Origin of the sequence: Pseudarthrobacter phenanthrenivorans (genome assembly GCF_036455295.1) — a bacterium.
Lineage (GTDB): Bacteria > Actinomycetota > Actinomycetes > Actinomycetales > Micrococcaceae > Arthrobacter > Arthrobacter phenanthrenivorans_C.
The window spans coordinates 229,807-286,142 of the sequence record NZ_JAYXNX010000002.1 but is presented as its reverse complement, the minus strand read 5'-3'; the positions used below and the strand labels follow the sequence as shown (position 1 = coordinate 286,142).

53 protein-coding genes and 3 pseudogenes (2 of these 56 only partly in view) are annotated in these 56,336 nt (G+C 64.1%); 31 read left to right on the top strand and 25 right to left on the bottom strand.

The annotated features are described in order from the left end of the window. The 4 genes in view from manD to eda are tightly spaced (each overlapping or abutting the next) and all read left to right on the top strand, a layout consistent with a single transcriptional unit that may run on beyond the window. Positions 1-524, top strand: partial view of a D-mannonate dehydratase ManD gene (gene manD, locus VXJ37_RS03705; RefSeq protein WP_331321703.1) — the 3' portion only. 688 nt of this gene lie to the left of the window's left edge; the window shows 524 of its 1,212 coding nt (coding positions 689-1,212); its start codon lies beyond the left edge, outside the window; it ends in the stop codon at positions 522-524. Further along, positions 521-1,492, top strand: coding sequence for a PfkB family carbohydrate kinase (locus tag VXJ37_RS03700; protein WP_331321702.1), 972 nt, complete (start codon positions 521-523; stop codon positions 1,490-1,492). Before manD ends, VXJ37_RS03700 begins: the two co-directional genes overlap by 4 nt. Further along, on the top strand, positions 1,480-2,946 hold the full coding sequence (locus VXJ37_RS03695) for a mannitol dehydrogenase family protein (protein ID WP_331321823.1): 1,467 nt from the start codon (positions 1,480-1,482) through the stop codon (positions 2,944-2,946). Before VXJ37_RS03700 ends, VXJ37_RS03695 begins: the two co-directional genes overlap by 13 nt. Further along, on the top strand, positions 2,939-3,562 hold the full coding sequence (eda, locus tag VXJ37_RS03690; RefSeq protein ID WP_331321701.1) for a bifunctional 4-hydroxy-2-oxoglutarate aldolase/2-dehydro-3-deoxy-phosphogluconate aldolase: 624 nt from the start codon (positions 2,939-2,941) through the stop codon (positions 3,560-3,562). Before VXJ37_RS03695 ends, eda begins: the two co-directional genes overlap by 8 nt. A gap of 457 nt (positions 3,563-4,019) precedes the next feature. On the opposite strand, the gene VXJ37_RS03685 is transcribed toward eda, so the two are convergent. The 4 genes from VXJ37_RS03685 to VXJ37_RS03670 form a co-directional block, all read right to left on the bottom strand. Beyond that, entirely contained in the window at positions 4,020-4,733 is a 714-nt protein-coding gene (locus VXJ37_RS03685; RefSeq protein WP_331321700.1) for an SDR family oxidoreductase, read from the bottom strand. 171 nt (positions 4,734-4,904) lie between these two features. Further along, positions 4,905-5,507 (bottom strand): TetR/AcrR family transcriptional regulator, encoded by a 603-nt coding sequence (locus VXJ37_RS03680; protein WP_331321699.1) that lies wholly within the window; start codon positions 5,505-5,507, stop codon positions 4,905-4,907. A 61-nt stretch (positions 5,508-5,568) separates the two neighbouring features. Next, a complete protein-coding gene (locus VXJ37_RS03675; protein WP_331321698.1) occupies positions 5,569-6,399 on the bottom strand; it encodes an alpha/beta fold hydrolase in 831 nt (276 codons plus the stop codon). Between the two features lie 23 nt (positions 6,400-6,422). Then, on the bottom strand, positions 6,423-7,475 hold the full coding sequence (locus VXJ37_RS03670; protein WP_331321697.1) for an NADP-dependent oxidoreductase: 1,053 nt from the start codon (positions 7,473-7,475) through the stop codon (positions 6,423-6,425). Positions 7,476-7,537: 62 nt separating this feature from the next. On the opposite strand from VXJ37_RS03670, the gene VXJ37_RS21105 reads away from it, so the two are divergent. The 4 genes and pseudogenes from VXJ37_RS21105 (at position 7,538) to VXJ37_RS03660 (ending at position 10,606) form a co-directional block, all read left to right on the top strand. Then, positions 7,538-7,774 carry an SDR family NAD(P)-dependent oxidoreductase gene (locus VXJ37_RS21105; RefSeq protein ID WP_369605600.1) on the top strand — a complete coding sequence of 79 codons (237 nt, stop codon included), beginning with the start codon at positions 7,538-7,540 and terminating at the stop codon, positions 7,772-7,774. A 33-nt stretch (positions 7,775-7,807) separates the two neighbouring features. Then, a pseudogene (locus tag VXJ37_RS21100) lies at positions 7,808-8,077 on the top strand (SDR family oxidoreductase); the annotation flags it as partial. 256 nt (positions 8,078-8,333) lie between these two features. Continuing rightward, positions 8,334-9,803, top strand: a complete 1,470-nt coding sequence (locus VXJ37_RS03665) for an MGDG synthase family glycosyltransferase (RefSeq protein WP_331321696.1) — start codon at positions 8,334-8,336, stop codon at positions 9,801-9,803. Positions 9,804-10,402: 599 nt separating this feature from the next. Next, positions 10,403-10,606, top strand: a complete 204-nt coding sequence (locus VXJ37_RS03660; protein WP_331321695.1) for a hypothetical protein — start codon at positions 10,403-10,405, stop codon at positions 10,604-10,606. A gap of 725 nt (positions 10,607-11,331) precedes the next feature. On the opposite strand, the gene VXJ37_RS03655 is transcribed toward VXJ37_RS03660, so the two are convergent. Continuing rightward, on the bottom strand, positions 11,332-12,198 hold the full coding sequence (locus VXJ37_RS03655; RefSeq protein WP_331321694.1) for a GntR family transcriptional regulator: 867 nt from the start codon (positions 12,196-12,198) through the stop codon (positions 11,332-11,334). A gap of 267 nt (positions 12,199-12,465) precedes the next feature. Here VXJ37_RS03655 and VXJ37_RS03650 point away from each other — a divergent pair, with 267 nt between their 5' ends. The 6 genes from VXJ37_RS03650 (at position 12,466) to VXJ37_RS03625 (ending at position 18,215) form a co-directional block, all read left to right on the top strand. Then, positions 12,466-13,731 (top strand): RuBisCO large subunit C-terminal-like domain-containing protein, encoded by a 1,266-nt coding sequence (locus tag VXJ37_RS03650; RefSeq protein ID WP_331321693.1) that lies wholly within the window; start codon positions 12,466-12,468, stop codon positions 13,729-13,731. A 1-nt stretch (position 13,732) separates the two neighbouring features. Beyond that, positions 13,733-15,031, top strand: coding sequence for a four-carbon acid sugar kinase family protein (locus VXJ37_RS03645; protein ID WP_331321692.1), 1,299 nt, complete (start codon positions 13,733-13,735; stop codon positions 15,029-15,031). Between the two features lie 51 nt (positions 15,032-15,082). Next, positions 15,083-16,126 carry a zinc-dependent alcohol dehydrogenase gene (locus VXJ37_RS03640; protein WP_331321691.1) on the top strand — a complete coding sequence of 348 codons (1,044 nt, stop codon included), beginning with the start codon at positions 15,083-15,085 and terminating at the stop codon, positions 16,124-16,126. A 71-nt stretch (positions 16,127-16,197) separates the two neighbouring features. After that, positions 16,198-17,235, top strand: a complete 1,038-nt coding sequence (locus VXJ37_RS03635) for a 2-keto-3-deoxygluconate permease (RefSeq protein WP_331321690.1) — start codon at positions 16,198-16,200, stop codon at positions 17,233-17,235. A gap of 159 nt (positions 17,236-17,394) precedes the next feature. Continuing rightward, entirely contained in the window at positions 17,395-17,646 is a 252-nt protein-coding gene (locus VXJ37_RS03630) for a hypothetical protein (RefSeq protein WP_331321689.1), read from the top strand. Between the two features lie 344 nt (positions 17,647-17,990). Then, a complete protein-coding gene (locus tag VXJ37_RS03625; RefSeq protein ID WP_331321688.1) occupies positions 17,991-18,215 on the top strand; it encodes a type II toxin-antitoxin system death-on-curing family toxin in 225 nt (74 codons plus the stop codon). A gap of 1,227 nt (positions 18,216-19,442) precedes the next feature. Here the strand turns inward: VXJ37_RS03625 and VXJ37_RS03620 are convergent. Further along, on the bottom strand, positions 19,443-19,562 hold the full coding sequence (locus tag VXJ37_RS03620; RefSeq protein ID WP_331321821.1) for an SDR family oxidoreductase: 120 nt from the start codon (positions 19,560-19,562) through the stop codon (positions 19,443-19,445). 385 nt (positions 19,563-19,947) lie between these two features. Here VXJ37_RS03620 and VXJ37_RS21170 point away from each other — a divergent pair. The 3 genes and pseudogenes from VXJ37_RS21170 to VXJ37_RS03610 all read left to right on the top strand — a co-directional run. Then, positions 19,948-20,147 (top strand): annotated as a pseudogene (locus VXJ37_RS21170) (urocanate hydratase); the annotation flags it as partial. Between the two features lie 76 nt (positions 20,148-20,223). Then, the gene (locus tag VXJ37_RS03615; protein ID WP_331321687.1) at positions 20,224-22,002 is read left to right on the top strand and encodes a hypothetical protein; all 1,779 of its coding nucleotides are present in this window, start codon (positions 20,224-20,226) and stop codon (positions 22,000-22,002) included. Positions 22,003-22,055: 53 nt separating this feature from the next. Beyond that, a complete protein-coding gene (locus tag VXJ37_RS03610; protein ID WP_331321686.1) occupies positions 22,056-24,575 on the top strand; it encodes a PEP/pyruvate-binding domain-containing protein in 2,520 nt (839 codons plus the stop codon). 134 nt (positions 24,576-24,709) lie between these two features. On the opposite strand, the gene VXJ37_RS03605 is transcribed toward VXJ37_RS03610, so the two are convergent. Both VXJ37_RS03605 and VXJ37_RS03600 read right to left on the bottom strand, forming a co-directional pair. Further along, on the bottom strand, positions 24,710-26,065 hold the full coding sequence (locus tag VXJ37_RS03605; RefSeq protein ID WP_331321685.1) for an MFS transporter: 1,356 nt from the start codon (positions 26,063-26,065) through the stop codon (positions 24,710-24,712). A gap of 115 nt (positions 26,066-26,180) precedes the next feature. Further along, positions 26,181-27,116 carry a dihydrodipicolinate synthase family protein gene (locus tag VXJ37_RS03600; RefSeq protein WP_331321684.1) on the bottom strand — a complete coding sequence of 312 codons (936 nt, stop codon included), beginning with the start codon at positions 27,114-27,116 and terminating at the stop codon, positions 26,181-26,183. Positions 27,117-27,283: 167 nt separating this feature from the next. Between VXJ37_RS03600 and VXJ37_RS03595 the strand changes: the two genes are divergently transcribed. Next, positions 27,284-28,318 carry a LacI family DNA-binding transcriptional regulator gene (locus VXJ37_RS03595; RefSeq protein ID WP_331321683.1) on the top strand — a complete coding sequence of 345 codons (1,035 nt, stop codon included), beginning with the start codon at positions 27,284-27,286 and terminating at the stop codon, positions 28,316-28,318. A 40-nt stretch (positions 28,319-28,358) separates the two neighbouring features. On the opposite strand, the gene VXJ37_RS03590 is transcribed toward VXJ37_RS03595, so the two are convergent. Then, positions 28,359-29,834 carry an aromatic amino acid ammonia-lyase gene (locus VXJ37_RS03590; protein ID WP_331321682.1) on the bottom strand — a complete coding sequence of 492 codons (1,476 nt, stop codon included), beginning with the start codon at positions 29,832-29,834 and terminating at the stop codon, positions 28,359-28,361. Positions 29,835-30,210: 376 nt separating this feature from the next. Here VXJ37_RS03590 and VXJ37_RS03585 point away from each other — a divergent pair, with 376 nt between their 5' ends. Next, positions 30,211-30,711 carry a DUF805 domain-containing protein gene (locus tag VXJ37_RS03585; RefSeq protein ID WP_331321681.1) on the top strand — a complete coding sequence of 167 codons (501 nt, stop codon included), beginning with the start codon at positions 30,211-30,213 and terminating at the stop codon, positions 30,709-30,711. Between the two features lie 190 nt (positions 30,712-30,901). Here the strand turns inward: VXJ37_RS03585 and VXJ37_RS03580 are convergent, their stop codons facing one another. From VXJ37_RS03580 to VXJ37_RS03545, 8 genes are all read right to left on the bottom strand, one after another. Further along, on the bottom strand, positions 30,902-31,513 hold the full coding sequence (locus VXJ37_RS03580; protein WP_331321820.1) for a class I SAM-dependent methyltransferase: 612 nt from the start codon (positions 31,511-31,513) through the stop codon (positions 30,902-30,904). A 165-nt stretch (positions 31,514-31,678) separates the two neighbouring features. After that, entirely contained in the window at positions 31,679-33,199 is a 1,521-nt protein-coding gene (locus VXJ37_RS03575) for a glycoside hydrolase family 32 protein (RefSeq protein ID WP_331321680.1), read from the bottom strand. A 2-nt stretch (positions 33,200-33,201) separates the two neighbouring features. After that, entirely contained in the window at positions 33,202-34,080 is an 879-nt protein-coding gene (locus VXJ37_RS03570) for a carbohydrate ABC transporter permease (RefSeq protein WP_331321679.1), read from the bottom strand. A 1-nt stretch (position 34,081) separates the two neighbouring features. Beyond that, positions 34,082-35,053 (bottom strand): carbohydrate ABC transporter permease, encoded by a 972-nt coding sequence (locus tag VXJ37_RS03565; protein WP_331321678.1) that lies wholly within the window; start codon positions 35,051-35,053, stop codon positions 34,082-34,084. A 68-nt stretch (positions 35,054-35,121) separates the two neighbouring features. Then, positions 35,122-36,414, bottom strand: a complete 1,293-nt coding sequence (locus VXJ37_RS03560; protein WP_331321677.1) for an ABC transporter substrate-binding protein — start codon at positions 36,412-36,414, stop codon at positions 35,122-35,124. Between the two features lie 128 nt (positions 36,415-36,542). Next, entirely contained in the window at positions 36,543-37,565 is a 1,023-nt protein-coding gene (locus VXJ37_RS03555; RefSeq protein WP_331321676.1) for a LacI family DNA-binding transcriptional regulator, read from the bottom strand. A gap of 264 nt (positions 37,566-37,829) precedes the next feature. Further along, positions 37,830-38,267: a chromate transporter gene (locus VXJ37_RS03550; RefSeq protein ID WP_331321675.1), complete on the bottom strand. Its 438-nt coding sequence runs from the start codon at positions 38,265-38,267 to the stop codon at positions 37,830-37,832. After that, positions 38,264-38,611, bottom strand: a complete 348-nt coding sequence (locus VXJ37_RS03545; RefSeq protein WP_331321674.1) for a hypothetical protein — start codon at positions 38,609-38,611, stop codon at positions 38,264-38,266. The genes VXJ37_RS03550 and VXJ37_RS03545 overlap by 4 nt, the downstream gene beginning before the upstream one ends. Between VXJ37_RS03545 and VXJ37_RS03540 the strand changes: the two genes are divergently transcribed. Beyond that, complete coding sequence (locus VXJ37_RS03540; RefSeq protein WP_331321673.1) at positions 38,603-39,037, top strand: SRPBCC family protein; 435 nt, start codon at positions 38,603-38,605, stop codon at positions 39,035-39,037. The genes VXJ37_RS03545 and VXJ37_RS03540 overlap by 9 nt on opposite strands. Positions 39,038-39,431: 394 nt before the next feature. Then, a complete protein-coding gene (locus tag VXJ37_RS03535) occupies positions 39,432-40,328 on the top strand; it encodes an NAD-dependent epimerase/dehydratase family protein (protein WP_331321672.1) in 897 nt (298 codons plus the stop codon). 260 nt (positions 40,329-40,588) lie between these two features. On the opposite strand, the gene VXJ37_RS03530 is transcribed toward VXJ37_RS03535, so the two are convergent. Beyond that, the gene (locus VXJ37_RS03530; protein ID WP_331321671.1) at positions 40,589-42,997 is read right to left on the bottom strand and encodes an alpha/beta fold hydrolase; all 2,409 of its coding nucleotides are present in this window, start codon (positions 42,995-42,997) and stop codon (positions 40,589-40,591) included. Between the two features lie 69 nt (positions 42,998-43,066). Here VXJ37_RS03530 and VXJ37_RS03525 point away from each other — a divergent pair, with 69 nt between their 5' ends. Beyond that, entirely contained in the window at positions 43,067-43,699 is a 633-nt protein-coding gene (locus VXJ37_RS03525) for a TetR/AcrR family transcriptional regulator (protein ID WP_331321670.1), read from the top strand. A gap of 24 nt (positions 43,700-43,723) precedes the next feature. Further along, positions 43,724-44,578, top strand: a complete 855-nt coding sequence (locus tag VXJ37_RS03520; RefSeq protein WP_331321669.1) for a 3-hydroxyacyl-CoA dehydrogenase — start codon at positions 43,724-43,726, stop codon at positions 44,576-44,578. Between the two features lie 198 nt (positions 44,579-44,776). On the opposite strand, the pseudogene VXJ37_RS21165 reads toward VXJ37_RS03520, so the two are convergent. The 6 genes and pseudogenes from VXJ37_RS21165 to VXJ37_RS03495 all read right to left on the bottom strand — a co-directional run. Then, positions 44,777-45,004, bottom strand: a pseudogene (locus VXJ37_RS21165) (alcohol dehydrogenase catalytic domain-containing protein); the annotation flags it as partial. Between the two features lie 48 nt (positions 45,005-45,052). Continuing rightward, entirely contained in the window at positions 45,053-45,610 is a 558-nt protein-coding gene (locus VXJ37_RS03515) for an NAD(P)H-dependent oxidoreductase (protein WP_331321668.1), read from the bottom strand. Between the two features lie 89 nt (positions 45,611-45,699). Beyond that, a complete protein-coding gene (locus VXJ37_RS03510; protein WP_331321667.1) occupies positions 45,700-46,533 on the bottom strand; it encodes an alpha/beta fold hydrolase in 834 nt (277 codons plus the stop codon). A 138-nt stretch (positions 46,534-46,671) separates the two neighbouring features. After that, on the bottom strand, positions 46,672-46,974 hold the full coding sequence (locus VXJ37_RS03505) for a tautomerase family protein (RefSeq protein ID WP_331321666.1): 303 nt from the start codon (positions 46,972-46,974) through the stop codon (positions 46,672-46,674). A gap of 125 nt (positions 46,975-47,099) precedes the next feature. Beyond that, entirely contained in the window at positions 47,100-48,083 is a 984-nt protein-coding gene (locus VXJ37_RS03500) for a GlxA family transcriptional regulator (RefSeq protein WP_331321665.1), read from the bottom strand. Between the two features lie 111 nt (positions 48,084-48,194). After that, entirely contained in the window at positions 48,195-48,821 is a 627-nt protein-coding gene (locus VXJ37_RS03495; protein ID WP_331321664.1) for an HD domain-containing protein, read from the bottom strand. Between the two features lie 159 nt (positions 48,822-48,980). Here VXJ37_RS03495 and VXJ37_RS03490 point away from each other — a divergent pair, with 159 nt between their 5' ends. The 8 genes from VXJ37_RS03490 (at position 48,981) to VXJ37_RS03455 (ending at position 55,450) form a co-directional block, all read left to right on the top strand. Further along, the gene (locus VXJ37_RS03490; RefSeq protein ID WP_331321663.1) at positions 48,981-49,109 is read left to right on the top strand and encodes a hypothetical protein; all 129 of its coding nucleotides are present in this window, start codon (positions 48,981-48,983) and stop codon (positions 49,107-49,109) included. Between the two features lie 33 nt (positions 49,110-49,142). Further along, the gene (locus tag VXJ37_RS03485) at positions 49,143-51,638 is read left to right on the top strand and encodes a sensor domain-containing protein (RefSeq protein ID WP_331321662.1); all 2,496 of its coding nucleotides are present in this window, start codon (positions 49,143-49,145) and stop codon (positions 51,636-51,638) included. A 39-nt stretch (positions 51,639-51,677) separates the two neighbouring features. Further along, positions 51,678-53,174 carry a DUF2254 domain-containing protein gene (locus VXJ37_RS03480; RefSeq protein ID WP_331321661.1) on the top strand — a complete coding sequence of 499 codons (1,497 nt, stop codon included), beginning with the start codon at positions 51,678-51,680 and terminating at the stop codon, positions 53,172-53,174. Between the two features lie 123 nt (positions 53,175-53,297). Next, positions 53,298-53,663: a hypothetical protein gene (locus VXJ37_RS03475; RefSeq protein ID WP_331321660.1), complete on the top strand. Its 366-nt coding sequence runs from the start codon at positions 53,298-53,300 to the stop codon at positions 53,661-53,663. Between the two features lie 134 nt (positions 53,664-53,797). Beyond that, positions 53,798-54,130 carry a hypothetical protein gene (locus VXJ37_RS03470; protein ID WP_331321659.1) on the top strand — a complete coding sequence of 111 codons (333 nt, stop codon included), beginning with the start codon at positions 53,798-53,800 and terminating at the stop codon, positions 54,128-54,130. Positions 54,131-54,165: 35 nt separating this feature from the next. Next, positions 54,166-54,429 (top strand): hypothetical protein, encoded by a 264-nt coding sequence (locus tag VXJ37_RS03465; protein ID WP_331321658.1) that lies wholly within the window; start codon positions 54,166-54,168, stop codon positions 54,427-54,429. After that, entirely contained in the window at positions 54,426-54,863 is a 438-nt protein-coding gene (locus VXJ37_RS03460) for a hypothetical protein (RefSeq protein ID WP_331321657.1), read from the top strand. The genes VXJ37_RS03465 and VXJ37_RS03460 overlap by 4 nt, the downstream gene beginning before the upstream one ends. A 206-nt stretch (positions 54,864-55,069) precedes the next feature. Next, positions 55,070-55,450, top strand: coding sequence for a DUF7793 family protein (locus VXJ37_RS03455; protein ID WP_331321656.1), 381 nt, complete (start codon positions 55,070-55,072; stop codon positions 55,448-55,450). Between the two features lie 46 nt (positions 55,451-55,496). Here VXJ37_RS03455 and VXJ37_RS03450 read toward each other — a convergent pair whose 3' ends face one another. Further along, positions 55,497-56,336, bottom strand: the 3' portion of a protein-coding gene (locus VXJ37_RS03450) for a phosphodiester glycosidase family protein (protein WP_331321655.1). Its footprint extends 822 nt past the window's final position; 840 of the gene's 1,662 nt are visible here — the last part of the coding sequence; the start codon falls outside the window, past its right edge — the gene reads right to left on this strand; the stop codon is at positions 55,497-55,499.

Sequence of the window (56,336 nt, the reverse complement as noted above, 5' to 3'; positions counted from 1 at the left end):
AGTACCGGCCGTTCTGGATCGAGGATCCGACCCCGGCCGAGGACCAGTCGGCATTCCGGCTGATCCGCCAGCACACCACCACCCCCGTCGCCGTGGGCGAGGTCTTCAACTCGATCTGGGACTGCCAGCAGCTCATCACCGAACGCCTCATCGACTACATCCGCACCTCCGTCTCGCACGCGGGCGGTATCACGCACCTGCGCCGCATCTTCTCGCTTGCGGACCTGTACGGCGTCCGCTCCGGCTCACACGGCGCCGGGGACCTGTCCCCGGTTTCCTTCGCCGCCGCCCTGCACGTCGACATGTCCATCCCCAACTTCGGCATCCAGGAATACATGGGCCACCGCGACCCCGCGGGCGAGGTCTTCAAGGCGTCCTACACGTTCAGCGACGGCTACATGCACCCCGGTGACGCGCCCGGCCTGGGCGTAAAGTTCGACGAGGAAGCAGCACTCCGTTTCCCGTTCGAGCCCAGATACCTGCCGGTGAACCGGCGCCTCGACGGATCGGTGCACGACTGGTGAACGCTGCAGCACACAACACCTTCGACGTAGTGGTGATGGGGGAGATCCTCGTCGAGGTCGCCACCGACCTGCCCTTCGGCCACGGCGTGCCGGCACAGCTGGGCATCTCGGGTGACGCCCTCAATGTCGCCGCAGCCGCCGCAGCAGCGGGTGCCCGCGTGGGCCTGCTGTCCGTGCTGACCGACGACGACCTCGGCCAGGCGACAGCCGCCCGGATCGGAGAGCTGGGCGTTTCCACGGCACTCCTGAAGTTCCGCCGCGGCCAGCAGGGCGTGTACCTGGTGCACAGCGACCCCGCAGGCGAACGCGAGTTCTCCTACGCCCGCACCGGAAGTGTGGGCTCCACACTGGGACCGGACGACGTCGACCCCGACGTTTTCGCCGCAGCCGGCGCCGTGGTGGCGGGCGGCATCGCCTGCGCCATTTCGACGACGGCCCGCGCCGCCGTCGTCACAGCCGCCTCCGTTGCCCAGCGCTTCGTCTACGATCCCAACTTCCGGCCCCGCCTCACCACGGTGGAAGATGCGACGGCGGCACTCACCGAGCTTGCCCCGCAGGCGTTCCTGGTGACGCCGTCCTTCCCCGGCGAGACAAGTGCGCTGCTGGGGGTTTCGTCCGCGGAAGAAGCAGCAGCCACGCTCCGGGGCCTGGGAACCGCCAACATCGCCGTCACCTGCGGGGCGAAGGGCGTCCAGCTCGAAACCGACGGGATATCCGCCTGGATTCCGGCAATCCCGGCCCCCTCGGTGGTGGACCAGACCGGCGCCGGAGACGCGTTCGTCGGCACGCTCACCGCGCGCCTGGTGCTCGGTGACGACTTCCGGACCGCGGCCCGTTTCGGTGCTGCCGCATCCTCCCTCGTTGTGGGCGGCAAGGGCGGCACCAGCCTGATCCCGACCTTCAAACAGACCCGGGCCCACGCCGGCGCAGCCGCTACCATCGAAGGAGCCATGTCATCGAACGCCTGACAGCACCCTCGCTGGCCGCCGCCGGCCGGGAGCCCGACCTGCAGCGGGACACGCTGAGTCCGGGCATCGTCCACCTGGGCCTGGGAGCCTTCGCCCGCGCCCACACTGCCGTCTTCACCGAGGACGCCATGCTGTCCACCGTCGATTACGGGTGGGGGATCGTAGGGGTCACCCAGCGCTCGGACACCGTGGCCCGGCAGCTGGCACCGCAGGACGGACTGTTCACCGTCTCCGAGCGAGGAGAAGGTGCCGGGGCAGCCCGCGTGGTCTCCAGCATTGTCGAAGCCATTTCCGGCCATGACAATCCCGGACTGGTGGTGGAGCGGATTGCCGGCCCTGCCACGAAGATCCTCACCCTCACCATCACGGAAAAGGGCTATCGGTTCGATCCCCAAACCAAGACCCTCGACCTGACGGATCCCGACGTCCAGGCAGACCTCGCCGGAAGGCCCCCGCGGACCGCCATCGGGCAGATCGCCCGCGGACTGCAGCAGCGCCTGCGCACCGGAGCTGGCCCCGTCACCGTCGTATCCTGCGACAACCTGCCCGGCAACGGCGAACTCACTGAAACCCTCGTCCGGGACTTCGCATCCGCCCTGCCGGCACCCGAAAGCGGGGAGCTGCGCGCCTGGCTTCAGGAAAACGTGACGTTCCCGTCCACCATGGTGGACCGGATGGTGCCCGCCACCACCGAAGCCGACCTCACCGCCGTCGAACGTGAACTTGGCCTCCGCGACGAAGCCGCCGTCGTGGCCGAACCCTTCAAACAGTGGGTCATCGAGGACAATTTCGCCGCCGGCCGGCCGCGTTGGGAAGACGCCGGCGCCCTGTTCACAGCTGACGTCGCCGCCTGGGAATCCGCCAAGCTGCGGCTGCTCAACGCCAGCCACTCGATGCTGGCCTACCTGGGACTCACCGCCGGCAGGGAGACCATCAGCGACGCCGTTGCGGTGCATGACTTCCGCGCTGCGTGCCGGCGCATGATGCTGGAGGAAGCCCTGCCCAGCATCAGCCTCCCGGCCGAACTGGACGGGGAGCGGTACTGCGAGGACGTCCTGCGCCGGTTCGCGAACCCTGCCCTGGGCCACACCACGGCGAAAGTGGGCAGCGACGGGTCACAGAAGATCGGACTGCGCCTGCTTCCCACCATCCAGGGAACGCTCGACGCCGGCCGCGAACCACGGTGGGCAGCCCTCGCCGTTGCCGCGTGGATGCACCACGTGGCCACCACGGCGGAACAGGACCTGAACGATCCGCTGGCGAAGGACCTGCAGGCCGCCCTTCCCGAAATTCGCACCGCAGAGACCGTGGTACCCGCTCTGCTGGGCTTCCGGTCCGTCTTTGACCCCGACCTGGCGCAGCACACGGGGCTCAGGGAACTGCTGCAGCACTGGTACCGCATCCTGGAAACTGACGGGCCGGCAGGCCTGGGAAATGAGCTCAACCATGGCTGACGCAACAGGCGTCCTGAACATCTCGCCGGTCATCCCGGTGGTCACCATCGATGACCCGCAGGACGCGGTGCCCCTGGCCCGCGCCCTGGTGGCCGGCGGCGTGAAAATCATCGAACTGACCCTCCGCACCGACACGGCACTGACCTCACTGAAGCTGATCGCAGAAGAGGTGCCGGACATCCTGGTCGGCGCCGGCACCATCCTCACGCCCGCGCAGGCCGATGCCGCAGTACAGGCCGGGGCGAAATTCCTGGTCAGCCCCGGCGTCACCCCGGCACTGCTCCGGCACATGCTGTCGCTGGACGTTCCGGTGCTGCCCGGCGTCGCCACCGTGGGCGAGGTGATGGCGGTCCTGGAACAGGGCCTGGACGCCATGAAGTTCTTCCCCGCCGGCCCGGCAGGCGGCCCGAACTATCTGGCGGCGATCGGTGCGCCCATCCCGCATGTGCAGTTCTGCCCCACCGGCGGCATCAGCGTGGCCACCGCCCCAGACTACCTCAAGCTGCCCAACGTGGCATGCGTGGGCGGCAGCTGGCTCACCCCGGCAGACGCCGTCGCGGCCAAGGACTGGGGCCGCGTCAGCAGCTTGGCCGCGGAGGTGGCCTGCAATCTATAACGTCTACTCTGACGGGCTGAAGAAAGAGCTGCCGCTTGCCCGACCGCGATAGGCGGCATCCGTGATTACCTAGCTCTATACCTCGCACTTGAGCGCCGACAATGAAGATTCCGTCATCTGCGGGTCTGTCGCTGGTCGTTGGACTGGGCGTCGTTCTGAAAGGGGACCAGCTGCGGGTTGATGGGCTGAAGTGCAACTCGGGTCCACGAGGCCCGAAACCGTCTGACCTAACGCTACTCGGGCCAAGTTCCAGCAGAATCAGTTCGTGTCGTTCTGAACGGCGGGACGATAACTGGGCATCATGTCGAGTTCCAGTGCGATATACGGTGCGGCGGTCTTTCCTGAAGGGTGATGCCGGGAATGCCTCCTTCCACCTGGCCTTCGCGTTGCAGGCCCACGGGGTGCCAGGTTGCGGCCGCTGTCTTGGGGGACGGAGCTGTACCGCAGCCCGCGCCTCTTATGCGGTGGTGGCTTGGAGTTGCGGGTAGAGGTCTTCGATCCCGGCACTGAGTCCGGCTTTGACATGCACTGATGCCTCGTCGGCGAGCACTTCGTAGTTGCCGGCTTCGAGGGCGTCGAAGACGCGGCTGGCCAGGACTGCAGGCGGGAGCTTGGGCTCGGTGGTGTGCGCGGCCATAGGGGTGTCGACCCACCCCACGTGCACGCCGAGGACGTGAACGCCGTCGGGGGCGAGCTCGAGCCGCAGAGCGTTGGTGGCTGACCAGAGAGCGGCTTTGGAGACGCTGTAGACGCCGGCCGTTGCATACCAGCTCAGTACCGAGTGGATGTTGACCATCGCCGTGCCTTCGTGCTCGCTGAGTATGGGAGCAAAGGCGCGGGCCAGGAGGAGTGGACCGAAGAAGTTGGTTTCCATGGTGGAGCGGATGTCTTCCTCGGGCAGGGTCAGCAGGCTGGCGCTGGCGGGGGAGGCACCGGCGTTGTTGATGAGCACTGTGACGTCGGGTGCTGCCTCCACCGCTGCCCTGATGGAGGCAGGGTCGGTTACGTCCAGGGTGAGGGGCACGATGCGGTCGTCGTCCCAGATGCGGGGATAGCGGGCGGTGGCGTAGACCTTGGCAGCGCCGCGCGTGAGGGCTTCGCGGACGAACTCTGTACCGATCCCGCCGTTTGCGCCGGTGACGAGGAGGACAGCTCCATTGAGGGAAGTCATGATTGATTGCCTTTTCGAGTGGGGTGCCCGGAATTTTGGGCAGCGGGGGAGTGGATATGCCAGTATTCCGCGGGGTTCTCGACGGGAGAAGCGCCCCGCATCGGGCTGTGATCGTCGGGTACCGGGAGGGAGGGGGTTGCCCGACTAGACGATGGCGGCCGGTGTTGCTTGTCAGGCGGGGAGGATGGCTGCTATCTGGTTTCGGATGTCCAGGATGAGGTCGTCTGTGGAGCGGGAAGCGTTGATTGAGGCCGCCATGGTGAGGAACATGATGGCCGAGACGATGTGGGCAAGAGTGGCCGCTGCGTCGGCGGTGGTGCGGCCGCCCCGTGCGAGCACGTCGGCGATGGACGCCTCGGTGCCGGCGGCGAGGGCAAGTGCCTCATGGTGGTGGGGCTCGTTGGGATCACCGAATACCATTTCCCGCAGGTAGGTGCGTCCGTTGTCGATCTGGGTCCGGTTGCATTCCACTACGGGCCGGACGATGGCCATGACGGCATCGAGCGGTGCGGTGGTTTCCGCTGCGCCGGCCGTGCCCTTGGCGAGGGCGTCGGCGTAGGCCGAGTTTTGCACGAGCAACAGCAGTTCACCTTTGCTCTTGGCATAGAGGAACAGGGTGCCCGTGCCAATGTCGGCCTTTTCCGCAATCTGCTGGGTGGTGACGTCGTCAATGCCATGTTCGGCAAGGAGTTCCCGGGCAGCCTCAGTGATCCGGTCAAGCTTGGCCTGCTTGTTCCGTTCCCGCCGGGAGACGGGCTGGGGCGCAAGATGCATGGCGGGGTGTCCTCCGGAAGGGTCATGGTCATGGACTGATTCGAGTCTAGCCAACGGGGGGTCAGCGTTGGAGGAACTCGATGGCAAGGGGAACGAACTGATGATGGAATTGGAAGATGCCGCCGTGGCCGGAATCCGGATAAATGACCAGTTCCGAGCCAGCGATGCGCCGGTGAAGGACCTCTGACAGGACCGAGGGGACCATGCGGTCATTGTCGCCGTTAGCGATCAGCGTGTGATGGCTGATCGTGGACAGGTCGGCCGGCTCGGCGCGGCCCCAGTTCCTGATTGCTTTTAGCTGGGCCTGGAACGCTTGGATCCGGACCGGCCGGTCACGCCCGTCCTTTCGCTCCTGCAGGCTTGCGATGAACGCTTTTGCCGCCCGCGTGCCCACAGCGTTTCTGTTGAAGAAAAGGAATTCCTTGGGGTCAGCCCGGACCAGGGTGGCCCGGAGTATGTCGAAGTACGTGACCCGCGCAACCTTGTCCATGCCTTTCCCGCCCCGGGGCCCCGTTCCGGCGAGGATGAGTTTCCGGACCAGTCCCGGGTGCTTGCCGATGAGGGCCTGCGCCACCATCCCACCAAGGGAGAAGGCGAAAATGTCCACCTGGGACAGGCCCAGGGCACGGATGAAAGTGACGGCATCGTCGGCCATTGCCTCGATGCTGTCCGGCGCCTTCCCGGTGGTGGCGCCGAGACCTCGATTATTGAAGGTGATGACGTGGTGTTCTTTGGCGATGGGGTCGATCACCCGCGGGTCCCAGTTGTCCAGGTTGCCGGCAAGGTGCAGGAAGAAGACCACGGGAACTCCGCCTCGTGGACGCAATTCACGGTATGTATAGGTAACGCCGCCGGCCGTGATGCTCTGCGTTTGTGCATCAGCATACGACACGGCCGCGCTGCCTTGAGCGGCGCTCACGCCCGGTCCCCGCGTTCGTGCTGCCGGGCCGCTTGGGCCGGGACGCCTTCGGTTGGGGGATTGACGACGACGGCCTTGCCGCGCATGCCTCCACGTCCCAGCGCCTGCAACGCATCGGGGAGCTGGGCGAACGGGGTGACGCGTCCGACGACGGGCCGCACCACGCCGTCGTCGACCAGCCTTGCGATTCGGGCCAGCTGATCGCCGCTGGCATACATGAAAAGGAATTCGTAGCGCACTCCCCGGCGGCGTGCGTGGCCGCGGATGCGCCGGCTCAGGCCGGCGATGGCGAGCCGGAGCACAGGGTTGAGGCCGCCTTCCCTTGCGAAGGCCGGGTCCGGCGGTCCTGCAATTCCGATTACCATGCCGCCCGGCCTGAGGATGCGGAGGGATTTTTCCAGGTTCCGGCCGCCGAGGCTGTCGAGGACCAGGTCGTAGCCGCTGAGGATCTCCTCGAAGTCCTGGTCCCGGTAATCGATGACGACATCGGCGCCGAGAGCGCGGACGAACTCCGCGTTCGCAGCGCTGGCCGTGGCAGCCACCGTGGCGCCGAGGTGCTTTGCCAGCTGGATGGCGATGGAACCAACACCGCCTGCGCCGGCGTGGATGAGGACCTTCTGGCCGGCTTGGACGTTGCCGCGTTCAACCAGGGCCTGCCACGCGGTCAAGGCCACCAGCGGAAGGGACCCCGCCTCGGCCATGGTGATGGACACCGGCTTGAGCGCAAGGTCTGCCTGGTTGACGGCAATGCGTTCGGCAAAAGTGCCGATCCGGTCCTTGCCCGGCCTGGCGAACACCTCGTCCCCCGGCCTGAAGGCGGTCACTTTTGTTCCGACCTCAAGCACTGTCCCCGCCATATCGTTTCCGAGCACAAGGGGCAGTGGGTAGGGGAGGATCTGCTTGAACTCGCCGAGCCGGATTTTTTCGTCGAGCTGGTTGAGTCCGGCTGCCTCCACCCGCACCAGGACATCGTGCTCACCGACCACCGGCTCCGGAACCTCGGCCAGGTGAAGTTCGGCCTTGTACTTGTTAACGACAAACGCCTTCATGGTGAGTCCTCCTCATAAGTGACTGTACTCAATTATGATTCCACTCGAGTTTCTTAGTCAAGGTGACGCTTGCCACGACTTTTCCTTGCCCGGCCGTGCTGCCCGTTCATGTGGCAGGCCGGAGATGGAGCATCATCAACATCGGCTCGATTGTAGGTCTCGCGGCCAATCCAGATCACGCTGTAGACGCCGCCTCCAAAGCTGGCATCCACGGCATGACCAGGGCGCTGCTGTGGACCTCGGGCCGGACAACATCAGGTGCAAGGCCATTGCACCAGGGTGGATTACCTCGGAAATGAGCGAAAACTACCTGCAGTTTCCAATCGGATCCCGCCGCCGGCAACACACTGCACCGGCTGCATCCCGCGGGCCGCTTGGGCGAGCCCAGAGACGTCGGCGAACTCGCAGTTTTCCTGGCCAGTCACCGCTCGGGCTTCCTGACCGGTGAAGTCATCACGCTCGACGGGGTGCGCGCGCACAGCCAAACTGCCGCTCCCTTTCTAAGCCGCACCGGCCCAACCACCGGTTTGACGTCCAAGCCCCTTCCCCGTAGGAACCTGCCCCTTCCACTCCTACGGCGCTTACCGTGCCGTGGCCGGTGATGAAATGAAGCAGTTTGCTGAAGCCGGCGGTTGTTGCTGCGACCGTTGGTGAGAGTTGTGTTGGCCGTATTCGGTGACACCGGCGACGTGGTGTGCATCGGCGTGGGTAGCAAGGCCAATAGTGACTTTGGGTAGTTCCTCGACCAATATGGCGGCGGCCCTGCTCTTCCTGGTGGTTGTGTGTTGCACGTTGGCCATGCTGATCGAGTACAAGTTGGGGTCCGGCGGTGGTGATACGGGCCGCTAGACTCTCTTCATGCGCAGTACGTCGGCACGAGGCCCCGACGCTGCTGGGAGGGAGCGCGTACTTATCCTGTCAGCGGGGGTAGGAGCGGGGCACAACAGCGCCGCGGCGGCGGTGCAGCAGGCGTGTGCCGCGCGAGCCGACGTCGACGAGGTGCAGGTGCTGGACGTGCTGCAGGTGAGCAGCGTGCTCTACCGCACACTGCTGGGAAAGGGTTACTTCGTCCTGGTCGAGGACTTGCCCTGGCTGGTCGAGTGGGGCTACGACATCAACGACCGTCCGTTCCGGCGGCGGGGCCCGGTAGACCCCTGGACACGGGTGAACGCTCTTCCGGTGATCGGTGCGATCCAGCGATTCCGGCCGACCGCGATCGTCTGCACGCACTTCCTGCCAGCCCAACTGCTGGCGTCACTGCTCCTTCGCGGCGTGATTGACGCGAGGACCGCCGTCGTTACAACGGATTACGACTTCCAGGGCCTATGGCTGACGGGCGCGTTCCACGCGCTCTTCCTGGCCAGGGAGGAAGGGAGGGTGGAACTGATGGCGCTTGGTTTGCCCCCCGACCGCGTCGCGGCCACGGGAATCCCTATCGCTACCCAGCCGAAGGAAGCGCCTGCGCGCGGTGCAAACGAGCCCCCGATGCTGCTGATCTCGGCGGGTGCGACTGGCGGCGACTACGCCGTCTCGGTCGTGCGGCAGACGTTGCACATGCGCTCGTCCTTCACGGCCACGGTCATGTGCGGACGGAACAATGCGCTGCGGCAGCATATCGAGCAGCTGGTGGCGCCCGCTGGCGACCGCTACCGCGTGCTTGGCTTCACGGCGGAGATGCCGCAGCTGCTGCGCCGCGCCGACCTGTTTGTGGGCAAGCCGGGCGGCTTGTCGGCGTCGGAGTGCATGGCTGCAGGACTGCCCATGGTGCTTGTGAACACCATCCCAGGGCAGGAGGTTCGCAACGGCGACTACCTGATGGAACAGGGGGCGGCGGTCCGGTGCAACTCTCCCGCAACGATCGGTTGGAAGATCGACGAGCTGCTGCGGGAGCCCGGTCGCCTGGAGCGGATGCAGGCGGCGGCGCGGAGAACGGGCCGGCCTAACGCTGCAGCGGACGTGCTGACCGGACTGCTGGACGGGCCGTCCCGCCCCCTGGTGGTGACACGCGCAGCGCAGAAAACGATACTCGCCGAGAGCGAGCGGCGCGTTGTTGCGACGGATCTGACGGGACCCTCCTCGCTGGTCCGCGTGGTCGACTTGGCCGGGGCCAGCACAGTCGCGCTGCTGCGAGCCGAGGAGCTGGGAGATCTGCAGAAGCGGTATGCCACCCCGGACGGGGGTCTGGTACTGCGGCGCGGCGACGCGCCCATGTCGCCCAGGGGAGAGGAGCGGCGGCTGCTCCGCGCCATTCTTCGGGGGGACGACGAGCTGCCCGTCCGTGTCGAGGGGCCCTCGCCACTCGACACGGACACGACCCTCAAGGACTGAAGTGCTGCAGTCACCGGAGGATGCCGTCACCGGAGGAGTTATGAAGGACAGTGCGCCCGTCAGGCCGTGCAGGCAGCTATCGGCCATGTGCCCCCCGATGTCGAGCTTGAAGACCTCGCCGGCCGCGTCCGGCTGCGACGGGATCCAGAGCTCGACGCGCTCGACTTTCTCCACCTCGTTGGATGACCAGTGCGGTCCACCATTCCGAGAATGCCTTCTCGCCGGCACGCCGGGCGCGAGGAGTTGTGCGCCGCGTCCCGGTCTGGGCATGGCGGCTCCTCTTGCGCTCGGTGAGCTCACGTGAGCGGACGAGGTTTAGCAGCGAACCCATCACGGAAGTGGACTACGTCCACGACATAAAGTACCTGGGCGACGATGTGCGGGCGCACGACCCGCACGTGCTCACCCCTGCTGCTCCGGCTGTTGACAGCCCTGAGGGGAGAGTCGGGAACCAAAAGTCCTTTCCTGTATACGTCTATGTCCAAGGCGGAGGCTGGACGTCCGGGGACATGTCAGCGCTGCCCTAGTACTGCGCGAACCACCTCCCAAAGCGGCACTTCCAAAGGGTAAGGTGTGCGCTATCCGACAAAGGAGTCACGATGAGCTACAAATATCGAACTGTCCGGGTTCGCGGTACCGAGTTGGTTGGAACAATCGCCAGGAAGCACGGGAGTGCGGCTGAAATCTACGAAACGTCCAAAGATCTGAGCACATCAGTAGTTCCGGTGTTCTTCGAGGCAACGGGCGAGATCCGTTTCTTCGACCGGTCAGTGCTGGAGGACGTTGCGGCACCAGCCACGTAACCCCGCCGAGGCATACCGGGGCAGCCACGCCGGCCTGGCTTGGCGGACCCGTTTCAGGGGTCAACGGGGGTGTGGACAATGTCCACACTTTCGCCGTCGAATCAGGTCGCACATCGGTCGGACTGCTTCGGATTCCGCATGTTTCCGCGGGTCCTCAGCGTTTGTAGCGCTCGGAAGGTAGTTTAGAGAGTCCCACCTCGGGCACAGTGTTTTCGCACGTCAGAGCCTTCTTGGCATGAGTAGTGTTGACAAAGATTGACATTTTCCCGCTTTAGGTGCGCGCCAGTCATTGATAAGTAGCATCAGGCCGCCCCGTGTAGAGCTGCATGCTGCCGCCGACTCCGCAACGTGCCGTAGCTTTTTGGCTGCCGGTCCGATGTGTGGTGTCTGACTAGGGCTCTTCTGGAGGCCTAGAGGTTGCCGGTACAAGCGTGGTGTTGCGACGCGCTTTCAGGCACCTCATGCGCAGACCCCCGTTGCGTTTGAGGTGCGTTCGGTTCCGGGTGCACTGGAGCTTCGCGTCGACGACACGCAGAAGACTGGCAAGGAGAATGATGCGCGTTGAGACCGCGCCCCAAGAGTCTCGAAACCGCGGGAATTAGTACGCTCGGGCGCGAGGCGCGGCAAGTCTTTCGCAACTTTGTTTGTTCGGCACTTGCGCTTCCGCGGGGTGCTGGGTTTCAACGTTTTTGCCAAGAGGTGTCTCTGTGCGGCGGCATCGCAGCCTAGTGTGCCCCTCGCTCAAGATCCGATAGTTCAGATTCCAGTTGCTGGGTCAGGGTCCGAAGGCGCTGGATGTGCTCTTGGGAGACGCGTGCGGGTTGGGTTGTGACTTGTGCGTCGACGTCGAAGACGGTGTTGGGGCTGTGCCAGACGTTGAACCACTCGAGGCCATGGCCGAGAGCGTCGCGGGTAACTCCTTGAAGTAGTAGCAGTGGTTCGCGCGTGTTGATGTTGAGCTTCCCGGCCAGGTCGGCGTCCGATGAGACTGCCTGTACTTGGCGTGGTCCGCCGGCGGGGTGGTAGCCGTGGTCGCGCATCAGGTTCAGGAGTGATGCGTTTTCCAGCAGTTCGGCGGTGAAGTGCGGGAAGAAGTCGCGAGGGACCCAGGTGCGCATGAAGGCTACGGGAAGGTCGTCGAGGTAGCGAATGCGCTCGATCTTCCAGGTGTTCGTGGTGTTGAGAGCCTCGACGCCGGCCCTGGGTGGCTCGGAGGGTTCCACGGTGAGGACGTGGGTGCGCAGGCGCTGGCCGTGTGCTGCGGCTTGTTCGTCCAGACCGCCCGCGCGCTGGACGTGACGGCGGAGGACTGGTGTTGCGGCTACTACGCTGCCGCGGCCGCGCTGGCGGCGAATCAGGCCCAGGTCGGCGAGGCCGGACAACGCCTGGCGGACGACGCTGCGGGAGACGCCGAACTGCCTCGTCAGCTCATCCTCGGTAGGGAGTGAAGAGCCTGGGGAGAGTCGCATGTCGACGATTTGCCGGTGGAGGATGTCCCGGATTTGGGCGTGGAGAGGACCTCCGTCTTCCCGGTTCAGAGGGCTGGTGCGTCCGGCCTGCTCTGCCGCTGTTTCTGTTGGTTCCAAGCTCACGTTGACTCCTCTGCGCTGTTCAAATCCTAGCCCCCACATCGCTGCTCCCGGGGGTGTAGTGATGTGGGCGGCCTTGACGTGACCTATGCCACCCATTATTGTACGTATCAAAGGTACGTACAACTTTGTTTCCCGGATCACAGATGATGCCGTGAACGCGAAGTCCCGAGTCACCTGCTTGAGCCCGCAGCGGCGCGTGAGCGAAGTGAAAGTACCTGCAGGTGACAGTCGGATACGTAAGTTTCAACCCCCACATTGGAGAGTTCCATGCGCGATTCGCGCTCGGTGCGTTGCACCTACTACCTAGAATCTGAAATTGACCCGGAAAAGGCCGCCGCCATCATGGCTGGCGAACAGTCCAGCGGCACCTTCCTGCCGGTACCGGGCGAATCCGCCCGGATCCGGGAGCGGCACGCGGCCCGCATCTCGGATGTCCAGGAACTCGGGTTTTGCCGCCCCTCCCTGCCATCACGGGCGAACCCGGAAAAGGTCCGTGCAGCGTTGGTCACCGTTGACTTCCCGATGGAGAACGTCGGCACCGACCTGGCGACGCTGCAGACAGCCATCGCAGGAAATCTCTTCGAACTCGGCGATCTTTACGCCTGCCGCCTTCAGGACATCCAGTTGCCGGAGGACTTCATCGCCGCCCACCCGGGGCCGGCGTTCGGTATCGCGGGGACCCGCAAACTCATCAGCGACGTCCAGGGCGTCATGGTCGGCACCATCGTCAAGCCCAACGTCGGGCTTTCCGAAGAGGAATTCCGGCTGGTGGTCCGCGACCTCGCGATGGCGTCCATCGACCTGATCAAGGACGATGAACTCATGACTGACCCGGCCTATTTGCCGCTGGAACGCAGGGTCGCCGTCGCCACCGAAGAAATCCGGGCCGCTGAGCAGGTCACCGGCCACTCGACCATGTACGCCTTCAACATCACCGGTGACCTCGCAGGCCTGCAAAAGCGCCACGACCTGGTCGTCGAAGCCGGCGGCCGCTGCGTGATGCTGAACATTCCCGTGATGGGGCTTCCGGCCCTGGCGATGCTGCGCAGCTTCGCAGAGGTTCCCATCCACGGCCACCGGGCCGGTCTCGCTGCCTCGATGAGGTCCAAGGCCCTGGGCATGGATTACCGGGTCTGGCAGCAGATGGCCCGCCTGGCCGGCGCAGACCACCTGCACGCCAGCGGGCTGGGCAGCAAGTTCTACGAACTCGACGAAGAAGTCGCCTCTAACATCCGCAGCCTGCTCGCACCTCTCGGACAATCCATCGCACCGCTTCCCGTGCTGTCGTCCGGGCAGAACGTCACCACCCCGGGCCCCACTTTCGAGGCTGTAGGCTCCGCCGACCTGATGATGCTCGCCGGAGGCGGAGTCGCCGCCCACCCGGACGGACCAGGAGCCGGAGTGCGCAGCCTCCGACAGGCCTGGGAAGCAGCTGTCGACGGAGTGCCCCTGCAGAGCGCAGCGGACACGCTCGCCCACACCGGGGACGATGCTCTCCTGCACGCAGTCCAGACATTCGCGAAAGGTGCCTGACATGCCCGCTTTCGGTTTCGTCGCCGACGACCTCACCGGAGCCGCCGACGTCCTTGCCCAAGCCCACCGCTACGGACTGGAAGCCGCCCTGGTCATCGGAGACGCCCCGCTGCCCACGGACACCGACGTCGTCGGGTTCGCCGGCCCGGCCCGTTCCCTGTCCGGCACCGCCTTCGACAATCTGGTCATACGGGACCTTGCAGGCATCGCCTCACTGAACCTGGAGGTGCTGCTCTACAAGGTCTGCTCCACCTTCGACAGCTCCACCACCATTGGGAGCATCGGCCGCGGTATCCAGCTGCTCCACGAGCAGTTCCCGCTGCACGGACCCATCCCGGTCGTCCCGGCCCAACCCGCTTTCGGCCGATACACCGCCTTCAGCAACCACTACGCAACCTACGCCGGCCAGATCTACCGGCTGGACCGCCACCCGGTCATGTCCCGCCACCCTTCAACGCCCATGTCCGAAGCGGACCTGCGCGAAGTCCTGGCCGAACAGCTCGGCGAGGACCAGGTACCGGGGGCCATCCATCTGCCGGCTTATGACGACGGAACCTTCAAGGACGCTTGGGCGGACCGGAGGGGGGAACTCGGGGCGCAGGCGTTCGTGGTCGACGCCGTCGACGAGCACCACATGGACGCCGTGGCAGAGGCACTCACCCGGGAAGAACACGGTCACGGTCCCTCGATCGTGGTCGGATCCGGCGGCATCATGGCCGCTCTGGCCAGGTCCATCTCGGACCAGGCCGCACGCACCCCCGGCCCACAGAAGCCGTTCGGGCCGGTGCTGGCCGTCAGCGCCTCGGCCTCCAGCACCACAGCGGAGCAGATCAACGACGCAACCTCTAATGGCTGGGAGGACGTCCCGGTGCCCGCCGAGCTGCTGCAGCGCGACGACTCCGCACTGATCGCCGCCCTCGATGAGCGCGTTTCAGCCGCGCTCCGGGCAGGACGCAATGTCGTCGTTCACACCACCCGCGGCGCGGCAGACCCCCGCTACGGCGCGAGCACACCAGTGGACGCCGGTTACGTCGGCACGTTGATTGGCGGCATTGCTGCCCGCATGGCCGATGCCGGGCTCACCCGGGACATCGCCGTCTGTGGCGGCGATACCTCCAGCCACGCACTTATCGCCATGGGCGTAAGGCAGCTCCGGGTATCGGACCAGTTCGTCACCGCCGGCCCCATCCTCCGCGCCGATGGCGCTTCCGCCGTCGGCGGATGCCGGCTGCTGCTCAAAGGCGGACAGGTCGGACCCACCAACATCCTGCGCCGCTTCGCCGGCCAGCTCCCCGCCTAACACTCCACACAATTTCCTCCACGCATCAAGAACCAACGAAAGGCGGCCCCCATGCGGGCAGTAGTCAAGAACGCAGCCGAACGAGGCGTCACATACGTCACCGACGCCGGCGACCCCAAGGCAACGGAAGGTTCCGTCGTCATCGAAGTCGGCGCAGCCTCCTTGTGCGGGACCGACCGTGAACTCTACGAATGGACCCCCTCCGCCCAGGCCTTCAACCTCAACCTCCCGGTCACCCTCGGCCATGAAGGCGCAGGAACCATCGTCGAGGTCGGCCCCGGGGTCACCGGCCTGAACGTCGGCGACCAGGTCGCCCTTGAAAGCCACCTGACCTGCGGCCAGTGCTTTCCCTGCCGCACCGGTGACGCCCACACCTGCGAACGAACCGGCATCCTCGGAATGCACATCGACGGCGTCTTCGCAGAATACGCCGCCGTCCCCCAAGACATCTGCGTCAAGCTCCCCACCGGCCTGTCCCTGGAATCCGGGGCACTGCTCGAAGCCGCCGGCGTGGCCGTCCATGCCATCCAGCGCGCCAACTACTCGGTCGCAGGCCGGGCAGTTCTCGTCAGCGGCGCAGGCCCCGTCGGGCTCGTCGTCGTGAACCTGGCACTGCTCATGGGCGCCTCCCATGTCATCGCCGTCGACCCCAACCCCTACCGCCGCGCCCAAGCCGAAAAGCTCGGCGCGACCGCCCTGCACCCCAACGACGGCATCGTCGAACGCTGCCGCGAACTCACCGGCCGCCGCGGCGGATTCGACGTCGCCTTCGAATGCTCGGGAGCCCCGGGCACCCTGACCACACTCTTCGAAGCCGTCCGCCGCGAAGCGACCGTCATTACCGTCGGACACCCCAGCCGCCCCGCCGAGGTCGACATCGCCGCCTACATCAATAAAAAGGGCATCACCCTGCGCGGCATCTTCGGCCGCAGGCTCTGGGAAACCTGGGAACAGAGCCTGCTGCTGCTGGATTCCGGAAAGCTCGAGCTCGACTGGCTCATCACCCACCGCAAGAAGCTCAGCGAGATCGACGACGCCGTGGAACTGCTCACCGGCGACGCCTGCAAAGTCCTGCTTATCCCTGGCCTCGGCTAACCCCACAAGCAACGGAACTGGCGGGCCGAACCGCAGTTCCCAACCACTCAGCTATTCAATAGGAGAAATCAATGTCGATTCCCATCAAGAAAGCTCTGGATAAGGTCCCCGGTGGCATGATGCTGGTGCCCCTGGGCATCGGTGCCGTCATCCACACGCTGGCCCCGGACGCAGGCAAGTTCTTCGGATCCTTCACAGGAGCCTTCTTCACCGGCCTGGCGCCGCTGCTGGCCGTGTTCTTCGTCTGCCTCGGCGCGACACTCGAGGTCAAATCAACGCCCTACATCCTGAAAAAGGGCGGTGTGCTCCTCGGCTCCAAAATTCTCTTCGCGATCCTCATCGGCGTGATCGCTGGCCGCTTCCTTGGCGAGGCCCCCATCGACTCCGGAATCCTCGCCGGCCTGTCCACCCTCGCATTGGTTGCCGCCCTGAACGACACCAACGGCGGCCTCTACATCTCCCTCATGGGCCAGTTCGGCCGCAAACGCGACGCCGGCGCCTACTCCATCCTGTCGCTCGAATCAGGCCCCTTCCTGACCATGGTCACCCTCGGCATCGCCGGACTCTCAGCCTTCCCCTGGCAAGCACTCGTCGGCGCCATTCTCCCGCTGGCACTCGGCATGCTCCTCGGAAACCTCGATAAAAACATGCGGCGCCTCCTGGCCCCCCTGGTGCCGGCGATGGTGCCGTTCCTGGGCCTGGCCCTGGGCCTGACCATCAACCTCAACGCCGTCGTTGAAGCAGGCCTGCTCGGCATCGCACTCGGCCTGTTCGTGGTCTTCGTCGGGGGAGCAGTGCTGCTCCTCGCCGACAAACTCACTGGCGGCGACGGCATAGCCGGCCTCGCCGCAGCAACCACAGCCGGCAACGCAGCCCTCGTCCCCGCCATCATCGCCACAGCGAACCCCGTCTACGCCCCGGCCGCCGACCACGCCACCGTCCTCGTGGCAGCATCGGTCGTTGTCTCGGCTGTGCTCTGCCCCATCGTGACCTCAGCATGGGCAAAGCGGCTTCAGAAAAAGGCCCGTCTCCAGGACAGCGAAGACAACGCCGCGGAGCAGGAGGCGCCAGCACCCAAGCGTGTAGGTAGTACCCCAGAACTGACCTAGCAGTACTAAAGGAAATGGGCGGGGCGTGCACAATGCACGCCCCGCTTCCTTATATCCACGTTTGTCAGCAATGCCGGCCAGTCAAGGCGGCAGCCAGGACGCAAACCGTCCCTACTGAAGCTGAGTGCCACGCGGAAGACCAGTATGAAAGGAACAACAATGACTGCTGAAGCACAAATGGCCGGCCCCCCTACGGTCACAGTTGGAGCGCGTCCCTTGAGCTATCACAACTGGGTCCACCTAAACCCCGGTGACCGAGTGACTGTGAAACGACGCGGATTCGAGGCCGAACAAGGCACGGTGGACGAAATCAGCGAAGATGCCAGCTACTTCTGGGTCTGGATTGACGGCCAAAGCCGAATCCTGATTTTCCACGGCGACGGATCGGCCATTCACAAGATCCTTCGCTAGCCTCTCAGCCAGCGTTCGCTACCAAAGACGGTCTCAAAACCCTTGGAAATGAGATGTCTCAATACCGCGGAGCGACGTCTGACACGCACCGTCGCTTATTTTCTACGGAATCTTGCGCACGCGCGCCGACGTGAAATCAGCGAGGGCCTCGACTTTGTTATGAGTCATGATGCTGAGTTGCTGAAGCGCCTTGAGGACGCGTGACAGCGTATCTGGACATCGAGGATGCACTTCAAGTAGTAGATCGGTACGGCTTCCATATCCGTGATGTCGGCTTGTTGGCCTCAGCATTAGCTAGACAGGCTACGACCGTCATGGGCGCGGAAGTCTAACCGGAACTCGCGGTGAAAGCGGCCGCGTTGTTGGACTCGGTCCCCCGGTTCCATCCACTCATTGATGGCAACAAACCGACGGCGTGGACGCTCATGGTGCTGCTGCTGTGGATCAACGGTTACCGGCATGGCTTCACCACGGACGAAGGCTTCGACCTCGTCGTCGGAGTCGCCGCGGGCACTACCGACTTGGTGGACTCTGCCGCCCAGATTTCCGGGCATCTTGTGCCGCGGTAGTCCTCCAGCGCCCCCGAAAGGGGGGTGTGGACAATGTCCACACTTTTCGTCTCGTACTGGGCCACACGACCTTCGGACTGGCTAGGATTCCGCATGGTTTCGCGGGTTCGCAGTGTTTTCAAGGCCTAGAAGACAGTTCGAGTCCCACCTCGGGCACAGTGTTTCCGCAGGTCAGGCGATTGATCGCGTGAGTGGTGTTGACAAAGCTTGACACTTCCGGCTTCCGCTGGTGTCCCTCAACCGGTCAGCACCAGGAACGGAGAAAAAGGAGCATTTATGCATAGGTGCCGACTTGGGCGTTCCCGAGGTGACTCATAGCGATTAACGGCGGTCCCTTTTCGACGCTGTTTGTCGCCGTACCCGGGTGCATAGGTCAGGTCCCCTAGTGGGATTGCGTCCACGGTGTTGCGTGAACTACTACAGGCAGCCGAAGGGACACCATGGAAATGGGCGGTAAGTAAGGGACCATTCTGTACCTCCGTAGGCGCGAGCCTACTGTGACTTGGGGTGTTGCTTTCTGAAATTCCGACGGTGAAGAACTGCGGCAATGACAAGTAAAGGAACGTGGATGGCGGGGAGGTTGTGCGCGAACCACCGTGGCAGATAGATGTCTGTAACGGATCCGGTCGGGTCGCCGAGCCGTCGGGCCAAGGGGGTCAGAGGGCAATGGAAGCCGTTGCCTACAAAGATGAGCGTTTCCCCAGTTACAACTGCAGCAGCAGTGGCGGCTCGCTTGTCGGTCTTCCCGCGGAACCCGGTATACAACAGATAGGCCATGCAGGTCTCAATACTGAACCAAGCAAGAGTGTGAAAGGCCTTAACTGCCTGAAGGGCCATCTGATTTCTTCCCATGCCGTCAACAAGAACACAGCCGTGGACAGTTGCCTAGGGCATTCCGGCCCGAAGGCGTTGCCAGCAGCACGATGATCATGTTGGGCGCCAGCACCACTGACGACCAGCCTTATCCCGATTGGCTCAAAAGCCTTGTGACATGAGACGTTCCTAACACACGTTGAACGGACTGGGCCGCCGGAGGGGCTCTAAGGGAGATCACACGGGTGCAGGTGCTGGTGGTGGGGACCTCGCTCCATGTTGAAGCTGTCGTCTTTCCCAGCCGCGCGGCACTTTCCACATACCTGAAAGGCTCAGAGTGGGCCACCCGGGCCAAGGCCATCGAGCCGGCTGTGGTGGTGGACGCCCCGAAAACGCAGCGGAACAATGGCACTGTCACTTGGCGAAAACGGGTTCCTGCATCTTCATGTCGGCCATTTCGGTTCGCGTCCATCCTGGGCAGATTGCATTGGCCCGCACGCCGCAGGGTCCGTAGTTGACGGCTATCGACTGCATGAGCACGGTGGGACCGGTTGCCATTCGTCTCAGTTCGCCGGAAATCGACTTGCTGCCGACCGGGCAGCGGAAGCCATATCACCGCCGAACCAGGTCCGACGACGAACGCCCGGTGGCCGCGGGCGGCCGGCCACGAGCCACGCCGACCCTCCCACTACGCTTCCGAAGACGAGGAGCACCAGCCAGATTGGTCTGCTGAAGGTCCGCATGTCCCGTTCGTCCGTCTGGCTGAAATCGACCAAGCTGTTGCCCCAAATGGCCAGGCAGGGGATGAGGACCAGCCAAGGCAGCAAGAAGGTGGCTTCAGCCATATTCATGGAACCAGTACGGGCCGCTTCCTCCGGGCCGGGGCTGCGGCGTAGGGCTGGTCCGGATTTTTCGCTGAGTCTTCGACTACGGAAACTCAATCCGCCCGGTGTCCTGCAAAGGCTTGGGCCCGTTCCGCTGAGTTGCCCTCTCCGGCGACCCCGAAGACATCCGAGTGGCAAAGGAAGCGACCAAGGAACTCTTACCTGAGAATGAGCACCTGGCGGCACGATCGCTGCCGCCGAGGAGCGCGTAGAGTTCGAGGACCACCGGGCCCGGCATCTGCTCGCTCGGCTTGCCAGGTTCGGGTCTTTCTACCCTGACGGTGACGTCCTGGGGCGCGTATCCTCGCGCCATGGATGAGGCCGCCAGTGAGCAGAACGAACCGGCGAACCACCCGGGCATCTCCAAAGATGCACCCGCCGTCGCGCTGCTCCTCATCCACGGAATGGGCATTGAGAAAGAAGGCGATACGCTCGTCGACATGGGCGACCCATTCCTGGACTGGGCGTCCAAGTGGCTCTCGGGACGCCACGGTGAGGCCCACGTATTTCCCAGCAAACCCAACCAGGCCTCATTCTGTCCCACTTGCGACACCAATACGGGCCCCATGCATGTGCACTGCGAGTGGACGCTGCCGGAGTCGGGCCACGACGGCGGTACCGGAAAGACAGTCCATGTCATCGTCGCCGAGTCCTGGTGGGCAGACTGTTTCAAGCCCCCTTCTGCGTCCGTGATTTCTGAATGGCTGCCATCCCTCATCTGGGGCGTTACATGGAAGGGATTGGTCTGGATCACACTTTTTCTGGCTGCCGTAGCAATGGGCATCGTTACCCTGAACAAAGCCGATCTGCCCAGCGCTGTGCCCGCTGCGATTATCATGGCAGCCCTCACCGGGGTCCTCCTGTTCCTGTTCGCTCCCGCGCTTCTCGCACTCCGCGTAGTCCCGCCCGTCAAGAGCAGCACTGGCGCGCTCCTTGACTTCCTCACACTTTGGGTCGGCGATGTCCTGGTCTACGAGCGGAATCCCATCGCCGCCGCCAATGCCAGAGGCAAGGTCGCCGAGGACCTCAGCTGGCTTATGCAGCAGTCCGACCGGCAGATCATTGCCGCTCATTCCCTCGGCTCGCTTCTGGCCGTTGACGTCCTTGCCCAATCGGGCTCCAGGTCAGTCCAGACACTCGTGACATTTGGAAGTGCCATCAAGTTGATTGAACGCCGTATCGGCCGGTACATCCGGACGCTGGACAAGATGTGCCCGCAACTGGCCTGGGTGAACGTCTACGACCCGGCCGACTTCATTGCGGGCCCCATCGACTACGCCGCCAATTTCCCCCGCAACCTCAGGGTCGACAACTGCCAGTCCATCCTCAAAGCGCACAGTAGCTATCCGGGCAATGCCGAGCAATTCCTGACCGTCCTGTTTCGGGTGGTGACCTCCACCGCCGGCTACCAACCAGACGACGTCGAAGACCGGCTGAAAGAAGCCCTCCTGCAGCGCCACAGGCGGTCCGTCATTCGGTGCGCCCTGATAGCCCTGACGGCGCCGGCTCTCATGGGTGTCACCATGCTGCTCCTGAAGGCGGGCTGGCCCCAATGGCTGGCGGACGCTGTCACAAAAATCCCAGTCCCCCAACTGGTGCGCGATATTGTCGATGCCGCCCAGCCGACTCTCGACGGCACACAGATCACCGGAACAGTCATCCTCTGCTTAACGACTGCGGGCGCGCTCATGATCGCTCTCATGTGGGTCATGCGGCTGTTCTTCGCATGGTGGGAGATGCGGGCGGAGGATGAGCTGTCTTTGAAAGCGGCTAAGCCGCGACCAGGCTGGCTGTGGCTTTTCTTCGCGCTTATGGCCGGAGCGATTGTCATCCCGTTCTTCCTGGAACCTGCCCCAACCACCAAGTTGAAGCAGTTCGAGGTCCTCCCGGAATTAGGGTTCGAAGGTTACCCACTCGCCGCTGCCGCTCTAATCTTCTTCTGGATCCTATTGATCAGATACAAACGCCAGATTAGGGCCAAACCAGAGAAACAGTCCTTGCATCCGGACGTCCAGCTTGGCGCTGCATTCGCAAAACTGAGGCCTTTCAAGATTCGCGATTGGCGAAAGCACCCGTGGCCCTGGGGATGACACCACTGCCCTGATTTGAGGAGTCTTGGATGGCAGGAAGGACTGTTCGTAACTTGGCTGATTTCGGCGTGGGGGATATCGAGGCTGCGGGCGGTAAGGGTGCAGCGCTGGGGGAGATGTTGAGGCACGGGTTTCCGGTCCCTCCCGGGTTCGTTGTCACCACGGAGGTGTACCGATCGCTCTGCGCCGAAACTGAGCTGGGTGAAGCTCTTTCGAATATGGACCCCAACGTGGACGACGGCGGGGCCGTCCGTTCGCTGATTGCCCGCCTGGGCATGCTCCCGGCTTTAGGGGCAGAAGTTGCCGAGGCTTACAGGGCGCTGGGCGGGGGTGCGGTGGCGGTTCGTTCCAGCGCAACCGCCGAAGACCTGCCGGGAGCAGCCTTCGCCGGCCAGCAGGACACCTTCCTCAACGTCGTCGGCGAGGAAGCTGTGATTAGGGCGGTCGTGGATTGCTGGGCGTCGCTATGGACGGACCGGGCTATTGCCTATCGGCGGCGGCAGGGGATCGATCCGCGGGAGGTCGCGATCGCGGTCGTCGTCCAAATCATGGTGCCAGCAGCCGTGGCCGGTGTCTTATTCACGGCGAACCCTGTCACGGGGGAGCGCGGGGAGCTTGTTGTCGATGCGGGTGCGGGGTTGGGCGAATCGGTGGTTTCGGGGAGGGTGACGCCTGAGCACTATGTGCTGGACCGTTCGGGCGCGGTCCGAAGTTTCGTCCCTGGGGGCGGTGAGGTGGTGATGAGCACGGACGTGGGTGGCGGCACGCGCGAGCAGGCCGGGGCCTACAGCGGGGTTCCTTTGGTGAACGCCGACCGGCTGCGGGAGCTTGGCGGGCTGGCTGGACGGGTGCAGGACCATTTTGGCCGGCCGCAGGATATGGAGTGGGCCATGGCCGAGGGACGCATTTATATCCTGCAGTCGAGACCTATGACGGCGTTGCCGCCGCAGCCGCTGCGGCTGAACGCTGTCCAGAGGCGGGTGGCGCCCTTCTTTATCGAGATGTTCCAGGAGCGGCCCTACCCGTTGGACGTGTCCGGGTGGATGAATCAGGGAATCCTGGCCATGCTGCATGTGATGGCCGGTAGCCTTGGGGTTCGTTTCCCCACGGTTGAGGAGCTGCTGCCTGAGGAGGATGGTGTTGTGGTGCAGCTGGTACCGCCAACCCCGCGTCCGACGCTTCGTCTCTTGGGAGCCCCGCTGAGCGTGGCCCGCCGGGCGCGGCAGTTCACGATAGCCGACTGGAAGCAGGATCCCAGGCTCGCTGCTTTTCTGGAGCAGGTGAAGCGGCTCGAGAACCAGGACCCTGAGACCTTGCGGTGGGCAGGGGTGGTGGACATTGCGAGCGATTCCTTCGCCACCATGCGCGGTATCACCGGGCTGCGAAGCTCCTACCTCCCGGGGATCTTCCTGCCGGCGCTGAGGTTGCGGCTGTTGCTGGTTCTGCTGGGGAGGACGCGATTGGCCCCTGCCCTGATCGCGGGTGCGGAGACCATGACGAGCAAGGCCAACCAGGCCCTGGAAGAATTGGCCGGGCTGGTCCGTGCTGATCCGCAGCTGGCCGCCGACTTCTCCGCTTTAGACGGGGCCGCCTTGCTGCAGCGGGTGGAGCAGGACCCGCCGCACGCTGCCTTCCGTGACGCGTTCTCCAGCTTCCTGCGCGAATACGGGAACCGTGAGACCGTGAGCGTGGTGTTGAGCAGCTCGCCGACCTGGTCCGATGTGCCCGAGGTGGTGCTGGGGCTCGTCAAGGCCCTCCAGAGCGAGGAAACCGAGCGGGAAGACCAGACCGGTGCCGCACTGGAGGAGCTGAAACGGCATCCGTTCCTCCGCGTTGGGCCTTTTCGACGCCTGGTGCTCAGCACCGTCGAGGCTGCGCGGGCAGGGATGGCGTTCCGGGAGGACAGCCACTTCTACGCCACCAAGGTCATCCCGCCGATGCGCGCCGCGTATCGTGAGCTCGGCCGCCGACTCGTCGCCGCCGGCGTCCTTGACCATGTCCAGGACGTCTACCATCTGCGGTTCGAGGAGTTGGAGGCCATAACTGATGATGAGGCCGGCGCGCTGTCGGCATCCGTCCGGTTGTGTTATCGAGCGGTTGTTCTGGCCAGGGCGGCCAAGCGGCGGCAGTTGGACGGCGTCCCGCTGCTGGATACTGCCCTGCTGTTCAAGGACCAGCGGCTCAGGACCGGTGTTCTGCTCTCCGGTACCCCAGCCAGCCGGGGCCGCGCCAAAGGCCCGGTGAGGATCATCGGTGGCCCTGACGAGTTCGGCCGGTTACAAAGCGGTGACGTCCTCGTGTGTCCCTACACGAATCCTTCGTGGACACCGCTGTTCCAGCGCGCTGCCGCGGTAGTCGTTGACATGGGAGGCCTTGGCTCACACGCCGCCATTGTGGCCAGGGAGTACGGCATTCCCGCTGTGATGGGGACCGGGAAGGGAACCAGGACCCTGGCCGAGGGACAGAACGTCATCGTGGACGGCAGCACCGGCACAGTTCTCGCCGCCGGCGACGCCGCGGCAGGAACCACCGAACCACTCTCCTCTGACCACAAGCCAGCCGGCACCAGCTGACAGGCAGCAACAGCGACGGCGTACAACCGGGGAACCGGTTTGGGTATAGACCAGGCCCTTAGGACGGACCAAGGGGCCTGGTCTGTACACAGACTTGCCGGGATGTGAGGTGGCGGCAGCACCGTCGTCGTACGCTATTCGAGATCGGCGATAATGCGGCCCGTGCGGTCCGGCGTCAGGACTGAGAAGACGACACCTGCGACGGGACCGATGATGCCGAGCGCCAAGGCGAACGGGACGGTTCCCGCGAGGGTGAGTGCGAACAGGGGAAAGACTCCTGCCCCGAGACCTCGTCCGACGTAGTAGCTGGCGCTCGAACCTGTGGAGCGGATGCGGGTGGGGAAGAATTCGGACATCCACACGCCCAATACACCGAAGCCCCCGGCGGCGCCGGCGCACATCATCAGTGCCCAGAAGCCGGGCGAAGTCCAGAAATTGCTGCTGATTTGGGCGTTTCCGGAGGTGAGGAGTGACAGGAACCAGACGAACCCTACCGTTCCGAAGACGGATGCTGCGGTGAACGCGTATTTGCGGTGGATGCGGTCGGAGATGAAGCCGGTGGCGGAGTACGTGATGATCGTCGAGACGTAGCCGAGCAGGACGATCACGCTGACGTTGTCGAGGGACAGGCCCTGGGTCTTGAGCAGGTAGGTGGACAGGTAGGCGCCAACCGAGTTTGTGGTGAGGAACATCGCCGTCGAAAGGATCATGAACAGAACGGTGCCGTAGACGAAGCGGGGACGGAAGATATCGATTACGGGGACCTTGGAGCGGCGCAGTTCCTCGGGGAGGGTGCCGTTCCTGCGATGCTCCTGGTAGACGAGCCATTGCTTGGACTCGGGGAGCAGCTTCAGCGATGCCACGCCGATGACGAGGCTGATGAGGCCAATCGCGACGTAGCCTGCACGCCAGCCGAGGTCGTGACCCAGGACGGAGAGGAACACGTAGATCAGTCCGGCCGTGAGGATTTCGCCGACGAAGTACATGGACTGGATGACTCCACCCATGGTGCCGCGCTTCTTGGTCTGCCAGCATTCGGTGAACATGGAGAAGGAGAGTCCGAAGAGGCCGCCCATCCCGACACCGGCCAGGACCCGGGTGAGGAGGAAAATTTCGTAGTTGCCGGCGAGACCGCCGAGGGTTGCCGCCACGCCGAAAGCGAGGACCGAGATGGCGAAGGTACGACGACGTCCGAGGGTATCGCCGAGTGTGCCGAAAACAAACCCGCCGAGGATTGAAGCGAAGCCCTGCACCGTGGCCACCGTGACAAGGGCGATGGTGGAGACGTGCAAACTGTCCGATATATACGCGAGCGGGAACCCGATCAGGTTCAACTCGGCGCCGTCGAAGAGCGTGCCCAGCAGGGCGAACGCGAGGATGAACCGGATTTCCTTACGCGTGTAGAACGCGTGGGCGATGCCCGCTGTCTGTTCCGGCAGGTGCACGGAATGCTCCTTGAAGGCGTGTGCGGTGTTGTTCAGCTCGCGCATTGCGAGTCCTCCTTCTCCAGCTTCGGCGCTGGGGGTCTTCGTTGACCAGATGGGAGAGTGAAACTTTGGGGGAGGATGGCGGGAGTTGCTCCCGCCATCCTCAGGATCCGATGGATCAGGCGGAAACGGTGACCTTGCCGATGTTTGCGGCGGCGAAGGCTTCCGCAATTTCGGTCTCGGCGCCCTCGGGCAGGGGCAGGAGCGGGGTGCGCACTGTGGCGTGCTCGAGGATGCCGCGGTTCACGAGGCCCCACTTCAAGGCGACGGTGCCCTCCATGTGGGAGCCGCGGTGGTAAACGTTTTTGGTCACTGGCAGCAGCCGCTCATGAATGGCGTGTGCACGCTGGTAGTCCTGCGCCTTGCCGGCCTCGATCAGTTCGACGAGCAGTTCGGGGGCGATGTTGCCATAGCCGACGAGCAGGCCATCGACGTCGAACATGGTCGGCAGCAGGTACTCGTCATGGCAGGACAGGACCTGCAGCTCGGGGTACGCGGCGCGCAGCGCGGGGATCTCCGTGTACCACCGGCGCATGTTCCGGACACCATTCTTCGTGGCAAAGACGCCCTCCTGGCCGGCGATCTCCAGCTGAGTGTCGAGGTCGTAGCTGGCCTTGGTGTTGTCCGGGTACTGGAAGAGGATCAGCGGCAGACCGGACTCGTCATAGATCTCCCGGTAGCGCGACTGCGGCGCGCCCTTCTGGTATCCGAAGCGCAGCCACCCGTGGGAGGGGTAGACCAGGCCAGCTGACGCGCCGGCCTCGACGGCCTTTCTGGCCTCGAGGGCTGCGGTCTTGTTGCCCTCCTTCGTGATGCCGGCTACAACCGGTACACGGCCGTCGGTCGAGGCCACGAACGCGCGGATAACGTCAAGCTGTTCTTCTTCGGTGAGGAACGTGCCTTCGCCGGCGTGGCCCAGAACGACGAGGCTCTTCACGCCCTCAATCGATCCGAGCCACGAACCCAGACGCTGGATCGCTGCGAAGTCGACAGCGCCATCTTCGGTGAACGGGGTGACAGGTGCGGGGTTGAGTCCGCGGAGATCGAGTGCCATTGCAGCTACCTTCTTGTCTTCTTTGATGGTCGGTAGTCCCGCCATTATGAGAACGTTTGCGGGAACGTTTTCAAGTTTGCACGTGTCGCAGCTCACTGTCAAGAGAACGTTTGCAAGAAGGAGGAATAGAGTGGCTGTTACACCTTTTGCTGAAGAGGAGAACCGCGATGGAACGGGCAGTCCCCGGAATCGTCACCCTGAAAGATGTCGCCGCTGCCAGTGGTGTGAGCATCTCCACGGCCAGCCGCGCCCTTGATGAGCGCACGACCTCCAGGTCAGCGGCCGCAGCCCATGTCCGGAAGGTCGCCGAGGAACTCGGGTACCGCAGGAATTCCTTCGCCTCCAGCCTGCGCCGTGGCGAAACCAGGACGTTGGGTGTCCTCGTTCCACGGCTCAGCGACACGGTCATGGCTCTGATGTTTGAAGAGCTGGAAAAGGCCGCCTCATCCCGGGGCTACTTTGCCATGGTCGCCACCAGCGGGGACGACCCCATGGACGAACGCAGCGCAGCCGAAACACTCCTCGATAGAAACGTCGACGGGTTGATTCTCGCCACGGCCCGCCTCGACGACGAGCTGCCCCGGCTGCTGCGTGAGCGCCGCGTCGCGCATGCGTTGGTGCTCCGCACTGACGGGATCAGCCCCTCCGCTCTTGGCGACGACGAGGTTGGTGGCTACCTCGCTGTACGCCACCTCCTCGACCTCGGCCACCGCGACATCGCCGTTGTCACGGGCCCCGCATTCACCTCCACCGGGACCGCACGCCTGGCAGGAGCACGCAAAGCCCTGGGCGAAGCGGGGATCGAACCCCGGGAAGACTGGCTGATCGCCGCGGGTTACGGCATCGAAAACGGCTACACCGCCGGCGAAACCCTCCTCACAGAAACGCCACGATCCCGCCCCACCGCGATCTTCGCAGCCAATGACAACATCGCCATGGGTGTCATGGCAGCGGCACACCGCAACGGCATCACCATCCCTGGGGACCTTGCACTCGTCGGCTACAACGACATCCCCCTTTCCGCGCGGCTGCCCACCCCACTTAGCTCTGTGCGCGTTCCCCTCGACCAGATCGCGATCACCGCCATCGACCTGATCGTCAACCCGGGTGCGGACCCTGTCATTCGGCGGTCCATGCCGACCCTCATCCCGCGCCAATCCAGCGGACCACCGAAGCACCGCCCTTTACCGCCCGCGGAGTAGGCGTTTGGCCGAAAGTAGAGGGACCCCCGGGGGTGTTCTCCTAGTTTCCGGGAAAGCGTTCCCGCAGATTCCTGTGGACGTCCGCGGCCGACCCTGCCCCAGCCGTTGCCTCCGCTGCGAGTCTGAGAAGCGAAGAGCCTCCGGCGCCGAGCGTTCCCAGGGGTGAGAGGCCTGACAAATCGGCCGCCAGCAGGACCTCTATCGCCAGCAGATCATCGAGCAGGCCCAACGCATGCTCGGTTGTCCGGACGCTGAGCATGGCGCCGGTTGCATGGTCCTCGACGCCGACGTCCAGGACGGTCGAGTCCAAGGTGGCGGGTGCTGCCAGGAGCCGGAGTTCGGTGTAGCAGGCTGAGCCGGCGTAGCGAAGCTGTATTCCCGGGGTCGCCTCCGGCCTACGTTTCCCGGGGGGAGGCCCTGACTTCATCGCCACCATCACGGCATTCCACAAATGGCTCATGCGGCGTTCGCTCAACTGCCCTACATGGACCAGGGCGACGCGCAGAGCGTCGAAGGCCACGGCCAACACCATCGGATGGAAGTTGCCGTTGCTCAGCACCGAGCCGGATTCAACGTCGACCAGAGGATTGTCGCTTGCGGAGTTCAGCTCGGTATCCACCGCTCGCCCGGCTACGGCGAGAAACTCCCGGAACGCCCCGTGGACCTGCGGAACCACCCGGAAGGAGAGAGCATCCTGAACGGACCGCGGGCCGTCCCTTGCCAGGAGTTGGGAGCCTTTCATCAGTTCATGCAGATGGGCCGCCGCCGCCAATTGCCCCGGATACGGCTTGGCCGCCGCCGCGGGCGCCGAGAATCCCGAGGGGTTCCCATGGGTGGCTTCGATGGACAGGACGACAGCCTGGTCCGCTGCCCTGGCTGTCCTCGCCGCGCGGGCCAACACCAGGGCGCCATGGCCAATCGAGACGCCGTTGGCCGAAATCAAGGCCAGCCCATCCCGGCCATGAAGCCGGAGAGGCTCGATCCCGGCCCGGTGCAACGCCTCCGCGCCCGGGAGAACCTCACCCCGGAATTCAGCCGTGCCCGTTCCCACAGCCACCTGGGCAATACCAGCCATTTGGCTGATGTCGGCAGCCCCGACCGACCCCCTGCTGTGCAAGACCGGGTGCACCCCGGCATTCAACATGGCCAGCAGCGTGTCTGCTGCGGCCGGGCTTGCACCGGAACCGCCCCGGGCCATGCCGCAGATGCGGACGGCCATCGCGGCCCGGACCACCGTCCGGTCCAGCAGGGGCCCGAAACCCCCGCCATGGCTCGCCACCAGGAACTGCTGCAGCTGTTCAAGCTCTTCTTGCGGAACCCGGGTGTCCTTGCCGTGGCCGACGCGGGTGCTGAGCCCGTAGATCGGGTTGCCGCTGGACATGGCCACCTCCAACACGGCCCGGCTCGCGGCAATCCGTGCCTTGGCCGGATCGCCAAGGACCAGCGGCGTGCCGTGGGCTACTGAGACGAGTTCCTCCTGCGTCATCGGCAGATCGCTGATGGTTACTGGTTCCATGGGGCAGCCTCCCGTCAACCAGTGTGGTCCCGCGGGCTCCGCCGGGCAAGAGGAGACCCGGTGGCAGTCAGCGGGACGTCCCATGCGGTGCATGAACCTGGTACTGACTCCGGGCGTCCGGCTGCCAACACGTCCTGGCCAACATGCCCCCACAATTCCCGGCCATGCTCCTCCGCAGGACTTCCAACCACATCGTGGCAGAGGACATCGCGCATCCAGCACTCTTCTCAGGGCCCGGGCCAAACCAGTCCGTATTGCCTTCGCCCGTCGTGCCCGCTCCTGCTGGGGCCTTTGTTACCAATGAGATGGTTGTTTCGTGGCAGGTTGGCCTTATGATCAGCCTGTCTTATTACTTTCGCATCTGGGGGAATACCTTTTGAGCTACCCGCAATTTCCGTCGCAGCAGCCCTACCCGCCGCAGCAGTACCCGTCCCAGCAGTCCTGGGGGAGCGGGGAACCGCCGCTGTGGGCCCCCTACTACGGCGCCCCGCTCGCTGCCGCCGTGAAGCGGTTCTTCACGAAGTACGCGACGTTTTCCGGCCGTGCCAGCCGCAGCGAATACTGGTGGTGGTTCCTGGTCTCCACCCTGGTGGGCATCGTCCTGAACATCATTGTCCAGTCCGGCGTCCGTTACACAGCCTACGGATCCACTGCCGGTCCGGGCACGATCATCGGTGGCATCCTGGCGGTGATCTTCCTGCTGGCCACGCTCGTCCCTTCACTGGCCCTGTGCGTCCGGCGTCTGCATGACAGCAACAAGAGCGGCTGGATGGTCCTGCTGGGCCTGATCCCATTTGCCGGCGCCATCATCCTGCTGGTGTTCACCCTCCTGGGACCGGACCCTCGCGGCCAGCAGTACGACCAGCCGACGGCTTAGCCGACAAAGAACCGTCAGGGTCCGGCCGTACAGCCTTGGCCTGCCGTAGGCTGAGCGCACCATACGCACAGCGGCGGGGAGCGAGGGGGGAAGGCCGTTCCGGCCTTCCCCCCTTTTTGCGCTGGCACTCCTCGCCGGTGTTGGTGCGCGCCTGCCTGGGAGGTGCCGTCCCCGCTGCTGTCCTGGTGGCTCAGCTTGCGCGGATGAAAATGAAATTGGTGTTCCGCGTCGGCACGACTTCGGTCCGGGCGAAACCCGCGGCTGTGAGCATGTTGACGAGAGGCTCGGCCATTGCCGCCCCACGGCCGTGACCCAGGACCGAGAACAAGTGTCCCAGCGGCGAATGGCTCTCACGTGCGAAGTCCATGACCGCGAACCGGCCACCGGGTTTGAGCACGCGACGCACCTCGGCGATTCCCGCCCGTTTGAGGTCGGCGGGCAGGTGGTGCAGCACCAAGCTGCTTGTCACCAGGTCGAACGTCCCATCCGGGTATGGAATGTCTTCGATCAAGCCGACCTGAAAGTCGACGTTGCTGCCGGCCTTGGCAGCTTTCCGCCGCGCCAGCCCGATCATCTCCCGGGCGGCGTCGATGCCGCTGACGCGAATCGGACCAGGGCGAGCCGCCACAGCCAATGCCAATGTGCCAGTGCCACACCCGACATCGAGGACGGCTTCACCGGCCGCGGGCGCCGCCAGCTCCAGCAGTGTGCTGCGTCCGCCGGACATCTTCGTACCTAAGAGGTCGTAGAGCCTGGCATGACGGATGACTCGGCCGTCAGTGTGCGGACCGTGCTCTTTCATCCTGTCCACCGGGCCTCTCCTCGGTTCCCTGAGGCCATCGTAACCCCGGACCCCGGGGTTCGCCGGGGAGCTCCGGGACCCGTCAATGCGGTCGGTCTGTCTTGGCCGCGCAGCCCTAAAACTGAGCCGACCGGTGGCAAGGGCACCCACCCGCACCGCCAACCATTAGCGGACGACGACGTCGAGCGCCACGAGCTGCGCGCCGTCACCTTCAACGAAGACCGCCAGCGCAGTGGCCGCCGCTGAGGGGAACACCAGATCCGTCATGGTGGCGAGCCCGTCCTGGGCGAACACCTCTACGGAACAGCGGTCAAGGTAGATCCGGAGTCGCAGGCGGCCTTCCTGCTGTGGCACGGCGACGGATTCCGCGGAGGGGAAGGAGTCATGGAAACGCACGTCCCCCGAGTTCCGCCGGTCCAGCCGCAGGCTGCCTTCCGCCACGTCGTACCGGAGGGCGGTGTGCCCAGTGGCCCCGGCGCGAAGTATCAGTCCGACACTCTTGGCGCTACCAGGCCTAAACTCGGCGTCGATCCGCGCCACGGAGGCCGATGTCGGAAGCTCCATCGTCCCTGGTTCCAGTGCCTGTGCGCCGAGCCGGAGGCACCGCACTTCCATGCTGCCAAAAGGGTCGATGGCCTCCTGCCGGAGCACCACCTTCCCCTCCACACGGGTCAGTGAAACTTCGCGCGGCAACGACATGCCACTCCGCCAGTTTCCGGTGGGCGTCTGGTGGGCGTAGTCCCAGTTGTTCATCCAGCCGATCATGATCCGCCGGCCGTCAGGAACGTTGTTGAAGGACACTGCGGCATAGTAGTCCCGTCCCCAGTCCAGCCAGTCGTACTCACGCATCCTGCTGTCGTCCTGCTGGAGGCCCTCCGTGACGGTCGTTTCGGACCGGAACGCCACGCCGTCGAACGTTCCCAGGAAGTACTGACCTGCTGAGCCGCCGGCGACCCCGCCGGGGTTGATGTTGACGATGAGGACCCAGCGGCTGTCCTGCCGATTGCCGTCCACGGGCAGCTGGAACAGGTCCGGGCACTCCCAGACACCGCCCGTGGCGTTGGCGGGGCCAAAAGTGCTCAGAAACTCCCAGGCCTTGAGATCTGCTGACTTGTAGAGCACGACTTGGCGGTGCACGGCCTCGACGGCGACCATGACCCAGTAACTGCCGGCTTCGCCGTCGTACCAAAAGACTTTCGGGTCGCGGAAGTCCGCGGACGCGCGGTCCAGGACGGGATTGCCGTGGTATTTCGTCCAGGTCCTGCCTTCGTCCAGGCTGTAGGCGAGGGACTGCGCCTGGCGGCCCGCCAGCGGCGATGCTCCTTGGTACGCGCTGGTATAGATCGCCACCAGCGGCGGATCCGCTGTCGTCCCGAGCCCGCTGGTGTTGTGCTGGTCGAACACGGCCGAGCCGGAGAAGATGCCCTCGTCCTCTTCGCACCGGATGGCCACGGGCTGCTCTTCCCAGTGGATCAGGTCCGGTGAGGTTGCGTGGCCCCACGACATGTTGCCCCAGTCCGCGCTGAAGGGGTTGTGCTGGTAGAAAAGGTGGTAGGTGCCGTTCAGGTATACGAGCCCGTTGGGATCGTTGAGCCAGTTCCGTTCGGCGGTGTAGTGGTACGCGGGCCGGAACTGCTCCGTGGAGGAGATTGCGGGGTCACCGGCCGCCGTCGTCAATGAATTCATGCTCAGCCCTTCACGCCGCTGGAGGCGATGCTGTTGACGAAGGAACGCTGGAAGGCGATGAACAGCACCACCACCGGAACAGTGATGAGCGAAGCGTAGGCCATCACCTCGCCCCAGGACACGTTGAGCTGGAAGAAGTACTGGATGCCGATCATAACTGGCCGCAGCTCCTCGGACTGGACCACCATGAGCGGCCACAGGTAGGAGTTCCAGGCCGGCAGGAAGGTCAGGATGGCCACGGTGGCCGTTGCCGGGCCGGCCAGCGGCATAACCACCCGCCGGTAGATCTTGAACCAGCCGGCACCGTCGATGCGTGCGGCCTCGTCCAGTTCCTTGGGGATGGATTCGAAGTACTGATGGTAAAGGTAAATGGAGAAGGCGTTGGCGATGAAGGGGACAATCTGCACCTGGTAGGTGTCCAGCCAGCCCTTCGAGATTTCCAGGCTGAAGCCGTTCAGCTCGAAGTACGGGAGCTGGTTGACCCACCACACCAGTGGCAGGGCCAGGGTCTGGAACGGCACAATCAGGGTGGCCAGGATCGCCGTGAATACAATTCTTTTGCCGCGAACCTGCATGCGGGACAGGGCGAAGGCGCAGAGGCTGTTGACGAAGATCCCCAGGATGACGGTGACGGTGGAGACACCCACAGAGTTGAGCAGGAAGCGTGCGGCGGGGACGCGGTCGAAGACAGCGGCATAGTTATCGAAAGAGATGTTCCCTACCGGCAGGAACGCGGCAAACGAGGACATGTCGCCGAAGATCTGCTGGTCCGGCTTCAGCGAGGACACCAGCATGAAGACGATGGGAAACGCCGCAACGACGGCGAAGAGGACGCGCACCAGCATGGTGCCGGCGTTCTTGAGGAGCAGTTGGTTTTTCATGTCAGTCTTTCTCCCGGGTGAGGTGGCGCTGCACCGCGGAGACGATCAGTACAAGGACAAAGAACACCAGCGAGATGGCGGAGGCGTAGGAAGTTTCCTGCTGCCGGTAGCCGGACCGGACGGCCTCATAAACGATGGTGGTGGTGGAATCCATCGGGCCGCCCTGTGTCATGACGCTGATCTGGTCGAACAGGCCCAGAGCCTGGATGGTGATGGTGACGAGAACCAGGCTGCGGGTGTGGAAGAGCCCGGGCCAGGTGACGTACCGGAACTGCTGCCAGCGGCTGGTGCCGTCCAGCTGCGACGCTTCGTACAGCTCGCCCGAAATACCTTGCAGACCCGCCAGCCAGATGATCATGTGGAAGCCCGCCGCCTGCCAGATGGACAGGATGATGATGGCGGGCATGGCGGTATTGGGCTCACCCAGCCAGTCCGGGCCGTGGATCAGGCCGAAGCTGACGTTGGAGAGTATTTCATTGATCAGGCCATCCTTGCGGTACATGAACAGCCATAGCAGTGAGACCACCACCATGGAGGTGACCACCGGCAGGAAATACACCGTACGGAAGAAGTTCACGCCACGGAATTTCTTATTGATTAGCAGTGCCATCACCAGGGCGAGGCCGGACTGTACCGGGACGATGACAACGGTGAAATAGGCGACGTTGAGCAGTGCCCGGTAGAAGGTGGGGTCCGTAAAGAGCCGGGAGAAGTTGTCCGTTCCCACAAATTCGATGGGACGAGGTGAGATGAGCCGGGCATTCGTAAAGGCGAGTCCGAAGCCGAGGATGGCGGGGATGAAGACGAAAGCCAGCAGCAGCACTGCTGCCGGGGCGATCATGCCCCAGCCGCTGAGTTGCTCGCGGCGGAAGCCGGGGCGGCGCCGTGCGTTGCCTTTGGCGTACGACGGCGGCGGGCCGGCTTTCGAGGTGCCGGGGACTCGGGGACGGGTGGGGAGGGGAACAGTTGCCATGGGAATCTTCCGTTGATCGGGCGCAGGAGGCCTGCCGCGTGCGATGCAGCAGGCCTCTGCCGCTCCGGCTATTTCTTGTAGCCGCCGTTGGACTTGATGTTGGCGTCGATGGCCTTCACCGCCTTGTCCAGTGTGGACTTTGGCTCGGCGCCGTTCAGGATGTCCTGCGTGGCCTTGCCGAATTCAGTGGCGATGAAGGGGTACGCCGGCGTTTCGGGACGCATGACCGCGTACTTGCGGGAAAAGTCCATGAAGATCCGGTCGGCGCCGCCCTGGGCGAACGCCGGGATCTGGGCGGCTGCCTCCTCAGTCGCCGGAATGGCGCCGGTGGCCTTGGCCACGGCAGCGACGTTCTCCGGTTTCAGGGAATACGACAGGTAGTCCATGGCCGCCTGGGAATTGCCGCAGGCGCTGGTAACGCCCCACTGCCACGAGGCTCCGCCGATCTTGGGGCCCGTGCCGAGATCCACTGGTGGCATGACCACCAGATCCTCCCCGATGGCCGCCTTGGCCTTGTCCGCAGCCCATGACCCGGTGTAGATGATCGCGCTCTTGTTGTTCAGGAAGTCCTGGGTGGAGTCCTTCCCGCTCTTCTTTGCCATGAAGCCCTGGTCGGCCAGGCCATGGAACCAGTTGGCCCACTCCACCGCCTTGTCACCGTTCAGCTTGCCCTCGGCGCTCTGGAAGCCGTCCCTGTTCACCAAGTCGCCGCCGAAGGACTGCAGGAAAGGCGAGTAGGCGTATGGAAGCCATTCGCCTGTCCCGGCAGTTCCCAGGTCCAGAGGGTAATCCCACTTGCCCAGCGCCTTGAGTTTGGTGAGGGCATCCTGGAACTCTTCTTTGGTCCAAGGCTGCTCGATGGTGGCAACACGGACCCCGGCAGCCTTCAAGTCCGAGGCCCGGGCCATCATGGCCAGGGCGACGTCGTAGTAGCCGACCGCATAGGCCTTTCCATCCCATTTGGCCACGGTGCTGGGGAGCTGCTTGGAAAGGTCCGTGTTCAGTTCGAGGGGCTTCAGATATCCCGCCCAGGCCCAGTTGGGGACGTTGGGGCCGTCAATGTCAACGATGCAGGGCAGTTTCCCGGCCGCGGCCGCGGAGACCACCGAATCGTTGTAGGAGTCCTGCGGGAAGGCCTGGACCTTGATCTTCACCTTGTCCTGGCTGGCGTTGTAGGAGTCGACGATTTTCTGGACCGCGGCGAGTTCGTCCGGGTTGCCCGCATTGTGGGTCCACAGCGCAATTTCGTTGGATCCTTCCGTGGAGGAGGAGGCGCTGCCCTTGCCGCAGCCGGCGAGGGTGGCAGTGAGGGCGACGGCAGCTATGCTGGTCGCCAGGACCTTGGTGAGCTTCTTGTTCATGGGTCGGTCTTTCTTTTTTGGACAGAGGGGATTGATTCGGGTCCTGCCGGGAACGCGGCCGCTGCAACGGCTGCGTTCCCTCTTTTGGGGTGTGGGTAGCGTGACGGCTGGTTGGGCCGGTTCTACCTTCAGCCTTTGGGTGGGGCGACGGAGTACCGCTCCACGGGCGGGCAGGGTATCTTTTCATGCACCCGCGGGGCCGCGGGGTTCTCAAGCTCGTTGAGGAGTTTCAGGACAGCCCAGCGGCCCATCTCGTAGTGGGGGAGCGCGATGGTGGACAGTCCGGGCCAGAGCGCATCGGCAATGAGTTCCAGGTTGTCCACCCCCACAATCGAGACATCGCCAGGGATGTCCAGCCCAAGGTGCCCGGCCGCCTGGTATGCGCCCATGGCCATTTGGTCGTTGAAGCAGAACAGCGCCGTGGGGCGTTCGGGTGCGGTCAGGAGCCTCAGCGCAGCCTCGCGGCCCCCGGCCGTGCTCGGATGTTCTTCCGCGAGGCGGTGCGCCGGCAGCTCCAGTCCGTGTCGGGCCAGCGCGGCGCGGAAGCCGCCAAGACGTCCGTGTGCGGCGGGGATATCGTCCTCGTTGTTGATCATGGCGATCCGACGGTGGCCTGCCGCGACCAGCAGTTCGGCGGCGGACGCGCCGGCACCGGATTCATCCGGCACGACGGAGGACAAGCCTGCATTGTCGGACGTCGCATCCAGGACGATAGTGGGAATTGCACTGAGCTCTTCTGGAACGGACACCACCTGGTTGAACATCCTGGCGTAGATGACACCGTCCACCTGGTGCTGCTGCAGTGCGCGGATCTCCTGCCTCTCAAGTTCGTTGTCGAGGCCCGAGTTGACCACCATCAGCAGGTGCCCGTGTTCAGAGGCAGCGTCCTGGGCGCCTTGGATCATGGCGCCCGCAAAAGGGGTGGTGGTGATCTCGTCGCTGACCAGGCCAAGGATTTGGGAGCGCTGGTTGCGGAGGCCGCTGGCCAGCCGGTTGGGTGCGTAGCCGAGGTCACCGGCTACCGCTTTGATGTGCTCCACAGTCCGTGCATTGACCCGCGAGCTGTGCGCCTCACTCAGGGCATGCGACACAGTGGTTACTGAGACGCCCGCGGCTTTTGCCACGTCCCGGATGTTTACTTTGGTCGCCATCGACGCTGTTCCTTTGCAAAACGTTTTGTATGTTGCGTGCATCACTATATGCAAAACGTTTTGCAGGAGTCAAGGGATTGGCCGGAGCCTTTCGGAGGGGGCTGCAGGTTCGCCGCCGTTCCCTCCGGACAGGACATGGAAGGCCATGGTCCACGCACCAATAGGAATATCAATCAGAACGGAGTGAAAGTGAAACGGGTGGCGCAGGTACGTGCCGCTGAGGAGGCCGCGGGGGCGTGTCAGGTCGGCTATATGGGCTGCCGTTCAGTGGGGGAGATGGAGGATGAAGCCGAGGATCCCGGCGGCGATCACGACCGGGCCCGGGGTGGTCAGTCCCATCGCGACGGCATCGAGGAACTGGGCCTGGTTGAGCCAGTGGTGCTGGTCCACGACGCCTTCACGCAGCAACGCCACGATCGCCAGGCCCGAGCCGAAGACCAGGGCGCCGGTCTGAAGGAAGAACAGGCCCAGCGGCAGCAGCGCGGTTGCCCCCCTGTCCCGAGCGCCGCCGCCGGTCCGGCGGCAATGACCATGAGGAGGGCGGGGCCGATGAACGCGCCGGCGACGGCGAGGGCGCCCCAGGAGCCGCGTTGGAGGTAGCCGATTGCGCAGGAAGTAGAGCCGAAATTTCCGGAACGGAACATCCTCATGCGTGGCTGCAGGGGTGTCCCCGGCGCCGGCACCGTTTGTGCTGTCGCTCATTTGCTGGGTTCCATGACGCGCAGGACCGGGTGTCCGTCCACGTCCTGGAGGGGGAAGTACACGCGGTGGGTGGCCTGGTCGACGGCCACGGTGTGGGCGTCGTCGGCAAGCTTGCTCGACGCCTTCGGGACGAGAGTAAGGTTTTGTTCATCGAAGACGCTCACCACCCCGGACTTGGTGAAGCTTCCGACCTTGGTTCCGGTGGTATCGAGGAGTAGCAGGCGCCTGACCGGCATGCCTGAGGGCGGCGGGACGTACAGTATGGCAATCAGGAATACATCACCGGGCAGGTCCAAAAGAACCAGTACGGGACCACGGATATCCAAGGAACAGCCATGGCTCATGCCGAGAACGAGACCATCATCAGCCGCTCACCGGAGGACATCTACGCGTTCCTTGCGGACGGACTGAACAACCCCAAGTGGCGCTCCGGGATCCAGCACATTGCCCTGAAAAGCGGCAACCCCGGAGCGATGGGGGCCATCTACACCCAGACCCTTACCGGCCCAGGTGGCCGGCCCATCGCCGGCGACTACGTAATCACCGCGGCGGAGCCGGGAAAGCGCCTAGCCTTCCAGGTCGTGGCCGGCCCCGCCCGCCCCACGGGCGAATACCTAATCAGCGCAGCCCCCAACGGAACGACCCTCCGGTTCATCCTTGACCTTGAACCCAAAGGGCTCCTGAAACTCATGGGCCCGATGATCAACCGCAGCATGCAGACCGAAGCGGCCCAGCTGGCCACCCTCAAATCCGTTCTTGAATCCTCATAGCCCACCCAAGCGGCGTAAAGCCGGCAAGCCACCAGGAGAAATGTACATGCCGCCTCCGGGACGCGCTTCGCCCACGGTGGCGTTCCTGTCAGTCCATTTCGAGCGGACCGAGGTCGGGAGCTGTCCTATACCGCCAGGGATTTGAGGCGCCTGGGTTATGAGACACACGTGGACTGACTGTCCCGTATTAGGTTCCTCAACCGCACGTTCGTGAGAAGCTGGGCAAATGATTCTGGAGCACGCGGTCCTCCCCGTCTGCCGGCACTGGCTCAATCCGCGGTAGCGTCGGCTCCTGGGGCAGCCTAACCAATCCGCTACGACCCCCACACCGGTGGCCCGCTGGCCTCGAAGCGATGGCGTAGGCCGAATCTTTCGGCCAGGAATGGAGTTACAGATGTCTTCCTTCGGAACGGTGCGACAGGACTGGAAACCCGGAACGCTGTCTTCTGCCCAGACCGATTACGAGGGTCTTCGCGTGGTGATTTTTGGCGGTACCGGCGGTCTCGGCCGGGCCATCACCCAGTCCTTGCTGCGCAAAGGGGCCGAGGTCACCGTCGTGGGAAGGACGCTCAAGGACCCTCCTCACCCCAGGAGGTCATTTATCCCGGCAGACCTGTCGTCCTTGAACAGCTCCCGCCAGGTGGCCCGCAATTTGCCGGCCGAAACCTTCGACGCAGTCCTGCTCACCCACGGGATCTTTGCGGGACGCACCCGCGAAGTGACACCGGAAGGAGTAGAGAAAGATCTGGCCACGAGCGCTATGAGCCGGTGGGTCGTTGCCCAGGAACTGGCGCCACGGCTGGGCGAGGGAAGGCCTTCGCCTCGGCAAAAGCCGCGCCTTTTTGTCTGGGGGTTTCCCGGGGGCGAACGCGCGCTGGATCTCACAGATATTCAGTCGAGCCGCAACTACCGCTGGCAGACAGCCCACGGCAACACGGTCGTGTTCAACGAGGCTCTGGTCCACCAGGCTGCCGCTCGTTTTCCGGACATCAACGTGTTCGGTATGAATCCCGGCATCATCAAGACCAACATCATGGCCGGTGCCCTCGGACAAGCGACCTTGAAACTACGAGTACAGCAAACCCTCGTAGGTGTGCTCTTCCAGAGCGCGGAGGCCTACGCCGAAAAAGTTGTGCCACTCGTGGTCCATCCCGCCTTGGAAGACAGATCGGGGGCACTGTTCAATCGGCACGCCCAACCAATAGAACCCAACCCCTGGCTGATTTCCGACGACCACCTTGACCACGTAGTCGCAGCGGCGGAGTCTCTCTCAGCCCCAATCCTTCGTTAGTGCACGTATTCATTCGATGAGCGGTACCAGGAAGACCTGCCGCGTCAGCAGAGATTTCGCCGCAAGAGTCAGTGGATTAGACCCCCAGTCGAGGCCTCACACGTCAGCCGCGTAGTCAGCCAATTCGAAATCCCGGAAAGAGTCCATATGTACTAGCGGGTTGAGGGACGGCGTTGTAGAACCGACCTGACGTTCCTGCCAGCAAGGCGGTCCTCTATCGGTCCGACCGAGGTGCTGACCTGCGGCTTCGTGAAGCGCCCTTAGATGCTTGCCGCCTGACGGTCTGCGGAGACCCTCGTGAGGAAGTCCTCTACTACGGCCGCGAACTCGTCAGGCCGTTCTATCTGCGGCATGTGTCCGGTCCTGGCGAAGACGTGCGACTCGGCGCGGGGCAGCGCGGCGGCGGCCGCTTCAAGGTGGCTGAACGGCAGGATGTGGTCGTGGTCGCCCCACACCACCAGCGCCGGAACGTCGGACTTGGCGAGCGCCCCGATCAGAGCGGTGCGCCACTCGGCCCGGACGCCGGAGATCGTTCCCAGGTCGCGGGCGACGTCGAGCAGCGTCCGGCGGTGCGCATCCCGCAGCGACAGGGCGAGCGCGTGGCCGATTCGGTCCTCCGTGACCAGCGTTTTATCGTAAAAGAGCGACTGGACGGTCCGGCGTGATGCTTTCTCGTCGGGCCGCAGGAGCAGGGCCGCGAGCGGGCGGACCGCTAAGAGGCGAAGGACCAGTGCCACTTCCTTGCCGAATCCGGCGCTGTCGGCCAGCACGAGCGCGGAGACGCGGTCCGGATGGTCGGCGGCCAGCTTCATTGCCACGGCACCGCCGAGCGAGTTGCCCATCACGGGCAGCGGCCCGGAAACCCCGACGGCGTCCAGGAAGGCCGGCAGGATCCCGGCCAGCTTCACGAGCGTCGTCGTGCCGGCGAGCCGTTCGGAGTACGCGAAGCCGGGAAGGTCGACGCTGTAGACCGTGTGGCGGTCCGAGAGCCTCTCGTGCTGTTCGTTCCAGTCCTCGAGGCTCTGGCCGATGCCGTGCAGCAGCAGGACCGGGTCCCCGCTGCCGGTCTTCCGGTAGCGCAGGCGTGTCCCGGCGACGGTGACATGGCCCGTTCCCGGCAGCGCGAGGGGATCCCGGGCCGGGGCCGCGGGTTGCCGTACGGTTTCCCGCACCGGCTGCCCGCGCCGGCCGAACCGGACGTGGTCGGTCAGCCTGCCGGCCCGGAGCAGGGCGAAGTCGCGGAAGTAGTTCTGGTGCAGCCGCCACGGCGAGCTTGCGCCCTGCCGGGGCAGTTGGTCGGCCCCGCGGAAAATGTAGCCGGCCTTCAGGTCGATCAGTGAGGACAGCGTGCCGTTGGCGATGTCGGCGGGTGCCACTGGTACCACCCACTGGAGGTTCCGGCGGTCGAGCTGCTTGATCAGCCTGCAGATGTAGCCGGCCACCAGGTCCGCCTTCAGGGTCCAGGACGCGTTGGTGTAGCCGATGGTGAGGGCGAAGTTCGGGACCCCCTCCAGCATCATGCCCTTATAGGTGAGGGTTTTGCCGACGTCCACGGGCTCGCCGTCGACGGAGAGTTTCATGCCGCCGATCACCAGCAAGTTCAGTCCCGTGGCCGTGACAATGACGTCGGCGGGCAGCGATGTGCCGGAGGCCAGGTCAATTCCGTCCGGGGTGATCCGGGAGATCGTGTCGGTCACGATCTCGGCAGCGCCGGCAGTGATGGCCCGGTACAGGTCCCCGTTGGGGATCGCGCAGACCCGCTGGTCCCACGGCTGGTACGACGGGGCCAGGTGCGTGTCCACCGGGAAGCCGGCCGGTAGTTTGGCTACTGCCGACTTGCGCAGGATCGCCTTCATCGTCTCGGGCCGCCGTCGGCTGAGCTGGTAGGTGAACATGGAGAAGAGAATGTTCTTGGAGCGTACGACGTCGTACGCCAGTTGCGCGGGCAGCTTGCCCCGGAGTCGGTCGGCCAGGTGGTCCCGCGCGGGCACGGGGGCGATGTAGGTGGGGGAGCGCTGCAGCATCGTCACCTTGGCCGCCGACTTTGCCATGGACGGCACCAGCGTCACGGCCGTGGCGCCGCTGCCGATGACCACCACCTGCTTTCCCTCATAGTCGAGGTCGGCCGGCCAGTGCTGCGGGTGGACGATCGTTCCGGCAAAGGTGTCGGCCCCGTCGATGGCCGGGGTGAAGCCCTCGTCATAGCGGTAGTAGCCGGAACAGACGGACAGGAACGAGCAGGTGAAGGTGACCGGTTCGGGGGAGGAAGCGGTGTCGCCGGACCGGAACTCGCCGCCGGAGGTGCGGACCGCCGTCACGGTCCACAGTGCGGTTTCGCTTGACCATGCGGCGGAAATGACCCGGGTGTTCAGCCGGATCCGCGGCGCCAGGCCCTCGTCGGCGACCGTTGCCTCGATGTACTCGCGGATGGACCCGCCATCCGCGATCGCCTTGGCGCCGGCCCAGGGCCGGAAGGAGTAGCCGAGCGTGTACATGTCGCTGTCGGACCGGATCCCGGGGTACCGGAACAGGTCCCAGGTCCCCCCGACGGCGTTCCGAGACTCCAGTACGGTGAAGGTTTTTCCGGGTACCTCCAGCTTCAGCCGGCTGGCGAAACCCACGCCGCTCAGCCCCGCGCCGACAATCAACACATCTAGGTGCTCGCTCATGCCGCCAAGTTATCGACTTAATGTTGACATAGTCAACACTGTGTTGAGAGCCGGGGCTAGGATGGGCGCATGGCTCAAAGAGGAAGACGCATCGCGAGGGTTTCGGGGGATGAGCGGCAGGACGCAATCCTGGTCACCGCGGAGGCCCTCCTGGCCAGCCGTTCCTTTGACGACGTTTCCATCGAGGATCTGGCCCGGGGTGCCGGCATTTCGCGCCCCACGTTCTACTTTTACTTCCCCTCGAAAGATGCCGTGCTGCTGGCCCTGCTGGACCGGGTCATCACCGAGGTCGAGCACCGGGTGGGGCACCTGCCGCGCGATTTCGAGAGCGACCCCGCGGGTGCGTGGACCCGTTCCATCGGAATGTTCGTTGAGGTGTTTGTCTCGCACCGCGCTGTGTCGACCGCCGCCATCGGTGCGCGCGCCCGCAACGACGAGGTGCGCGGGTTGTGGTCCAGATCGATGCAGTCCTGGGTCGACTTCTCAAGCGACGTCATCCGTGCCGAACAGGCCCGCGGGGCCGCGCCGGCGGGCATCGACGCGCACGACCTCGCGGTAAGCCTGAACCTGATGAACGAACGGGTCATTACTGCTGCCCTCAACCGGGAGAGTCCCGCCATCGCGGAGACCGCCGCCCTGGACGTCCTGTCAACCATCTGGATCCGCAGTATTTACGGGTCCGACAACCCCGGCGGCCGCTAAGGCCCGCGCCAAAAGGAAACCATAATGCCCTCCATCAAGACGCTCACCGTGCTCGGCGCCGGAGTGCTCGGCTCACAGATCGCCTTCCAGGCCGCATTCCACGGATTCGCGGTCACCGCCTACGACGTCGACGAGGACGCGCTTGCCAAGGCGCGGGACCGTTTCACCCGCCTCGCCGCCATTTACCGGGCACAGGTAGCCGGCGCCTCCGAGGGCAAAACCGAAGCAGCCCTGGCAAACCTCCGCCTCACCGCAGACCTCGGGGACGCCGTCGTCGACGCGGACCTCGTGATCGAAGCCGTTCCCGAACTGCTGGAACTCAAACGCGACGTCTACCGCAAGCTCGCGGAGCTGGCGCCGGCCGAGGCCATCTTCGCGACCAACTCGTCGACCCTGCTGCCCAGTGACCTGAAAGACTTCACCCGACGCCCGGACCGCTTCCTCGCGCTCCATTACGCCAACAACATCTGGGCGCAGAACGTCGCCGAGGTCATGGGCACCGCGGAGACGGACCCGGCGGTGTACGCCGCTGTCGTCGACTTTGCCCGGTACAGCGGACTGGAACCGATCGAGATCAAGAAGGAGAAGGCCGGCTACGTCCTGAACTCGCTGCTGGTTCCCCTGCTGAACGCGGCTGCCGGCCTGCTCCTGCAGGGCGTCGCCGACCCGCACACCATTGACAAGACCTGGCGCATCGCCACGGGCGCCCCGAGCGGACCGTTCCAGATCTACGACGTCGTCGGCCTCACCACCGTGTACAACATCGCATCGGCCTCGCCGGATGCCGGTTCCCAGGCGTTCGCCCAGTACCTGAAGGAGCACTACATCGACCAGGGCAAGCTGGGCGTCGCCTCGGGGGAGGGCTTCTACAAGTACTGAGCCGCGGACCTTTAGTGCTGCTGCACTACTCTGCCTCGCCTCCATCGCGCTGGATGTCAGCCACGAGGGTCCGCAGTGAATCCTCACGCCGCGCGCCGAGGAACACCCTGTGCCCCCGGGCATTTGATACTCATTCACTTGGGGAGCTTTAGCCTTGTCCCTGGTGCGAACGGTACCAACCACCCGGCTGGCTCCGGTAACCCCTTCCCCGAGGGCGCGGACCGTCCCGGTGACTTCGAGTCCCGGTACATAGGAGGGCTTGGGGACGTAGTCGAGGTCGGGAAATGTTCCTCGGCGGATGATGGCATCGATGAGGCCGACGGCTGCGTATTGGACGTCAATCGTTATTTCCCCCGTGGCCGGCTCGGGGCCGGGAAGGGGGACTTCCTGAATGACTTCGGGGCCGCCGTAGGCGGTGGTCGACATGCTTTTCCTTGTGGTTGTCCTATTGGTGTTGGTTCTCGCCGGCATTGCTTAGACGCGCTCTGGCACGGTGTGGAACGACAGCAGGTTCCTGTAGTCCTGCGCCAGGTCCGCCAGCTGTTCGTCCGTCAGGTCCCGTACCCCGTGCAGGATGAAGGGGCTCAGCCATTGCATGCCGAGCCGGCGGGCTGTGGCCTGCAGCGGGATGAGGATGTCGTTGTAGTCCCATCCGTGGAAGCCGTCGGGAGAGTAAGCCTCTCCGGCGCCGCCGGTGCTGGTGGCAACCCGGAGTGTCTTGCCTGCAAGGGCTCCGGGTGCCCCGGTGCCGTAGGCCCAGCCGCGGACAAGCACCTCGTCGAGCCAGGTTTTGAGGAATGCCGGAGGGGCGTACCAGTGGGTTGGGTATTGCAGGACGATGTTCTCGGCCGCTTCCACCGCGGCCCTCTCGGCGGCGAGGTCGATGTGGCCGTCGGGGTACAGGCGTCTCAGGTCGTGCACCGTCAGATCCGGTGCATCCCCGAGCGCGGTTGCCAAGGCCCTGTTGATACGGGAAGTGGAAAGGTCTGGATGGTCCAGGAGGACCAGCGTCTTGTGATGTATAGGTTTCATGGTCGTGGTTCCATTTCATTGAGGGGAAGCCGCTGCAGGGTGTGGACAGTGTCGGTTCCACACCCTCCTGTCGGGTGGCAGGGCCTGGGTTACTTGTTCAGGAAGCGGAGCAGGATTTCGTTGATCTCGCCACTGTGGGTCCAGAGCATGCCGTGCGGGGCGCCTTCGATCTCCACGTACTCAGCGGTGGGAAGACGCTTGGTGAACTCCCGGCCTGTTGCGCCTATTGGGAGGATTCGGTCCTCCGTTCCGTGGACAATCAGGGCCGGGACGGTGATGTTCCCGACGTCGGCACGGAAGTCCGTCAGCCATGAGTCGACAACGGCGAACGAGGCGTACCAGGAGGAGCCGGCCGCAACGTTCCATGCGCTGCGCAGGGCTTCCTCGCTGAGTCGGTTTCCAAGGAAGGTGTCGGTGTTGAAGAAATCCTCGTAGAAACCGGGCAACCAGGCGTAGCGGTCCTCGATGGCGGCGTTGCGGATGCCGTCGAACACTGAGGAAGGAACGCCGGTGGCGTTGTCCTCGGTTTGCAGGAGGAATGGTTCGAGGGAAGCAAGAAACGCTGCCTTGGCTATCCGTGCCTCGCCGTAGGTGCCGATGTACCGTCCCACTTCGCCGGTGCCCATCGAGAAGCCAACCAGGACGACCTCCTGCAGCTCCAGGGTTTCGAGGACAGTGTTGAGGTCTGCTGCGAAGGTGTCGTAGTCGTAGCCGGCAGTCGGTTTGCTTGACTTGCCGAAACCCCGGCGGTCGTAAGTGATGACGCGGTAGCCGGCGTTCAGGAGGGCTGAGCTTTGCTTCTCCCATGACCCGCCATCCAGCGGGTAGCCATGGATCAGAACAACCGGCTGCCCCGTGCCGTGGTCCTCATAATAAAGCTCGACGTCCGTGCTGTTTTCCGTAGCGACTTTGATGAAAGCCATAATTCTGTTCTTTTCTTGAGGGGAGAACGAGCGGTGGTTCTCCAGCTGTCTGCAGATCGAAGTGCGATGTGGGGACTGGTGTCAGGTTTGATGAGGGCGCACTGCCGGAGAAAAAGCGTCACCGAACCTGCAGGCCGGTTACTTGTCCCGAAGGGGTGCTTTTTCGGCCAGCTCGGTCCGGGTCACTGGATGGCCATCGATGGACTCGTAGAGGCTCTTGGAACGGGCCAGGCCGTCCATCAGGCTGGCTGGTCCCCGGAAGGGAAGGCCGCCAATGTGCCAACCGTCAGTGTGCAGTTCTTCGATGAGGACCCAAACGACCTCACGGAAAGCTTCGGATCCTTCAAACTGAACCATGACGTCGGTCAGCGCCGCGGCCATCTGGTGCTTTTCGTCTTCGGTGAAGACCCCGTCGACGAGCTTGACGTTTACGAAGGGCATTGCCTTCTCCTTTTGTCTGTGGGTTCTCGGGATTGCCCCGGATACGTCAAGCATCGTCCCTGGAAAGAATCAGGGGACCCGCTGATTCCGTCAGGAAACCCACAAATAGCGTCAGGGTAAGAACATCACGCGGGGAGGTGGCCGCCGTCGCCGTGGCGCAGCATGAGTCGCTCGAGATATAGGGAGGGACTCATTCCGACTTTCTGCGTGAATACGCGCCTCAGTGTCTCTGCACTTCCGAATCCGGTTGCGGCTGCCGTGGCTGCAACAGTGGCTCCGCGTTGAAGCATTGCCTGCGCGGCTTCGATCCGCACCTTTTCGACATACCGGGCCGGGCTGGTCCGGGTTGCCTCTTGGAACCTACGGGCCACGCTGCTGGCACTGAGATTTGTCATGGCGGCCATGGCATCGATCGAGTAATCGGCCGCTGGCTCAGCCGTGATCCGGTCCAAAAGTTCCCTCAGGACGTGGTCCCGGGATGTGCTCGCACCGACGGCAACCGAACGCTGTGATTGCCCGCCGGGCCGTTGGTTGAATATGACCATTTGCCGAACGACGGCGCGGGCTACTTCCGCACCATGGTCGTCCTCAACCATGAATAACGCCAGGTCCACGCCGGAACTGATGCCAGCGGAAGTGATGATCGGTTCATCCTGGACAAACAACGCATCGGGGACAACGTTAACCAGGGGATATGACCTTCTGAACCGCTCGACCTGGGTCCAGTGGGTTGTCGCGTTCCGGTAGTTCAACAAACCCGCGTGCGCCAGGAGAAAAGCACCAGTGCAAACGGATGCAATCCTTTTGGCGTCGTTCGTCAGCTGGGCAACGGCGTCGACCAGTTCCTGCTCGAAAGGCTTGGCCACCATGCCGTAGGCCCCCGGAACGAGCACCGTGTCCAGGGCGCCTGCACGCGCCGCGCTCGTTTCCACCATCAGATAGTGGCCGTTTGCAGCCCGTTTTGCTTGGCCGTCCGCTGAAACCATAACCGTCTTATAGTCGGCGCCAAAGGCATTGGCATGATGGAATACGTCAGCGGGCCCGGCGACGTCCATCATCGTGATGTTGTCGTGGACCAGGAATCCGATGATCCTGCCACGTTCACTCACTTCTCACCGCAGTCCTCGCATCCGGCGCTGCACACGCCTCCAAACACTCGGTTGGGCACCTTTCCCATCTTGAATGCTGACACGATAAGTTCGCAACGGCTCGACCAGAGGCTAGAAAGCAGGATTAATCCCTTGGCCGCGGCTTGTGTGCAGGTGAGCCTGAAGCAGGCCACCAGGCCAGGAGGATGGAGGTGCCTTCTCGGGGTTGCGCAGTGCCTGTTCAACGACTGTCTGGCCCAGGCACTGCTCGATCATCAGCCGGGGATACATCCCTTCGACCCCCGAACGGTGCTTGTCCGCGCGAGGCAGCAGGGTGACGTCCCCGAAGTCGGCCCGAACGCCGAGGCGGAGGTACCTTGCCACGGGTCCCCGGCGTTCAGCGATCTGAGGTGAGGTGTGTAGCGCAATCGCTTCCCAGACCGAGTCAACCCGGGCGGCTTCCCATCCGTGTGTGGTCAGGAACGCAGCGGCCGCGTCTGCACCTTCGACTTCAAACCGCTGGGGGCCGTCATACTCATCAGCGGTCCCGGCATCGTGGAAAAGGGAAGCGATCCGCAGAGCTGCCACATCAACAGCGCAGTCCTCGTTTGCAGCGATGGCTCGGGCATACTCGAACACCCGGGCGCTGTGGTTGAAGATGGGCGGCTGCAAGAGCTGACCCAACAAATCCCCGGCAGCAGCAAGTAGGGCGTCCTCGGTATTTATGGGAGTGGACCCTCTTGTGCCTGAGTTCGTCATGTATCTTCCTTTCGTGGCTGCGGGGTCGGCGTTTCACTCATCATCATGGACTTCCCAAACCAAACAGTCTGAAGATCGTCGGACACTTCGGCCAGCGGGGTCCAGGCACTGGAGATCGTCAGGCCTGTTCTTTCGGCCTTCTCTGGGAAGATCACTCACATGGGAGCGACCGGATCCGGTCGAACCGGCAAGGTCATCAACAATGCTCTCCTCATGATGAACCAGAAGAACGTCCAAGACATCCTGGCAGCATGGCTCAGTCTGGACATCGACCCGGACGGTGGTTGAGTGTTTATGGGGCCCCAGTTGGGGAAGGTTGGCATGAGCACATGTACCATCCTTTTAGACGAGCACCTGGAGGACCGTATGGCGGCGGAGCATCAGGATGACCTGCTGACGCAGTCGCTGCTGCTTGATGAGATCGGCCAGTCCGTGATCGGGATGGATAGAACCTGGCGGGTGACGTATTGGAATCGTGCTTCGGAACGGTTGTATGGGTACGCAGCGTCCGAGGCCTTGGGGAGGACGCCTCTTGACCTTGGCATTGTCGGTGATTTCCGCGCGTCCGGTTCAGCTCCCACAGGGGAGGAGATCGCGGCGCGGATTGCCGGCGGCCAGGACTGGTCAGGCGAATTGTGGATGTGTGATCGTGCCGGACGGGAATTCCCGGTCCATGCGACACTGAGCCCGATCAGGGGGCGGCACACCGTGGCGGTGGACATGGTGGCGATTTCCAAGGACATCACCGACCGGAAAAACCAGGAGGCCATCCTGCGCCGGTTGTCGGCCATGGTTGAATCCTCGGGAGATGCCATCATCGGGGCTGACATGGACGGGAAGATCAGCACCTGGAACGCTGGCGCGGTCAGAATGTTCGGATGGAGCCGGTCCGAAGCCATCGGGCGGACCCATGAGCTGTTGACTACCGGGAACGTGGCAGATCTGAACAGTCGTGTCGCTGATCGGGTCCGCGGCGGGACCTTCGTTCCCGGGGTCGAGGCGAGCTGGCGGCGCAAGGACGGGTCCGTCATCGACGTGGAACTGACAATATCCCCGGTCTACGGTCAAGACGGGAAACTCGTCGGGGCCTCCGTGATTGCCAGGGACATCACGGAAATCCGCCGGCTGCGGTCCGAAGCCGAGGCTGAGCGCCGCAGGTTATTGGCGGCCCAGGAAATGGCGCAAGTCGGCAGCGTCGAATACTCGATCGCAACTGGCCAGAGCTGGCATTCGCAGGAGTTCGCCCGAATAGTTGGCCTGAAGCCTGAGGAGTCTCTATCCAGGGAATGGATGCTGGAACGGACCCATCCCGAGGACCGTGACCAGGTCCGCCAGGTATGGCAGAGACTCCTGGCGGGCTCGGACTTCGCTGACGTTGAATATCGGTTCCTTCCGACAGACGGCGGCCAACGATGGCTGCATTCACGGATCCGAAGGGTGGACGACCACGGCGGTGAACCCCTTCAATTCCTCGACACGCTGCTGGATGTCACCGACCGCAAAAACGCAGAACAGGTCCTCGAGTGGCAGGCTCGCCACGACGCCCTGACCGGGCTGCCAAACCGTTACCTGATCACCGAGGTGCTCCAGGGCTACCTGGAGGAAGGCTGCCGCCCAGCGGTCATGTTCATCGACATTGACCGATTCAAGCTGGTCAACGACGGCATAGGCCATGGCGGCGGGGACAGAATCCTGATGCTCCTGAGCGAACGCCTGATGAAGGCAGTCAGGGCAGGTGACACGGTGGGCCGCTTCGGCGGCGATGAATTCATTGTTGTCTGCCAGGACATGGGTTCCCGTGCCGCCAAGGTGTTGGCCGGACGTATCCGGGAAAGTATCAAGGCCCCGTTCGAAGTCGAAGAGCGGCAGATATTCCTGAATGTCAGTGTCGGCATCTCCCTGGCCGGTCCCGAAGACACTGCCCAGTCCCTGCTCGGCGGCGCCGACACTGCAATGTACCGGGCTAAATCCACTGGCGGGGACTCCGCCGTTCTCTACCACTCGAGAATGACCAAACGGGCCAGTGGACGACTGGACCTGGAATCGGACCTGCAGTTGGCCCTGGAGCGGAATGAACTGAGCCTGCATTACCAACCCATCATCGACCTGGACACCGAGGCCCCGCTTGGTTTCGAAGCGCTCCTGCGCTGGCAGCACCCAGAACACGGTCCAATACACCCGGAAACGTTCATCCCGGTCGCCGAAGAGACAGGCCTCATCGTCCCAATCGGCACCTGGGTCCTTCAGCAAACACTTGCCCAAGTACAGCAGTGGCGTCTCCACGTGCAGGGGGCAGCAGACCTCTCCGCTGCGGTGAACATCTCGGGCCGCCAACTGGTCGCCAGAGATTTCCCCGACATCGTCGAGGCGGCAATCATGGCCTCCGGCATGGATCCCGGATCCGTGCACTTGGAGGTCACGGAAACAATACTCATGAACGAACCCGATCTGCCCAGGGAAACCCTGAAGCGACTTTCCCGGCTCGGCGTATGCCTGTCCATCGACGACTTTGGCACTGGCTACTCCTCGCTGAGCTATCTCAAATGGCTCTCCGCGAAAACCTTGAAGATCGACCGGACCTTTATCCGGGACCTCGGAAACGATCCGCACGGGGGCACCGTCATCGAACTTGTCCTCGGGATGGCTAAAAGCCTCAGGCTCGACGTCATCGCCGAAGGCGTCGAAACCATCATCCAGCTCAAGGAACTCCGACAGTTGGGCGTCACCCGCGCCCAAGGCTATCTATGGAGCAAACCGATCCCCGCAGAGCGCGTCCCCGAATGGTTGAACGCCCAGGTACCGAAACCGGCAGCCTGAACAAGCCGCAACGCAGGCCTCGGATGACGATAATTCCGGATGGTGAACGGACACTCCGCATGGGTGGGCTCGGGCCTGGGCGGTCGGGAGCCGATGGGGTCGGGTCCGGCATCAGGATACAGCGTGAGGGCCACGGGCTGTGGTGGACCGGACCCAGCGCGGCGCCCCTTGACGACGGAGGACCGTCGGCAGAGAGTGGCACATGTGAAGCGTGAGGCTCTTCGTGAGTATCTGGCGAGTGCACTGTGGGCGATGCCGACATGCGCCGTCGTACTCGCGCTCATTGCAGGGGCGAGCCTTTCTGCCGTGCAAATCGACAAGACGTCGCCCCTTGCCGTCCTCCTCTTCCAGGGGACATCCGACGATGCGCGGAACCTCCTCGTGAGCATCGCCAGTACGATGGTCACGGTCATCGCCCTCGTCCTGGGACTTACCGTGGTGGCCCTGCAGCTCGCGTCGACGCAGTTCAGCCCTCGGCTCCTGCGGAATTTCCTCCGCGACATCCCCAACCAGCTGACCCTGAGCGCCTTCGTCGCGACCTTCGCGTACAGCACGGCGGGGCTGTACACGGTCGGCATCGCAGCCGGCCAACGCATCGAGGAGTATCCGCGCCTCGCCGTAAGCGGTGCGCTGATGCTGCTGTTCGTGAGCACGGTGATGCTCGTGTTCTTCGTCCACCATCTATCGCATTCGATCCAGGTGGACCAGGTTATGAAGGGCGTCGAGACGGCGACGCTGAAAGTGATCGAGAGGTCATTCGTCCCCGGCGACCTTGCCATCCCCCTGCCTGACGTGCCGCAAGGCGCCACCGCCTTGCCGGCACCGGCATCGGGCTACATCCAGGCCTTCCATGTCGGGCCATTCGTCGGTGCACTCGCGAAGCGCGATCTCAAGGCACTGATGGTGCCCATGGTGGGCCGGCACGTGGTTGCCGGAGCACCCATCGCCTGGGTGTGGAACGTCCCTGACGCCGGAGGGAGACCGTTTGCACCCGACGCCTCCGCCGAGCTTCGCCGTGCACTCACGCAGAGTGTACGGATCGGCTACGAACGGACACTGGAGCAGGACGTTGCGTTCGGGATCCGACAGCTCGCGGACGTCGCTTCCAAGGCGCTCTCGCCTGCTATTAACGACCCCTACACGGCGAACCAGGCAGTCGACCATCTGGGCACGATCCTCGCGGCGCTTACACTCCGGCAGCACGGTCCGCGAGCAGTGACAGACGCCCACGGCACGGTCCGGCTCCACATCCCGGCCCGCGACTTCGCCTATCTCGTCGATCTGGCCCTCGGACAGGTGCGGCGTTACGGATCGAATGAACCCCGCGTCGTCCGGGCCTTGCTTCGGGTGTGCCGCGATCTCGCCTGGTTCGGAGAGAGCGCGCACCGCGCCGTCGTGCGGCAGTATGTCGAGACCCTTATGAACGACGTAACGCGGCTCGTAGCGCAGCCAGCCGATCGCGACCCCCTGCTGGAAGAGGGCGCAGCCGTCCTTGACCTCTTCAACACGAGGGACAGCACGCCGGGCACCTCCTAACTCCATCAGAGGTGTCCTGCAGCGCGTTCTTCGGGCCCAAGGCCCCTGTTTGGACGTCTTGCTTGCCGCCTACCATCATCTCGGGGGAGCCGGGGGATCGGCTCCAGCAGCGACAAGACGACCATGTTCGACGTCGTTGTCATCAGCACAGGCTCCTCGATCAAGCAGCCCCGCCCCTTCGACGCCAGGGCTGCCGCGCTGGCGGACTGCAGAACCATCCAGGCGAACGTCCAGGGCCAAGGCGCGGCCGCCTGGTCGTCGGTTACGCCGATCACGACGGGGATCGACGCGGACTCCGGGTACGCCTTCAAATACTCCCTGGGGGACGGCCAATTCCACTGGTACGTCCGCCTCGGAGCCAGAAGAGGCAATCTCAGCATCGAGGTGAACACTTTCGTCGGGCGGGGCCTGGCAGACGGGAGCGTGCAGTCGGCCACCGACATCGCCGCCGCAATCATTACCCAGACGTTCGCCAGGGCGGGCGACTAGTAGTTGTGCTAACCCGCATGTGGTCCCTGCGAGCCGGGCCAGCCGGGATCTTCTTCTCTGGGGCCCGCCATCCCAGCTACCTAGCGCCGGAGTACGAAGACGGGAGACTGTCCACGTTGAGGGAGGTTAGAGCAGTGGCCACGCTGACAGTCAGCGCGTCGTCGCGCAGGTCCACCGTAGGCAAGCCCATCGAGAAATTGATGGTTAAGGAACACCAGCCCTGCGTGGAGGCGATGCTCGCCGAGCTCAAGACACAATGTGTGCACGGGCGTACCGTTTTTCCTATGGCAAGCAACGCTGCACGCACCAGGAAGGAGGGTTCCAAGTCCTACATAGTGCGCTGGCGGGACCCGAAGACCCGCGCGTCGCAGGGCCTTACCGTCACTACTCTCACAGAGGCAGAGACCCTCCAACGGTTGTTGGACGCCATTGGCCAATCCTTCCAAGTCGCGTCTTCGGGCCGCTGATGGCCATGATGTTCATTTCCTTCTACACATCCAGCATGGTCATCTCCAACCTGGGTGCCCTCATGGTGCAGACATGCGCCTACTTCCCACTTACCGCCCTGCTCTGCCACGCCTTCGGCACCCTCAGCCCGGTGGAGACCGGGATTGTCATCGTCGAGCTCTTCATCGTGGGCGCCGTCATCCTGCGCCTGGCCGTCCACGTGTTCCGGTATGGTTCCATCGAATACGGATTCAAGCTCGGCATCGCCGGCACTTTCCGCCGCAGCGAACCCGGCCACATAAACGGGGGCCGGCAGTGACCAACTCACCCGAAGATGAGATGCTGGACCGCTACGGTCTGCTCCGAAGGGGTGTGATTCTCACCGGCCGGGCGCTCTTCAAAGGCTGGGCGATCACCACCACCTTGTGGCTCATCGGCCTGTACGCCGTCCTCGCGGCAACCTCTGAGGGGTTTTGGTTCAACCTGGTCCTGATGGTGCTGCTTTACGGGTACGGCGTCTCCTTCATTATTGGCCTGCCCGTGGGCTGGATCCTGGGCCGCCTGCTGCGCCCCGTGCGGAACCAATGGATCCATGTGGCCGCGTTCTTCATCGTCCCGGCCCTGGCGTTCTGGGCCCTCGGATCCCTGTTTGGCTTTGGCTGGACCTTGGAATCCCTGGGCCTCTGGGCGACGGTGGGGGTGGCCGCCGCCGCCGGGCGCTTGGCCATCTGGAAGGACGTGGTCGTGCGTTGAGGGCTGACTTTCCAAGAAGCTGGCTGTCGTGTTCTCCTTGCGTTTGTGGCAGCTGGTCACAGTGCTGTGCGTGCTGGGCATGAACTCCGGGAAGGGTCGTTCCTCCCTGCCAGGCACGGTTGCACCATGGCGGGAGTGTCTTGCAGAAGGGGCGATGCCGGTCGGCTACGGTCGAATCTGGACGTTGTCACGGCAGGGGGGACGGCATGAGCACGGTGGACATCAAAGGCAAGGGCACATTGGAGTTGTCCGGCGGAGTTCTGTACCTGCGGTGGAAGCAAGGGGCGTACATCGGCATCGACGTAGCCCGCGCCGCGCTTGAAGCCATCTCCACCCTGGCCCACGGACGCAGGCTGCCGATGCTGGTCGAAATAGGGGGCGTCACCCACTCTGCGGCCGCCAGGACACTCTTCCCCGATGCCTCCTGCATCTCCCGGATGGCGCTTCTAGGCTCATCGCCCTTGGACCGTGTCATCGCCATGTTCCGCCTGCCCGGGCTACCCGTCGGTTTCCCAATCAGGTACTTCACGTCGTCGGACAAGGCCATGGCGTGGCTGCTTGAAGACCCAGGGCACGCGCAGGAGTAGCAGGAGCGGACACGAAGATTTTCGCCGGACCTTGGGCCCGTTCCTGCTACGGCTTGCGGCCGGGCAGTAGCAGGAGGGCGTCACCGATGGGGCGTTCGCCGGTGGGGTCGGAGGGGGAGTTCGTGACCTGGCCGCTCTGGACCATGGTGGTGGATCCGCCGCCGTCCAGGTTCATCGCGTTGACCATGCCGAGCGACTTGGCCACGTGCGCTTCTTCATTCAGGCTCAGCCCCAGGGAGGTGGTTTGGCGGCCGTCGGCGGTGACGAGCAGGGTGCGGCCCTGTGCGTCGACGCCGGCGAAGGTGCGGGGATTGCGCTTGTGGACCCAGCCGTAGAAGAAGCTGTTGCTGTCGTTGCTGCGGACCATGCCGTCGCGCTTGGCCGTCACGTCCAGCTGCCCGTTCTGGACCAGGGTCGGGCCGCCGTTGACGACGTCAGTGGTCGGCGTCGTCGTCAGGATCTTGCCATCTTCGGTGAGCAGGTCCGTGTCGACCTTCAGCTTCTTGCCCGGGATCGCCAGGGCGGCGAGCTTGTCGGCGTCCGTTCCGATGGCCTGCAGGCTCTGGGCGCCGGCGGGCAAGGCGGTGCCTCGGGCGTGGTTGACCGCGGTGACGGTTCCCTGTGCGTCCAGGACGACTTCGAGTCCGGGGCCGGTCGGGGTGGTGGGGCCAAAGTCGGGGGTGAAGTAGACGATTTCGTTGGCGTCCGTGCAGGTGAAGTCGTGCAGCGGCAGGTTGGTCGGGGTGTCGTTGGTGCCGCCGCAGTTGCGGATGAGCCCTGGCACGCGGTCAATCCCGTCCAGGGGGAGGTCTGCCGAGCCCGGCGCGGCGACGGTGCCGTGCCAGTGCAGGCGCTTGATGGAGGTGCTGTTCTTGTCCAGGACCAG

Coding starts and splice junctions, on each gene's coding strand:
- VXJ37_RS03510 (WP_331321667.1), bottom strand. CDS start 46,533: ATGGCTTTCATCAAAGTCGCTACGGAAAACAGCACGGACGTCGAGCTT.
- VXJ37_RS03665 (WP_331321696.1), top strand. CDS start 8,334: ATGCGCAGTACGTCGGCACGAGGCCCCGACGCTGCTGGGAGGGAGCGC.
- VXJ37_RS03670 (WP_331321697.1), bottom strand. CDS start 7,475: ATGAAGGCGTTTGTCGTTAACAAGTACAAGGCCGAACTTCACCTGGCC.
- VXJ37_RS03575 (WP_331321680.1), bottom strand. CDS start 33,199: ATGAATTCATTGACGACGGCGGCCGGTGACCCCGCAATCTCCTCCACG.
- VXJ37_RS03535 (WP_331321672.1), top strand. CDS start 39,432: ATGTCTTCCTTCGGAACGGTGCGACAGGACTGGAAACCCGGAACGCTG.
- VXJ37_RS03550 (WP_331321675.1), bottom strand. CDS start 38,267: ATGAGCGACAGCACAAACGGTGCCGGCGCCGGGGACACCCCTGCAGCC.
- VXJ37_RS03455 (WP_331321656.1), top strand. CDS start 55,070: ATGAGCACGGTGGACATCAAAGGCAAGGGCACATTGGAGTTGTCCGGC.
- VXJ37_RS03530 (WP_331321671.1), bottom strand. CDS start 42,997: ATGAGCGAGCACCTAGATGTGTTGATTGTCGGCGCGGGGCTGAGCGGC.
- VXJ37_RS03580 (WP_331321820.1), bottom strand. CDS start 31,513: ATGAAAGAGCACGGTCCGCACACTGACGGCCGAGTCATCCGTCATGCC.
- VXJ37_RS03595 (WP_331321683.1), top strand. CDS start 27,284: ATGGAACGGGCAGTCCCCGGAATCGTCACCCTGAAAGATGTCGCCGCT.
- VXJ37_RS03570 (WP_331321679.1), bottom strand. CDS start 34,080: ATGAAAAACCAACTGCTCCTCAAGAACGCCGGCACCATGCTGGTGCGC.
- VXJ37_RS03620 (WP_331321821.1), bottom strand. CDS start 19,562: ATGCAGTCGATAGCCGTCAACTACGGACCCTGCGGCGTGCGGGCCAAT.
- VXJ37_RS03480 (WP_331321661.1), top strand. CDS start 51,678: ATGGTGAACGGACACTCCGCATGGGTGGGCTCGGGCCTGGGCGGTCGG.
- VXJ37_RS03515 (WP_331321668.1), bottom strand. CDS start 45,610: ATGAAACCTATACATCACAAGACGCTGGTCCTCCTGGACCATCCAGAC.
- VXJ37_RS03630 (WP_331321689.1), top strand. CDS start 17,395: ATGACTGCTGAAGCACAAATGGCCGGCCCCCCTACGGTCACAGTTGGA.
- VXJ37_RS03495 (WP_331321664.1), bottom strand. CDS start 48,821: ATGACGAACTCAGGCACAAGAGGGTCCACTCCCATAAATACCGAGGAC.
- VXJ37_RS03560 (WP_331321677.1), bottom strand. CDS start 36,414: ATGAACAAGAAGCTCACCAAGGTCCTGGCGACCAGCATAGCTGCCGTC.
- VXJ37_RS03475 (WP_331321660.1), top strand. CDS start 53,298: ATGTTCGACGTCGTTGTCATCAGCACAGGCTCCTCGATCAAGCAGCCC.
- VXJ37_RS03600 (WP_331321684.1), bottom strand. CDS start 27,116: ATGGCACTCGATCTCCGCGGACTCAACCCCGCACCTGTCACCCCGTTC.
- VXJ37_RS03505 (WP_331321666.1), bottom strand. CDS start 46,974: ATGCCCTTCGTAAACGTCAAGCTCGTCGACGGGGTCTTCACCGAAGAC.
- VXJ37_RS03680 (WP_331321699.1), bottom strand. CDS start 5,507: ATGCATCTTGCGCCCCAGCCCGTCTCCCGGCGGGAACGGAACAAGCAG.
- VXJ37_RS03485 (WP_331321662.1), top strand. CDS start 49,143: ATGAGCACATGTACCATCCTTTTAGACGAGCACCTGGAGGACCGTATG.
- VXJ37_RS03615 (WP_331321687.1), top strand. CDS start 20,224: ATGGATGAGGCCGCCAGTGAGCAGAACGAACCGGCGAACCACCCGGGC.
- VXJ37_RS03635 (WP_331321690.1), top strand. CDS start 16,198: ATGTCGATTCCCATCAAGAAAGCTCTGGATAAGGTCCCCGGTGGCATG.
- VXJ37_RS03590 (WP_331321682.1), bottom strand. CDS start 29,834: ATGGAACCAGTAACCATCAGCGATCTGCCGATGACGCAGGAGGAACTC.
- VXJ37_RS03465 (WP_331321658.1), top strand. CDS start 54,166: ATGGTCATCTCCAACCTGGGTGCCCTCATGGTGCAGACATGCGCCTAC.
- VXJ37_RS03520 (WP_331321669.1), top strand. CDS start 43,724: ATGCCCTCCATCAAGACGCTCACCGTGCTCGGCGCCGGAGTGCTCGGC.
- VXJ37_RS03660 (WP_331321695.1), top strand. CDS start 10,403: ATGAGCTACAAATATCGAACTGTCCGGGTTCGCGGTACCGAGTTGGTT.
- VXJ37_RS03685 (WP_331321700.1), bottom strand. CDS start 4,733: ATGACTTCCCTCAATGGAGCTGTCCTCCTCGTCACCGGCGCAAACGGC.
- VXJ37_RS03525 (WP_331321670.1), top strand. CDS start 43,067: ATGGCTCAAAGAGGAAGACGCATCGCGAGGGTTTCGGGGGATGAGCGG.
- VXJ37_RS03605 (WP_331321685.1), bottom strand. CDS start 26,065: ATGCGCGAGCTGAACAACACCGCACACGCCTTCAAGGAGCATTCCGTG.
- VXJ37_RS03650 (WP_331321693.1), top strand. CDS start 12,466: ATGCGCGATTCGCGCTCGGTGCGTTGCACCTACTACCTAGAATCTGAA.
- VXJ37_RS03540 (WP_331321673.1), top strand. CDS start 38,603: ATGGCTCATGCCGAGAACGAGACCATCATCAGCCGCTCACCGGAGGAC.
- VXJ37_RS03555 (WP_331321676.1), bottom strand. CDS start 37,565: ATGGCGACCAAAGTAAACATCCGGGACGTGGCAAAAGCCGCGGGCGTC.
- VXJ37_RS03490 (WP_331321663.1), top strand. CDS start 48,981: ATGGGAGCGACCGGATCCGGTCGAACCGGCAAGGTCATCAACAATGCT.
- eda (WP_331321701.1), top strand. CDS start 2,939: ATGGCTGACGCAACAGGCGTCCTGAACATCTCGCCGGTCATCCCGGTG.
- VXJ37_RS03565 (WP_331321678.1), bottom strand. CDS start 35,053: ATGGCAACTGTTCCCCTCCCCACCCGTCCCCGAGTCCCCGGCACCTCG.
- VXJ37_RS03545 (WP_331321674.1), bottom strand. CDS start 38,611: ATGAGCCATGGCTGTTCCTTGGATATCCGTGGTCCCGTACTGGTTCTT.
- VXJ37_RS03640 (WP_331321691.1), top strand. CDS start 15,083: ATGCGGGCAGTAGTCAAGAACGCAGCCGAACGAGGCGTCACATACGTC.
- VXJ37_RS03645 (WP_331321692.1), top strand. CDS start 13,733: ATGCCCGCTTTCGGTTTCGTCGCCGACGACCTCACCGGAGCCGCCGAC.